Below are 57671 nucleotides of genomic sequence, written 5' to 3'. Positions count from 1 at the left end.
CCTGATCCACGATGTCCTGCCGGTTTTACCGGGGATGCGCGTTGCCGTGCTGGCGGCTGCCGGTGGTGTCGGACGGCTACTGACGCGCATGCTCGTCCACCGGGGCATTCACGTGCTTGCTGTCGCATCAAGCCAGCAGAAGCAGGCAATCTGCCTCGCCCACGGGGCGGAAATGGCGGTGGGTTATGACAACTGGCAGAAACAGGCCACAGGCTGCGATATCGTTTTTGACTCCGTTGGCAGCACGCTGTTGCAGAGCCTGGAAGCCCTCAAAGAAGGCGGTCGCGTGGTGCTGTTTGGGATGTCAGGAGGGAAAATTCCGGCGGTGGATCCTGCGGATTTCCTGCTGAAATCCTCCGGGGTTCTGGGAGCCGACCTGTGGACCTATTTAACCTCGCGTGAGCAACGACAATTGCGTGCGGATCGCCTGTTCGGGCTTATCAAAGACGGACATGTCTCCCTGCCAGAGATCACCACGTTTTCACTCAATGAAGGGGCAGACGCACATCGTTTGCTCGAAAACCGGGCGTTTAGCGGGAAGATCGTACTTGTCCCGTAGAGGGAAGGAAAGCGGGGCCTATGCCCCGCTTTGGGATATTAGCGGAACTTCTTGTGGTTGCTGTTGCGGGTGGCTTTGAAATCTTCAGCCGCCGCTTTTGCTTCTTTTACTTTGCCTTCGTTGGCGAGTTTGAGTGCGCCATCGATTTGCCCAATCAGCGTCTCCATGCCCTGACGATAATCTTTCATTTCAGGGCTGTCCGGCGCTTTACCTTCCAGCTTCGGCGGGGTCGCTTTCTGCGCATCCTGTGCTGCGGTACGCATTTTGGTTAATGCATCTTTGATGGTCGCTGCATCATCTGCTTTTTCGACCACTTTAAGATTGTCATTCAGGATGCCCATGTCATCTTCAAGATCGGCGGCGAACACCTGTGCCGAACTCAGGACAAGGGTAGAGACAGCTAACATCGCCAGCAGTTTTTTCCGCATTGCTCACTTCCTTTTTTATTATTAAAAAAGCCACACCCTGAATAATTCAAGTTTCAGGCAGGCGACCAACACGTAAATTCCAGCCACTTACCCATGTAAGCGACTGGGGTAAGCACGTGCAGCCAACGCACCTGCAACCAGAAATATGACGGGCATTACTGACCGGCGATTTTCATCTCCGGTAACAACACTGAACCACACTGGATATTACTACGTGTTTCGATATCGTCAGCAATCGTAACGATATTACGCCACATATCTTTCAGATTTCCTGCAATGGTGATCTCACTTACCGGATACTGAATTTCACCATTTTCCACCCAGAAACCCGCCGCACCACGGGAATAGTCGCCTGTAATGCCGCTAACGCCCTGCCCCATCAGTTCGGTAACAACCAGACCCGTACCCATCTGCCTGAGCAGTTGCTCAAAACTCAGGCCGCGCCCGGCGATCCGCCAGTTGTGGATCCCGCCCGCGTGCCCGGTGCTTTTCAGCCCCAGTTTACGTGCAGAGTAGTTAGTCAGCAGCCACTGCGTTAAAACGCCCTCTTTGATGATATCGCGACGTTCTGTACGCACCCCTTCACTGTCGAACGGCGTGGACGCCAGCCCTTTCAGTAAATGCGGGTGTTCTTCAATGGTCAGCCATTCCGGCAGAATTTGCTTACCCAGCGAGTCGAGCAGGAAGGTGGATTTGCGATACACCGACCCACCTGCAATCGCCCCAACCAGATGGCCGAACAGCCCGGTCGCCACTTCATGACCAAAAATGACCGGCGCTTTCATTGTCGAGAGTTTACGCGGAGCAAGGCGCGACAGCGTACGGCGCGCGCACTCTTCACCCACCCATTCAGGGCTTTGCAAATCGCGAATATCACGGCTAATGGTGTAAGCGTAATCGCGCTCCATATCCCCGTTCTCTTCGGCGATAACGCAGCTTGAGAGCGAATGACGCGTGGAGGCGTAGCCCTGCAGCATACCGTGGCTGTTGCCGAAGACTTTAATACCGTAGTGACTATTGAAACTGCCGCCTTCGGTGTTGTTAATGCGTTTGTCCGCTTTCAGCGCCGCCTGCTCTGCGCGCGAGGCCAGTTCGATGGCTTCATCCGGGGTGACTTCCGCCGGGTGAAAGAGATCCAGATCCGGTGCGTCAAAGGCCAGCAGCTCTTTATCCGCCACCCCGGCACAGGGATCCGGCGAGGTGTAGCGAGCAATATCCAGCGCCGCCTGCACGGTGCGAGCAATGGCATCCGGACTTAAATCGGTAGACGACGCGCTGCCCTTACGGTTTTGATGATAAACCGTAATCCCTAACGCCCCGTCGCTGTTAAATTCTACGTTCTCCACTTCACCGTAGCGCGTGCTGACGCTGATGCCGGTGGTCTTGCTGACAGACACTTCCGCACCATCCGCTTTTCCGGAGGCCAACTCCAGCGCGGTAGAAACCGCTTCTTCCAGTGCTTTGCGTTGTTGTGCAACTTGTGTGATTACTTTCATCGCCAATGCCATAATTAGAGGAGAGAATCTTTGAAGTCTAACAGAGAACCGTTTTTCAGTGCGCCCCTTAACTGGTAACATTAGCCTCTTTTTTGAGGAACCTGAGATGACAAAGCAGCCCGACGACTGGCTCGACGACGTTCCCGGTGACGACATCGAGGACGAAGATGATGAGATCATCTGGGTCAGTAAGAGTGAAATTAAACGCGACGCCGAGGAATTAAAACGCCTGGGCGCGGAACTGGTAGACCTGGGTAAAAACGCGCTGGAGAAAATCCCGCTCGACCAGGACCTGCGCGACGCCGTTGAACTGGCGCAACGTATCAAGATGGAAGGCCGCCGCCGCCAGTTGCAGCTGATTGGTAAATTGCTGCGCCAACGCGACGTTGAGCCGATTCGCCAGGCGCTGGATAAGCTGAAAAACCGCCATAACCAACAGGTGGCGTTTTTCCACAAGCTGGAACAGCTACGCGACCGCCTGATTGAGGAAGGCGATGACGCCATTGCTGAAGTGTTAGGCCTGTGGCCGGACGCAGACCGTCAGCAATTACGTACGCTTATCCGCAACGCGAAGAAAGAGAAAGAAGGAAACAAACCGCCGAAATCCGCGCGTTTGATTTTCCAATACCTGCGCGAGCTGTCCGAAGCCGCAGAGTAATCTCTCCCGGATGTGCGGCTCGCCCCGCACATCGCTTTTCCCCCTTCCCCTCGCCTTTGGCAACCCTGCCCTGGCATCTATCTGTTTGATAATGACTGCTTATTCAAGCTGAATCGTTAAAGCAAAAATCTTCATACATCACAACTTTTATGTATATAAACCCAGCATTACATAGACAAAAGCGATCAGTGGCAGATTTTTGATCATCAGATCGCGCTTTATTACACCAGATGAAACGGATCACATTTTTTGGCATCAGCAATTATTAGATTTCAGGGGTCACAAACATAATCGATTCAGCAAAAGGAATGAAAATGAAAAAGACTCTGGTGTTATCCACCCTCGCACTTCTTATCTCTGGCAACGTCTGCGCGAAAACCTGGTTGCTGACAAGTGCTGAAAGCGGCGTGGAACAAGGAAACTGGCAGGTCACAAGCCAACAGCTGAAAATTAAGGATCAGACTTTCAGCATTGAGCAAAAAGTCCTGCATGGCGGCAAGCAGGAAGGCAGTAAAATCATCACCATCAGCAGCCAGAATGGTCTGACAATCACCCTGAGCCCGACACGCGGCATGAATTTGCTTCGTGTTGAAGGTTTTGGCGTGCGGATGGGGTGGGATTCACCGGTAAAAGAGGTGGTTAATCCGGCTTATATGAATCTGGAAAGCCGCAATGGATTGGGCTGGCTGGAAGGATTCAATGAAATGCTGGTGCGCTGCGGCTATGAATGGACGGGGCACCCGGTCACCGCTGACGGCCAGATCTACACCCTGCATGGCAAAGTGGGTAACACCCCGGCCTCACAGGTTTCCGTTGATGTCAGCGAGAAAGCGCCCTATGAAATTCGCATTCGTGGGTTGGTGAAAGAGAGCACCTTCAAGAAAGCCGATCTGCAGACCGAAATGGAGTTGAGCTACATTCCGGGCAGCAACAGCTTTACTCTGCATGACGTGCTGACGAACCATGCTGATTATGCGCACGATTACCAGATCATCTACCACAGCAACTTCGGCACGCCGATTCTGGAAGATGGCGCGCGCTTTATCGCCCCGGTAGAGAGCGTCAGTCCGTTCAACGATTATGCCAAAGCCGGGCTGAAAAACTGGCAAACCTACAGCGGGCCGACGAAAGGCTTCGATGAAATGGTATTTAACTTCAAACCGCTGGCTGACGCGCGTAAAGAGACCGTGGCGGCGGTGATTAACAAAGCTGGCGATAAAGGGGCCGCCATCAGCTTTAACACCCAACAGCTGCCGGTGCTGACGCTGTGGAAAAACACCGACACCCTGAAACAGGGCTATGTGACGGGGATTGAACCGGGTACCAGCTACGCTTACCCGGTAACCATTGAGCGTGAACAAAAACGCGTGAAAAAACTGGAACCGGGCCAGAGCACCCGTTTCGACCTGACCTACACCCTGCTGCATAATGCAAGCCAGGTGAAGGATGTGGAAAAACGCGTTGCCGATATTCAGGGTAATAAAGCACCGCAGATTATCGACACGCCAATCGCCAAAGAATAAAAATAAAAAACCGCGCCATTCCCATCAGATGGCGCGGTTTTCTGCACATCTCATCTCACGCTTACCGCCTGCGCAACCGCCCTGTACTGTCGCACGACAAGCAGGACAATTACTCTACGGCCGCTTCGGCTTTCTTCGCCAGCCCATCCAGCAATTTCTGATGAATACCGCCAAATCCGCCATTGCTCATCACCAGAATGTGATCGCCCGGCATCGCCGTTTTGAGGATCATCTCTGCCAGCGCGTCGACATCGCCGCTCCAGTGGGCGGGCACCACACAGGCGTCAGCCACTTCCGCGACCTGCCATGGAATATGCTGAGGCTGTAACAGGAAGACTTCATCGGCCCGCCCCAGGGAGGGTGCCAGGTCATCCTTGCAGATACCCATTTTCATGGTGTTAGAGCGCGGTTCCAGCACCGCAATAATGCGCGCCGTACCGCCCACTTTGCTGCGCAGGGCCGCCAGCGTCGCCAGAATCGCCGTCGGATGGTGTGCGAAATCGTCATACACTTTAACGCCGTGCGCTTCACCGCGCAGTTCAAGGCGACGACGGGCATTCACGAACGAGCCCAACGCATCAGCAGCATCGGCTGGCGCAACACCGACATGGCGGGCAGCGGCAATCGCCATCAGGCCGTTATGCATATTATGTTCGCCCACCAGACCCCACTTCACCTGCCCGACAGATTCGCCGTCCAGCAGCACTTCCCACTCAGACGCATCGGTGGTCAGTTTTTTGGCCTGCCAGTGGCCCTGTTCGCCCACCAGCTCCTGCTCGCTCCAGCAGCCCATCGCCATCGTCTGTTTCAGATTGATATCGCTTTCAGGCCAGATGATCTTGCCCTGCCCTGGTACGATACGCACCAGATGGTGGAACTGTTTCTGGATCGCTTTCAGATCGTCGAAGATGTCTGCATGATCGAACTCAAGGTTATTGAGGATCAGTGTACGCGGGCAGTAATGCACGAATTTCGAACGCTTGTCGAAAAACGCGCAGTCATATTCATCGGCTTCGATGACAAAAAACGGGCTTTCCCCTAAGCGAGCGGAAACCTCGAAATTGCCCGGCACGCCGCCAATAACAAATCCGGGCTTATAACCACAGGCTTCCAGAATCCAGGTTGCCATGCCTGCCGTGGTCGTTTTGCCGTGTGTTCCCGCCACTGCCAGCACCCAGCGGTCGCGCAACACGAAGTCATGCAGCCATTGCGGGCCTGAAACATACGGAATGTTTTTTTCCAGCACCGCCTCAACACACGGATTCCCGCGCGTCATTGCGTTGCCTATGATGACCAGGTCCGGCGCGTTATCAAGCTGACTGGCGTCGTAACCCTGAATAAGTTCAATGCCTTGCTTCTCAAGCAAGGTACTCATCGGCGGATACACATTGGCGTCCGAACCCGTTACTTCATGGCCCAGTGAGCGCGCCAGCAGCGCCAGCCCACCCATGAAGGTGCCACAAATCCCCAAAATATGAATGCGCATTCGTCTCTATCCTTCTTATTTACGGCGCACATTTTACCCTCTTGTCTCATACGACGGAAATGCATTTCAGGATAATCCGTATTGTGCTGGCGCGATTCACCTGTGCGCGAACATTTGAATCTTTGTTAATATTGTTGCAGTGACATTACTCCATATAAAACGTAGGGACAGGGTATGAAAACGTTAGGTGAATTTATTGTCGAAAAGCAGCATGAATTTTCTCATGCTACCGGTGAGCTGACTGCACTGCTCTCGGCAATAAAACTGGGTGCCAAAATCATCCATCGTGATATCAACAAAGCGGGTCTGGTTGATATCCTGGGTGCCAGTGGCGCCGAGAACGTCCAGGGCGAGGTACAACAAAAACTCGACCTGTTTGCCAATGAAAAACTGAAAGCCGCGCTGCGTGCGCGAGATATTGTCGCGGGTATTGCCTCTGAGGAAGAAGACGAAATCGTCGTTTTCGAAGGCTGCGAACACGCGAAATATGTTGTGCTCATGGATCCACTGGACGGCTCCAGTAACATCGATGTTAACGTTTCTGTCGGTACCATCTTCTCTATCTACCGCCGTGTTACGCCGGTAGGCACGCCTGTCACCGAAGAAGATTTCCTGCAGCCGGGTAGTAAACAAGTTGCTGCGGGCTATGTGGTTTACGGCTCGTCCACCATGCTGGTGTACACCACTGGCTGTGGCGTTCATGCCTTCACCTATGACCCGTCTCTGGGTGTGTTCTGCCTGTGCCAGGAGCGTATGCGCTTCCCGGAAAAAGGAAACACGTACTCCATCAACGAAGGCAACTACATCAAATTCCCGCAGGGCGTGAAGAAGTACCTCAAATTCTGTCAGGAAGAGGATAAGTCCACGCTGCGCCCGTACACCACGCGCTATATCGGTTCACTGGTGGCGGATTTCCATCGAAACCTGCTCAAAGGCGGTATCTATTTGTATCCGAGCACTGCGAGCCACCCGGAAGGGAAGCTGCGTCTGCTGTATGAGTGCAACCCGATGGCGTTCCTGGCGGAACAAGCTGGCGGTAAAGCGAGTGACGGTAAAAACCGTATTCTGGATATCGTGCCGGAAAGCCTGCATCAGCGCCGCCCGTTCTTCGTCGGGAATGAACACATGGTAGTTGACGTCGAACGCTTTATGCGTGAGTTCCCGGACGCGTAATATCTGACTCCCCGGTGGCGCTGCGCTTACCGGGGCTACGGGTTAATAGCCCGGATAAGGCTTTATGCCGCATCCGGGTCTTTTGCTTAATGCACAAAAGTCCGTTTTACACGTTCAGACATCCGGAAATAGGGTATCCAGATACAGCAAGCGACAATCGCGCGAATCAGAGAACGTATATCGTCATAACCAATCGGAAGGTTCATCAGCGCGTTCGCGAGCCATAAATCCACACCCACAAACACCACGCCGTAAAGAAGAAAAATGATGTAAGTAAGTGGTAACTGGCGCTTTTTGCGCAAAAAGAGACTGCCGACATAAATAGTGAGCAGGAACTGTCCGATAAAACCAAAGAGCTCAAAGTAAATGACCACAAGGCCTGTGGTAGTAAAACTGTTGCTGAATGCCAGTAGCGCACGCGCGGTGTTATTGATGGCAAAAATACTCATCACTAACGCCACAAGCAGCCCCAGCGCGGGAAGATACAACCAGCCACCGATTTTCTTAAATGCTTTGTCCTCACACGCCGCGCAGTAATCGCCGCCTTTAAGCGCTTCGTTATCGCACTGAATACAAATGTGTTTTCTGATCTCTTCCTGTGTGTCCATCTATCCTTACCCTGTATAAAATAGCCCCGCGCGAACCTGCGCAGGGCAAATTATTATGCAGTTGGCTGCAAACGGAAAGAGGCCATCGCTTCCAGCAATTCGCGGGACTGCTCTTCCAGAGAGCGGGTCGCGGCGGAAGATTGCTGCACCAGCGAGGCGTTTTGCTGTGCCGTTTCGTCCATCTGGCTGACAGCAATATTCACCTGCTCAATGCCACGGCTCTGTTCCTGCGACGCGCTGGCGATTTCACGCATCAGCTTCGTCATACGCATAACCTCCGAGGCAATCTCATCCATCGTCTCGCCTGCCTGCATCGCCAGATCGCTACCCTCTGACACATGCGCCTGCGAGCTACTTATAAGCTGGCGGATCTCTTTGGCCGCATCGCCGCTGCGGCTCGCCAGGTTACGCACTTCACCTGCCACTACCGCAAAGCCGCGTCCTTGTTCACCTGCACGGGCCGCTTCAACGGCGGCGTTCAGCGCCAGAATGTTAGTCTGGAAGGCAATGCTGTCAATCATGCTCAGAATGTCGGCGATACGGCTGGAACTGTCGGATATGTCGCGCATCTTCTCAATAACGTAGCAGACCATTTCACTACCGCGATCGGCAGTATCAGAGACCGACTTCGCCAGTTGATGCGCCTGGTCGGCATTATCCGCATTCTGTTTCACCGTGGCGGTGATCTCTTCCATGCTGGCAGCGGTCTGTTCCAGCGACGTTGCCGTTGATTCAGTACGCTGCGCCAGGTCGACGTTACCCAGCGATAATTCACGGCTGCCGGTATCGATTTGCGAGCTGGCATCACGCACGCGGGTAACGGAACTGATCAACGAGTGACGCATGTTCTCAATCGCCGCATTCAGGCGGTTAAACTCTTTACTGGTGGTACTGACGCTCACCGACGCCAGGTCTCCGGCGGCAACGTGTTCGAGTTGCACAATCGATGCATCAAGCGGTTTCAGTAGCATATGGCGCAGCGCCAGCCAGGCCAGCACGATAATGCCCGCCGCCGCCAGCGCAACAACGACAATCAGCATCATCACAAAATTTTTGCTCGACTGAACGGCGCTGACTTCGGTTTTACCGCGGTTTTCTCCCCAGGAAAGGAACGCCTGAATGTCGTTATCAAACTGGCGAGAAACCGGCACTAATTTGCTCTCCAGCAGATCATAATAGGCATCGGCGCTTTGTTGATTTAACGCCGCCTGCATTGGTTTGATACCCTGATCGAGATATGCCTTGTAGCTTTTCGCAACCTGAGTCAGCAGCGCGGCTCCCTGTTCATCATCCACGCCCGCTTTAATGACGCTATCCAGCGCTTTATTTCCCTGTTCGATTTCGCCATTAATGATTTTGACCGCATTCCCTGCGTCAGCAAGCAGGCCTACCTCCATCATGCGAACGGCCTGACCCGACTCATTACGCGCGCGCAGGATTTGCGTATAGCCTTCATTAAGGCGCGCCATTTTCTCGCCTTGCAGAACGCTAATACGTTCCAGGGAAGATGAGCTTTTGCTGAGGGCATAAATTCCCATGCCGCTTACCACCAGCAGCAGGAAAGTCATAATAGCGAGGAGGGAAAGCAAACCAGTACGAAGCGAGAGCGTTCTGAGCATGATAGTTTTTCCGGTAGCAGAGATTCTTTCAGGCGTAAAATAAGCCTCATTGGCAGGTTATCGACCGCCACCGGAAAAACTTTACTTCTTTTTAATTATTTCAATGTGTTACTGTCTTGTTGCCGCTGTGCTAACACGTGTAACAGGCGAGCTCTGGCGATTCTCCCACAGCACCGTAAGACCACGTTGTAACGCGATAAAAATAAACAATAAAATGCCGATCGCGATTTTAGTCCACCAGGAACTCAGCGTTCCGTCAAAATTGATATAGGTTTGGATCAGCCCCTGAATCGCGACACCGAATAGCGTGCCCAGTACCGTACCCACGCCGCCGCTCAGCAAGGTACCGCCAATCACCACCGAGGCAATAGCATCCAGTTCAACCCCGACACCGGCCAGCGCATAACCCGCCTGGGTGTAAATAGAAAAGACAATGCCTGCCAGCGTCGCCAGCCCGGTCGAGAGCATATAGATACGAATGGTGGTACTGCGCGTTGAGATGCCCATCAGGTTCGCCGATGTTGCACTGCCGCCAATTGCATACACTTCATTGCCAAAACGGGTACGGTGGGCAAGGAAAATACCGATAATCACCACCCCTAACATCAGCAGCCCCATGGCGCTCAGACGTCCACCGCCGGGAATCAGCCATGACAGCCCGGACAAAATGTCATAGACCGGATGGTTAATCGGGATCGACTCTTCGGAAACCAGATAACTGACACCGCGTAAAAAGAACATTCCGGCCAGGGTAATGATGAACGCCGGGATTTTCAGCGCGTCGATCAAAAGCCCCATAAACGCGCCAAACGCACAACCCATCACCAACACCAGCGGGAAGGCAACCAGCGGCGATATCCCCCAGAAGCCGATGGCTTTCGCCAAAAACACCCCCGTGAAGGCGATGACTGATCCCACGGAAAGGTCTATCCCGCCGGACAAGATCACAAAGGTCATACCGACGGCGATAATCCCCAGGAAGGCGTTATCGGTCAGGATGTTGCAGATGACACGTGTAGACGCAAAGCCCGGAAACTGCGTCAGACAGTAGAGATACCCAAGGATAAAAACCCCCAGGGTGATCATCAGCGGTAAATTACGTTTTATCATGACCGCGCGCTCCTTTAATCAGTGCGATAAAGCGCGGCGACTGAACAATCAGTACGCACAGCACCACCACCGCTTTCACCACCTGGTTAAGCTCTGGCTGGAAGCCGGAGAGCAAAATCCCTGTATTCATGCCCTGAATAATCAGTGCCCCTACCACCGACAGCACAAGGTTGAAGCGTCCGCCCATTAGCGATGCGCCGCCAATTACCACCGCGAGGATGGCATCCAGCTCCAGCCATAGCCCGGCGTTGTTGGCATCAGCCCCGCGGATATCCGCCGCCACAATCACCCCGGCAATAGCCGCACACACGCCGCTTAGCACATAGGCCAGCATCACTACGGTGCGGGTATTGACCCCGGCATTTTTCGCCGCGCGGATATTAATCCCCACCGCTTCAATAAACATGCCCAGCGCCGTTTTACGGGTAAACAGCCAGAAGATAACCAGTGTGGCCAGTGCAATAATGACCGGCGTCGGGAACAGGAGCAGCTTACCGCTGCCAATCCAGGCCAGATTTGGCGCGTTAAACGTGACGATTTGCCCGGAGGTAATCAGTTGCGCCACCCCACGCCCGGCCACCATCAAAATCAGCGTGGCGACGAACGGCTGGATCTTCAAAATCGCGACCAGAACGCCATTCCACAGACCGGCGAGGATCCCCGTCCCCAGCGCGGCAAGCAGCACTATCGGCAAGCCATATCCGGCCACGGTCATTGAGGCGGCGGTCGCCCCGGCGATGGCCATTACCGCGCCGACGGAAAGATCGATCCCCCCGGTCGCGATCACCAGCGTCATGCCGATAGCCAGTAACGCCACGGGCGCGGCGCGGTTGAGAATATCAATCGGACTGCCGAACAGGCGTCCATCCTGTAAAACAATCTGGAAGAAATGGGGCGCCACCAGGCTATCCACCACAAGAACCAGAATCAGCGCCAGTATTTGTGGCGTCCCGGTGGGCCACTTAAAGCGGCGCTTCGGCTGCCCGGTTTGCGGGAGTGATTGAGGCATCACACAGTACTCCTTATGCCGCAATGGCATTCATGATCGCCGGGACCGAGAGCTCTGCCAGCGGGATTTCCGCTATTTGCTTGCGATCGCGCATGATAATTACCCGGTCAGCGTAGCCCACCAGCTCTTCCAGTTCCGAAGAGATAACCAGTAGCGCCAGGCCGTCCGCGCACAACGTTTCAATCAGGCGGATGATTTCCGCATGCGCCCCGACGTCGATGCCACGCGTTGGCTCATCGAGGATCAGGAACTGTGGTTTGGTCAGCAGCCAACGGGAAAGGAGCACCTTCTGCTGGTTGCCGCCGGAGAGAAACTCAATCGGCTGTTCCGCACTCGGCGTCCGGATCCCCAACTGGCGGATAAAGCGCTCAGCGATGGCGTTCTGATCGCGCCGGGGAATCGGCCGTAGCCAGCCGCGCTGCGCCTGCAACGCGAGAACGATATTTTCCCGCACGGACGCGGCGGCAATAATGCCGTCCGTTTTACGGTCCTCAGGACAAAAACCGATGCCAAGGCAGGAGGCCTGATGCGGTGAGCGCAGCGTCTGCGGCTTACCCTTGATCATCGCACTGCCGCTATCGGCGGGTTTAATACCGAAAATCACCTCGGCGGTTTCGGTACGTCCGGAACCAAGGAGCCCCGCCAACCCGACGATCTCGCCTGGACGAACCTCCAGATCGAACGGCGCTATCAACCCTTTCTTACCGAAATCTTTAAATGCCGCGACGGGTTTTTCGCTCAACAGGGTACGTCCCGCGCGTTGCAGGGCGTTATTGTCCAGTTCGCGTCCCAGCATCATTTTTACCAGCTCGATCTGCGGCAGTTCTCGCGTTTCGCGGCAGCCGACAAAGCCGCCATTACGCAGAACGGTGATGCGGTCGCTTACCTCGTAAACCTGGTCAAGGAAGTGAGTCACAAAAATCAGCGCAACACCTTGCGCCCGTAGCTGGCGCATCAGGGTGAAGAGCATTTCTACTTCTTGTGTATCCAGGCTGGCGGTGGGTTCATCGAGAATCAGTACCTTCGCGGAAAGGTCGATAGCACGACAAATCGCCACAATCTGCTGCATGGCGACGGAATAACGATTGAGCGGCTCGCGCACGTCGAGGGAAAAGCCGTAAGACGCCATTAACTCGGTGGCGCGCCTTTCCATCTCTTTGCGGCATATAAAACCGAAACGACGCGGTTCGCGTCCAATAAACAGGTTATCCGCGACTGACATGTTCGGCAGCAGGTTGACTTCCTGATACACCGTACCGATGCCCAGTTGCTGGGCATGAGCGGTGTTTTTAGGCCGGATTTCATTGCCTTCCAGCCAGATGGTGCCGCTGTTTGCATGGTAGACGCCCGTTAAGGCTTTAATCAGCGTGGATTTTCCCGCACCGTTTTCACCGAGTAACGCCATGATTTCGCCCCGACGCAGACTGAAATTGACGTTATCCAGCGCTTTAACGCCCGGGAAGTACTGGCAAAGCCCCTCAGTACGGAGGATCTCCTGGTGTTGTTCGGTGGTCATTATGTTCTCCCCCTCACCCTTGCCCTCTCCCCAGTGGGGAGAGGGGGATATATCGAGTCAACAAGCAAGCGCACCCTCACCTGACTACGCCCTCTGCCTTCCAAAGAGAGCTAAGGTGAGGGTATCAACGGCTTAGTAGCCCATGTTTTTCTTTTTCTCTAACTCTTCTTTCGCCGTATCCGGCAGGTAGAGTGTGGATTTGGTGATGGTCAGCTTCTCAGGCATGGTGCCGTCTTTTTTGAATTTCTCCAGCGCATCAAACGCCGGTCCGGCCATGTTCGGCGTCAGTTCCACGCTGGCATTCGCTTCGCCGTCGATCATCGCTTTGTAGATATCCGGCACGCCGTCAATGGAGCCCGTCAGGATGTCTTTGCCCGGTTTCAGGCCTGCTTCTTTGATGGCCTGGATTGCACCGATCACCATGTCATCGTTATGGGCATAAACCATGCAGATGTTTTTGCCGTTGTTCTCAGCTTTGATAAAGCTTTCCATGACCTCTTTCCCTTTGCTGCGGGTAAAGTCGCCGGACTGAGAACGGATAATTTTGATGTTGGATGCTTTGGCAATGGCTTCGGCAAAGCCTTTCTTACGGTCAATCGCCACGCTCGCGCCAACGGTGCCCTGCAGTTCAACCACGTTACACGGTTTGCCCGCGACGGTTTTCACCAGCCAGTCACCAATCAGCTGGCCTTCCAGAACGTTGTTGGCGGTCACGGTGGTCATATAGAGGGATTTATCTTTCACATCAATCGAACGGTCGAGCAGGAACACCGGGATTTTTGCATCTTTAGCTTCTTTCAGCACCGGTTCCCAGCCTGTCGCGACAACAGGTGCAATAAAGATGGCGTCCACGCCCTGGGCAATGAACGAACGCACCGCTTTGATTTGGTTTTCCTGTTTTTGCTGACCGTCAGCGATTTTCAGGGTAATACCGCGTTTTTGAGCTTCGCTTTTAGCGACGTTGGTTTCGGCTGCTCGCCAGCCGGATTCAGATCCGACCTGCGAAAATCCCACGGTTAACGGGGCGGCCATCGCCATAGACGACATGGCTGCTGAAACTGCTGTGACAAGAAGTAAGCGCTTCCACATAGGGGTATCCTCGTAGGGTTATAGTTGGCTACAACTTCGCCTGCGGGGAAAACTATAGACAATTAGAGATGTAACAGAATGCGTTACATCACAAATCAGAAAAGTGAATGAATTGTTAGTTGTCAGTTGGGATCTGGCGCGCGAAAAGAGACAGGTCGATCGCCTCTGCATCATGCTTTGAAAAGACACAAATTTTCATTCAAAGCCACGTCCCTTTTGTTCAGTGTAATCGCTTTCACAATTTTATTCAGGATGCAGCTATCTTTATGGACAATTCAGCTACTTTTTTAGAAAAAAAACGGTGGGCCTGGCGTGTCACAACGTAAAACAAGCAAAGACATTCCCGATGAGTTGGCTATAATACCCGGCACTTGTTTGCCACACATTTTAAAGGAAACAAACATGAGCTTACTCAACGTCCCGGCGGGTAAAGATCTGCCAGAAGATATCTACGTTATTATCGAAATCCCGGCTAACGCAGATCCGATCAAATACGAAGTCGATAAAGACAGCGGCGCGCTGTTCGTTGACCGTTTCATGTCCACTGCGATGTTCTATCCGTGCAACTACGGCTACATCAACCACACCCTGTCTCTGGACGGTGACCCGGTAGACGTGCTGGTCCCAACGCCGTACCCGCTGGAACCCGGTTCTGTCATTCGCTGCCGCCCGGTTGGCGTACTGAAAATGACCGACGAGTCTGGTGAAGATGCCAAACTGGTTGCTGTACCGCACACCAAACTGAGCAAAGAGTACGATCACATTAAAGATGTGAACGACCTGCCGGAACTGCTGAAAGCCCAGATCACTCATTTCTTCGAGCACTACAAAGATCTCGAAAAAGGCAAATGGGTGAAAGTAGACGGTTGGGACAACGCTGAAGCTGCTAAAGCGGAAATCGTTGCTTCCTTCGAGCGCGCTGCGAAGAAGTAATCCGTTTATCTGAAAAACCCTGAACGCGAATAGCTGCGGACAGGGTTTTTTTATGCCTTTTTCCTTTGTCCTCTCTCTTCGTGCCCTTTCAGGGCCCGTTTCCTAAAGTGTCATAAAAATGTCATAAAAATCTTTTCCCATACGTTTGAACACTATAAGCCAAACCCGCCCCACTACCGCCATCCGCCCTCTGTAAAGTCCATCTCATACGGGTCGATACCCCTTTTGTGGCCGTGATCTTTAATTCCACCGGGGAACAACATGAAACTTAATCACTTCACAATTGGGCAACGACTCGGCCTGATGGCAACACTGTTACTGCTGGCAACGCTGTTTATCGGCTTGCGCGGGCTGGCGATAAACAGTGACAGCTTCGGGCAGAATCAAAAAATGATGGCAACGGAGAAAGTGCTCGTCGAGAGCATTGATACTGCGCGTAACGCCCAGGTTCAGTTCAAAATCCAGGTTCAGGAGTGGAAGAACACGCTGCTACGCGGCGCTCAGGGACAGGAGGCGTTTGACAAATACAAAGCTGCTTTCGTTTCTCAGAGTCAAAAAACACAGCAATTGCTGGAAAAACTGAGCGCTATGTTGCCTCAGCTTGGGATGGATAACGCCCAGGTTGAACAGACTCGCAAGCTCCATGCTGAGCTCGAAGCGCATTACCTGAGCGCATTACAGCAATACGATTTGGCCGACCCAACCAGTGCTCAGCGTGTCGACAAACTGGTGACCGGCATTGACCGCGAGCCGACGCGTATGATTGACGAAGTGGTCGCTCGTACGCTGGAGCATGCCAGTGCCATCCATGTGGAAACGGACGCGCGCAACCTGGCGCAATATCAGCAAACCCGCCTGATGTTGCTGATTGCCATGGCGCTGACCATGCTGGCCGGTGGGATTATCACCTGGTGGCTGGTACGCAGCATTACCCATCCGCTGGCGCAGGCCGTTACCGTTGCCCGTACGGTGGCCTCCGGTGACTTGCAGACAATCTTTAGCATTTCCGGTCGCGACGAGACAGCCGAACTGATGCACGCCTTGCAGGAGATGAACGGTAACCTGACCCGTATCGTGCACGGTGTTCGCCACAGCACGGAATCCATTGCCTCGGCATCGGTGCAAATAGCCACCGGTAGCCGTGAACTCTCGTCACGTAACGAGGCACAGGCCAGCGCTCTGGAAGAAACGGCTGCCTCTATGGAAGAGTTGACCTCGGTGGTGAAAAGCAACGCCGAGAACTCCCGCTTTGCCAGCTCTATCGCCCGCGATGCTTTCACTATTGCAGGCCAGGGCGGGCAAGCCGTGGAGCGCGTGGTGCAAACCATGAGCGATATCCACCAGCTCTCCAGCCAGATAAATAACATCATCGGCGTGATTGACAGTATTGCCTTCCAGACCAATATCCTGGCGCTGAATGCGGCCGTTGAGGCCGCACGCGCCGGTACCGAAGGCCGTGGTTTCGCCGTGGTTGCTGCCGAAGTCCGCGCGCTGGCGCAGCGTTCTGCCTCTGCGGCGCGGGATATTCGTAACCTGATCGACAATTCCGTTAATCGTATCGCCGAAGGGAACGAACAGGTTCAAAGCGCCGGTTCCGCCATGACCGAGATTTTGCGCAGCGTGCAGCAGGTGAGCGAGCTGGTAGAATCCATTTCCACCGCCAGCAAAGAGCAGAGTACCGGTATCGATCAGGTGAACGTGGCGGTAACGCATATGGATACCGCGACCCAGCAAAACGCCACGTTGTCGCAGCAATCCTCGGCTGCCGCGCATCAGATGCAGCGGCAGGCGGAAGAGCTGTTAGAAGCCGTTAGTCAGTTCAAACTGCGGCAAAACGCCGCATAATCATCAGCAGCGCCATTCGATCCAGACTCGGATGGCGCTGTGCTTCGCCCCGCCTTCGTTGTTTGTGCGAATCTTTCCTCTCATCCCCCGCGCATTGATAAACATATGCATCTACAATCCATACCGTTGTTTGATTGCTCGACTCCCCGAAATAGCCACAAGGAAGCGTATCTCTATGTCACGGTTTCGTCTGCCCCTTTTATCCCTGCTGGCTGCCTTTTGCCTGCCTGCGTTTGCTCACCCGGCCACGCAGGAAAGCGTAAAACAGGCCGAAGACCAGCTTAACGCGCGAGTGGGCTACGCCGAACTGGATCTCGCCAGCGGCCAGATGCGGGGCAGCTATCGTCCTCAGGAACGTTTCCCGATGATGAGTACTTTTAAAGTCCTGCTGTGCGGCGCGGTCCTGGCACGGGTTGATGCCGGACAGGAGCAGCTTGCCCGTCGCATACAGTATCGCCAACAGGACCTGGTCGAGTACTCACCGGTAACGGAAAAACATCTTACCGACGGGATGACTATGGCCGAACTTTGCAGCGCCGCCATCACGATGAGTGATAACACCGCGGGCAATCTGCTGCTGTCTGTGATCGGTGGGCCCTCAGAGCTCACGGCTTTCCTGCGTAAAACGGGCGATCGGGTCACCCGTCTCGACAGGTGGGAAACCGCGTTGAATGAAGCGTTGCCCGGCGATGAGCGTGATACGACGACGCCTGAGGCCATGGCTCAGACGCTGCGCCAGCTCCTCACTGGCAAGATACTGACGCCAGCATCACAGCAGCAGTTAATGGCCTGGATGGAAGCGGATAAAGTCGGTGGGCCGCTGATTCGCTCGGTCATACCGACAGGCTGGTTTATTGCCGATAAAACGGGGACGGGGGGACGAGGTTCACGCGGCATCGTTGCGGCACTGGGGCCTGACGGTAAACCGACCCGCATCGTCGTTATCTACCTTACCGGGACGAAGGCAACCATGGATGAACGAAACAAAAAAATCGCCGACATCGGCGACTCGCTGATTAAGCACTGGTAGTCGGGCTACCTGGAAAAAACAACGCCACCCGAAGGTGGCGTGTTTGTATTAATACTGGTCTCTGTCTAACCAGTTGCCGGTGGGGATAAACTTTTTCCCCTCTACCGAGCGTTGGTACACATACATCCAGGCGCTGCCATAAGGCGTCTGGATAAGCTGACGTTTATATTCGCCCCCAGCGGTACGTAGCGCGTCCAGTTCGCCAAGCGTTGCCGCATCAATGCGATAAACTTCACCCAGCACACTGCCATCACCCGGTACAGCGCCAGGGTAGTGCCCCAGACTGTAGAGTTGATAATCTTCAACGCAATGATCGCCCAGCCACTGAGCATTGGTCATCCAGTGGCTGTTGCCTTGCTTGCGTCGTAAACTGCCGTAGACAAATATTCGCATTGCTAAAACTCAAACTGATAGAGCAGATCAAGTGCCTGATCTAAGCCAGACACCGCTTCCAGATACAGCTTAGGCATCAGGCGATAACGTAACGTGAGAGTCGCCAGTGAGTCAAAAATACCCACACCATATTTTACCTGTAGACCTGGCAGTACATAGCCGCTGACCACCACCTGGGAAGAGTCTCCCACCCCTTCGGTGTCCAGCGCCAGATTGCTTACGCCAAACGTCTCGCCGATTTTACCCACAACCTGACCACTTTGTGCAACCCCCAGGCCTACTAAGGCTGAAGTCATTGCTGCGCTATCGCTTTGTCCGCTCTCCAGACCCTGCCCGCGAAGCAGGTAAGAAAGTGCCTCTTGCTGCGACATCGCCGGGTCGGAGAAGATCTCCGCTTTCGGTTCATCCGCTGTGCCGGTAATCCGCACCCCGGCCGTCACATCATTCTCGGTGGCGTCCGGGTTACGAATCGCCTCAATATTCAGCAACGGTTGATCGACAGGGCCAGAGAAAATCAGTTCCCCCTTACGCACAATCAAATCCTGGCCATAAGCGTGGTAGCGCCCTTCCGGGATATTGATTTGCCCGTTAAGGCCAAGTCCCTGCTGATCCTGAGTCACTTTCAGATCGCCGGTCAGCCGCGCTTTCAGCCCGAAAGCATCCATCCGCACATTATTGCCGACATGCACAATCAAATTACTGTTAATCGGAATCGCTGCGCTTTTCGGTTTTTCCGGTTTCAGATCCGCATTGAGCATCACCTCATCACTGGAGGTGCCCACTGCGCTTTCCGGCAAATCATGGACGACGATACGCGCCCAGGGTACATCGACCCGGCCATCAAGTGTAAACAGGGTCGGCGTAGCCTCAAACACCAGATCAGGGGAAACGTCCAGGCGTACCATAGGCGGTACGGTAATGCGCACGTTGCTCCCCTGCGCCGCCACGCGGGCACGCCAGTTGTTAATCTGGCTCCAGTCTGCGTCACCGCTCAGGTTAATCTGCCCACGCCGGGTACGCACGACCCCTTGCAGGGTCGAGGTGGTGCCATTGAAGTTCATTGCCAGTTGGCTGGGCTGCATATCGAACGGCATGAAGTTACCTTCGACATCCACACCGTTAAGCTGCATCTGCCCGAACAACTGCGGGCTTTGCAGATTACCGCCAAGCCGCAGATTGGCGTTCAGCGTACCCGCCGCTTTCTCGCCGCGCGTAAAGATGGCGTTGGCCATCGCCAGCGAGAAATTGCGAATATTGACGTTACCACCAAGGTTACGCCGCCCCTGCGGATCGGTGACCTGCACCTGACCGTCAAACTGGCCGTTATTGGTCAGACGGATCAGCCAACCCAAATCCGCGCGGTTATTTTGCAACTTCGCGTTGAGGTTCAGCGTTTCGAAGGCGACCGGCAGCGGTGCATCGTTGACGACCTGGGTCACTTTGACGTTACGCCCGGCCAGCGTCACTTCCCCCTGCGGCAAGCCTTCTTTGGTGGCATCCCACGAGACGTCAGCTTTACCGCTGAATGTGCCGCTGGCCTGGGTGGCATCCGGCATAAAGGGTTTCAACATCGCCAGGTCGAAGCGGTTAAGATTGACCACTGCGCGCCCCTGCGCGCCGGCATCAATTGTCTGTGGCACGCAAAGTTCCGCATTTGGGTTCGTCCAGCAGTGTGGCCCAATACTGATCTTCTGTTCCTGATTGCGGTAATCCAGCGCGATGGCGCGATTGAGGGCAACAGGCCCTACGGGCGTCGTGAATCGCGTATCGCTAAGTGTGCCTTTCCAGCGTTGCTCGTTACGATCGAAGCTCCCCGCCAGCTTTAGCTGCCCGGCTACCGGCTCGCCCTGCACCCGCAGTTCAAGCTCGTGCTGCTTTTCACTGCCTTTAGCCGCGAGCGTTGCCAGGCTGACGTTCACTCCAGGCTGAGAAAGGCGCTCAACCCGGACATTCAGCACGCCAGCAAGCTGATCGGTTGATTTGACATCCCCTTTCACCAGCACACGGGCAATGTGCAGTTCCTGCCAGCGCAGATTGCTGGCGGTGATATCCGCCAGCACCTGTGGTGCATCGACTGTACCGCGAATATTCACCAGCCCTTTAGCGGTACCGCCCAGTCCTGGCAGCGCGTTATCCAGACCTGGCGCGTCAATGTTGGCATCCAGGTTAAGATCTTTCACCCCCAGTTCGCCTTTGACGTCGGCTTGGTTGCGTCCCAGTTCCAGATGCAGTCCCGGAATAATCCACTGCATATAGCTGTTGCCCTTAAGCTGCCCGTCTACGCTGACTTTATTTTGCTTCACGTTGCCGGCCAGTTTCAGTTCAGGGATATCCACCTGCCAGCTACCGCCGTAGAGACTGCCGCGCATTTTCGCCAGCCCGTTCAGTTTTGCCGGCCAGTCCGGGAAGGTTTTCGCCGTGTTGATACCGTCCAGCGTTAACTCACCACGCCAGCTAATCGCCTTCTGCCAGTCGAGCAAGGCTTTCAGTTCAGTTTTCCCTTCCAGCGCCGCCACGCTCAGCTTGTCGATATTGATCTGCTGCTCGTTGCCTTTGCCATCCAGGGTGAGGGTGGCAGGCGGAACATCCTTGCCTTTTACTGCCGTGCGAAACGACAGCGTGTAGTCCGTCATTTTGCCGGTCAGCTTGAGTTTAAGGTCGTCGGCCTGATACTGCTTTTCGCCGGTAAATGGCCAGTAAAGTTGTTCACTGGTGATGTCCAGATTGAGCGGCAGCCCCGCCTCGGCAAGCTGCGTTTGCCCGCGCAGAACCACATCAACCGGACCAGACAGGTTGACGCCAAACTCCAGTTGCTTGCGCACCTCGCCGCCGACTTTGAGCTTCACCTTTTCGCCTTTCATCGGATCGACATTCAGGATGCTGTTGAGGGTGATGTCCACCGGCCAGTTATCCCGCAATGTCGCCGTGCCCGTAGCATTAAGCGTGCCCTGATTTGAATCGATGTCGAGCGCATCAAGTTTCATATTGCCGTCAATGCTGCTCACTTTGAGCAGCATATTGCTGACGGTGATATCTGTGTCGCCGGTTAAGCGAAGTTGCTCACCCCGGAATTCTTCAATATTGAGATTGAGCGGCAGATGCACGTCGGTCATCTGCGGCAGCAGCGGTTTGGCGAAGAGCTGCTTTAGGGATTCGCCCAGCGGCAATTCATCCGGTTTCGGATTGTCAACCTTCGGTTCCACGACCTGTTCCTGCGCCACTTTAGCCACTTTCGGCAGAGCAATCAGCAGGCCGCTCAGCGAGGTCGGTTTCAGGGTCAGGTTCTTCTCTTCCCAGTTCAGTGCGGAGGAGAAGTTCATGACCGAGACAGTCGTGTCATCAATGTTGATATTGACGTTATTGAGCGCCACCCGGCTTAGCGTGATGGGATACGGCGTGGAAAGGTTTAACGGCCCGTTATCCTCTTCTTTTACCGGCGTGGCAGGCGGCATCTTTTTGGTATCGATGACCACATTGATATCTTTCAACGAGATATCATTTACGCACAGGCTACTGTCTCGCAGACAGCCCAGCTTAACCGCCAGATGGAGTTCGCCGGCATTCACCGCAATACCCGGTTGATCGTAGCGGACGTTTTTCAGCGATAAATCACGCCAGCCGCCAGTCACCTGGCCGATCTCCAGACCCGGCACCCAACGGTTGGCGGCCTTAAACAGCAGGTGTAACCCGCTCGTCGTCCCGACGAGAAAAATAACCGTCCCCAGCACTAACAGGATAAACACCAGTACGCCGAGGCTTATTTTCTTCCATAAACTCATAATTCAGGCCCCAAACCGATGTAAAACTGTAATCCATGCTCGTCTTTATCTCCGACCGGAACGGCCAGATCGAGTTTGATCGGGCCAACCGGTGATTGCCACCGAACCCCGACACCCGTACCGGTTTTGAAATCACTACGGCGGATATCGCTTACCGCTTCGCCGCTGTCGACAAAGACCGCGCCCCACCATTTGCCCGTTACGTTGTATTGATATTCCAGCGATCCTGTTGCCATTTTCGAGGCGCCGATCAGCTTGCCGTCATCATCCTTCGGCGCGATAGATTTGTATTTATAGCCGCGAATGCTGCGATCGCCCCCGGCGAAGAAGCGTAAATCCGGCGGTACGCGGTCAAAATCGTCGGTTTCAATCCACCCCAGGTTGCCACGGGCCACAAAACGGTGGCGGTCATATAACGTGCGGATCCAGACGTTTTGTGCCTGCATCACGATAAAATCCACATCCGAGCCCCAGGCTGTACTGGAGTAATCGATGGAATAACGCTGAGAATCACCCCAGGTCGGCATCAGGCCGCCGCGCGAACGGGTACGGCTGATCATCACCCCCGGATAAAGCAGCATGGTGGTGTTAGTCACACTCGCCTGAGTAAAGTGGTCGAGACTCCATCGCAGGTTAATGGCGCGCTGCCAGCCGCTGGAGAGATCCCAGTAACGGGACACCGCCAGCGTGGTGGAGTCCGCTTCGGTATCATTTAAATCGGTGCGCTTAAACCCACCCTGTATCAGGTAGTACTGCTCAAGCGGGTTTTTGAGTAGCGGGACTTTGTAGCTAAAATCCAGTTGCTGTTCCGGCGCGGAGACGCTGGCTGTGGTGGTAAAGCTGTGTCCATAGGAGTTTATCCACGGCTTTTTCCATGTGGCCTTCACGCGCGGACCCACATCGGTTGAATACCCGACCCCGGTCTCAATGGTGTTTTCAATGCGTGGCGCGACGACGCCTTTTAAAGGTAAGACCTTGCTTTCTCTGGCTTGATCAAACTCCGGCGCCACCACCACCGAGTTAAACCAGCCGGTGGCCGACAGACGACGATTAAGTTCCGCCAGATCTTTGGTCTGGTAGTAATCGCCCTTTTTAAACGGCACCAGATTTTGCAGATACTCTTCGCGGATTTGCGAACCTTCGAACGTCACATCGCCGAAACGGTAGCGCTGGCCGCTGTCATAATCGATATCCCAGAATGCCTGGTGCCGGTCAAGCGCGATACCAAGCTGGCTGTGATTGTAGTGGCTATCGAAATAACCTTTGCGCAGAGCGACACGGGTGAGTGATTTCTTAAAACCGTCGTAATCACCGTGGTTTAACACCGTGCCTTTTTCCGGACGATTTTTCAGTAATGCAATATAATCTTCATCGGTACGCGCACCGCCGCGCAGGATCACATCCGTGCCGCCGATGCGTACCGGTTCCCCTGGTGAGACACGGGCAATCAACACCTGACGTCCTTTCGCTGGCGGCGGGCGGAGCTCGAACTCAATAGCGGGTTCGTAATATCCCAGCGCTTTTAGCCCTTCACGGATAGCATCATCGACACGCGCCTGAAATCGCTTGTCCGGCGTCACTTCATCGCTCTGGATGGTGGAAAGCTGAGCGCGAACATTTTTCTGCAACGCTCCGGTCAACCCTTCCAGTTGCAATCGGACATTTGCCGACATGGCGCTATGGCTTGCCAGCAACAAACCGGCAAAACATAAAATACGGATTTTTGGCACGTTCTCTCCTGAATATCCCTTGTTCCCACCCCTGGAAGGAAACGTCAACACCGCTCCGCGGCTTGTAAAAAATCCAATATGTGGATTGAAAAACGGACGACACCCCAAATATTTCTTATGTTTAAATCTAGTCTGATTTACCGTCTTTATTGTGTTAAAAGAGACGCTTCGTTACAACCTTAACCGCAATTCGCGTTTCCGGGAGGCCTCAGCATGAGTCTATTTGATAAGAAAAACCTTGTTACTCAATCGGATGCACTACCAGGAAGAAACACGCCGATGCCCGTCGCTACGTTACATGCTGTTAACGAGCACTCCATGACAAACGTGCCGGAAGGGATGGAAACCGCGTATTTTGCGATGGGGTGTTTCTGGGGCGTCGAGCGCCTGTTCTGGCAACTGCCCGGTGTCTATAGCACCGCAGCAGGGTATATGGGCGGTTATACACCCAACCCGACCTACCGCGAAGTATGTACCGGCCAAACGGGTCACGCTGAGGCGGTGCGCGTGGTGTATGACCCGGCGGTCATCAGTTATGAGCAGCTTCTGCAGGTCTTCTGGGAAAATCACGATCCGGCCCAGGGGATGCGGCAAGGGAACGATCACGGCACCCAGTACCGCTCGGCGATTTATCCGCTGACGCCAGAGCAGAGCGCTGCCGCCCATGCCAGCCTCGAACGCTTCCAGGCGGCAATGCTGGCCGCACATGATGACCGTACTATCACGACGGAAATTGTTAACGCACCGCCGTTCTACTATGCCGAAGACGATCATCAGCAGTATCTGCATAAAAACCCCTATGGGTATTGCGGCATCGGCGGGATTGGCGTTTGCCTGCCGCCACAGCTCGCCTGATATTCGTTTATTGCCGGTTCAGCCTCCCTGAACCGGTTTTAACGTCACACCTGACCGTTCCCCTTCTGCAATTTCGCGCACCCGCTTTTCGCTATTCCTTCTAAACCAACCACACTATTTTCTCGCAATGACGGGTTTAATTTCGCATGTCTGACTTGTCTAACAAGCCACATGTATCTCTCTAATTTTATTGCAAACTTTATTTATGCCATTCCGTTTTTTTACTTAAGTAAAATCTGTCATATATAAGCATCATTTGCATAAGCGTATTTCAGATAAATTTCCATTTATGAATGACACCACCTGTCGCAATATGCTCTTAGTATGAGTTCCACAGGCTGTAAGCATGTTTTTCAGAAAGCGATGTGAATACCACCTGGAGGGAGAATTTATATGCCTTACTTAGCAGAAAGGATTACCACTCCACACGGTCAACTCCTGGGAGTTAAGATCTACCCCAGAAAAGCGCCTGTCCTGAACAGCATCGAAAAAAAAAGAACTTATCTTTTTGATTTAATGAATGCCATTGGTAATAAAGCCGACTTTTTTAAAAAACGTGGGTTGTTCTGTCTGGTCTCAATCACCGATGAAGAGATCGCCATGTTATTAACGTTCGACTTAGTGTTGCAGGCAACACTGGCGCGACTGCCCTTTGTTAAATTACAAATCAACCAAACATTTGAAACAGCCATAGGGGATTTAGCAAAAAGTAAAAATGGTATCTGGCTGAGCCATGTGGGGAATAAAGATGCGCCTTTTATCCAGTATTGCGAAGCCATCATTTTGGATGAAACATTTACCAGCAACGAGCTAAGCAAAAACACATTTCCCTACCTTATCCAAAACTTAAAGCGTTATTGTGAAAAAATCATTATTAAAATAGATAATGATATTAACCGTAGAGCACTTGAAGAGGCAGGTATTTGGGCCTGTTGCGGGCTTTATGCGCCAACACCGTTCAGCAAGGTGCATCAGTTAATGTAAGTCATTGTTGCAATTCGTTATGCCCATTTGCAGTTTCATTTATTGCGAATCCAACATGGATTGATATTTTGCTTTGATTTTTTACATGTAAATAGTGAAAGATTCCGACACCTACGGAGGCAGGCAATTATGTGTTACGCCCACGGAAAAGTCGGCTTCTTATAAAAGTCGCAGTCAGAGCCATCACCGCTCAACAACATTCATTTCACAATCGGTAATATACAAATGCGCTAACTATCAAAGAAATACCCTTTGATAGGTATATATATTGATATTAATTATCGATCAATAAATGATTGATTAATAACTTTTAACGATCAATATTAGATATATCTAGGCATTAACAAGGAAAGGATATGGACCGGGTTAGCGTAATACCCATTCACAGCCTGAATGGCACAATTGTTGGATTTTCAATGGACTGTAGCGATCACCCCCCGCACAGCCATCACCTGAAGTATTGTTCTGACTTCTCAGTAGAAAATGGGCTTTTGTTTTATGTTAACAACCTCAGGAATCTTACAGATACTACCGCTCAGTTTCCACACCTGACATTAATGAAACAGGAAGATCCTGCATTATTTGGGCTATGGCGGGAAAATGTCCGTCAGGCCGTCGTGATTAATCGGGAGTTCTACCATAAGCAAGTACAAAAACCCACTTTCCCTGAATTGATTAAGAACATTCGGAAATCTTATTCGGATCGCGTCATTATCGATGGCGTACAAAGTACGTGGGAATTTTCGGTGTTACAGGATTGCGGTATCTGGGCTGTTCAGGGCTATATGTATCGTTCTGTACCCTTAAAAAAACTACAGTGGTTGCTTTAATCGTTATGCACAAAAACGTGAGCCTAATAATGACAAGGTCACCCCCACAATAGAGAAAATGAAGGTAAGACCTTAGTGCGAGTAAAAGGAAGTAATAATGTGCCCTGAGGAATATATAAAACCCTCTTTTTGCTCCTTTTACTCTTTCATTAACCTTTGTGTCTTCACGCTGGGCGAAGCGCTTAGCTGAAAACAGCCTTAACATTGCGCCACTTGCGCACCAAACGCGCACGTAATTGAGAAAGATTCCTGTCTACCTGTAACAAACTGCTTACACTGCTGGCAGGCTGTAACACGCTTACGCTATACTAGCCGTCGAAATTGTGGGTCCACCGCTTCGGACCCGCTTTCAATGTGTTTACCACAAGGATTTTTCAACTTCCCTCCGAGGATCCCGCTTGTAGCTGGATAAATTATGTTAAACAGTATCTTAGTCATACTTTGTCTGATAGGTGTGAGTGCGTTTTTCTCGCTTTCCGAGATCTCGCTGGCCGCCTCCAGAAAAATCAAACTTAAGCTGCTTGCCGATGAAGGCAACATCAATGCGCAACGCATCCTGAAAATGCAGGAAAACCCCGGCACCTTTTTTACCGTGGTACAAATCGGCCTGAATGCTGTTGCGATTCTGGGCGGTATTGTCGGCGACGCTGCCTTCTCCCCTGCGTTTTACAGCATGCTTATCAATCTGGTTGAGCCGGAACTCGCAGATCGACTGAGCTTTATTATTTCGTTTTCGCTGGTAACCGGGATGTTTATCCTGTTTGCCGACCTCACACCGAAACGCATCGGTATGATTGCGCCAGAAGCCGTGGCTTTGCGTATCATCAACCCGATGCGCTTCTGTCTGTTTATCTTCCGCCCGCTGGTCTGGTTCTTTAATGGCATGGCCAACGTTATCTTTCGCCTGTTTAAATTGCCAATGGTGCGTAAAGACGACATCACGTCAGATGATATCTATGCGGTGGTAGAAGCCGGGGCCCTGGCCGGGGTGTTGCGTAAGCAAGAACATGAGCTGATCGAGAATGTGTTTGAGCTGGAATCACGCACGGTGCCATCGTCAATGACATCGCGCGAAAACGTAGTGTGGTTCGACCTGCATGAAGATGAGCAAAGCTTAAAACAAAAAGTCGCCGAAAACCCCCACTCCAAGTTTCTCGTGTGTAATCAAGACATTGACCATATCGTGGGTTATGTCGACTCAAAAGACCTGCTTATTCGCGTACTGGCCAACCAAAGCCTGGTTCTGAGCAGCGGCGTGCAAATTCGCAATACGCTCATTGTGCCGGATACCCTGACGCTCTCCGAAGCGCTGGAAAGCTTTAAAACAGCAGGTGAAGACTTTGCGGTCATCATGAACGAGTATGCGCTGGTCGTGGGGATTATCACCCTCAATGACGTCATGACCACCCTGATGGGTGACCTGGTCGGTCAGGGGCTGGAAGAACAAATCGTCGCGCGTGATGAAAACTCCTGGCTGATTGACGGCGGCACGCCGATTGATGACGTGATGCGAGTACTGGATATCGATGAGTTCCCTCAGTCCGGCAATTACGAGACCATTGGCGGCTTTATGATGTTTATGCTGCGCAAGATCCCGAAACGCACCGACTCGGTGAAGTTCTCCGGCTATAAGTTCGAGGTTGTGGACATCGATAACTACCGTATCGACCAGTTGCTGGTTACACGGATTGATAACAAGGCAACGGTGTTAACGCCAAAACTGCCGGATGCGGAAGGGAAAAGCGAATAATCGCGACGGCCAATGTCCTGCATAGAAGGTGGCATCATTGCCGCCTTTTTTATTGCCTGCCTTTTATTGTCTGGAAAACATCAACGGCTCCCTGACGGAGCCGTTTTTGTTGTACTGCGATTACTGCATAGCGTAGTGGGTTGGTTAAGCCATCTCAGTTTGTAGACGCATAACCTGACGGTTGACTTCGGACATAACACTAAGGTGCTGTTTGTCCTTCACTTTCGGGATAAGGATCTTACCTTTATCAAACTCGAAAGCGCCAACGTCCTTGATGTACAACCGTCCACGGAACAGGATTTTCACGTACTTAGCCACCTGAAGTGGGTTGTAACGTTGGAAAATTTTCATTTTTGTATCTCCTGCTAAGTAATACGCCCTTGCGGTGCCACGCTTGGCCCGACAGTGATGAGCGCAAATTTTAGTGCTCAATGAGCATAGTTCAGAAACAACATGAGACCTAGTATGTATAAGTTTATTTACCTTTTGATTACAGTTATTCAGAATTTTCTTTTCAGTGCTTACGAACAGGCAGTATAAGTCGTCGTTTTTTCGCAGTTATGTGCGTTGCCCCGCAAACTGGCATCCGGTTTGCGGGAAAAGCACATTGATCGCACTTATGATTAAAAGGTGTAGTTAAGTGGTCGGATCACCTGCAAACAATAAAAGGAAACACCATGACCTTACGTAACATCCTGGCAGCAACCTGCCTGCTACTGCCGCTTCTGGCGCAAGCCCATAATTTTGAGACCAGCCAGCGAGTACCGCCTGTGGGCATCGCCGACAGAGGGGAATTGATTCTCAATAATGATAAGTTTAGCTACAAAAACTGGAACAGCGCGCAGCTTCCTGGCAAAGTGCGAGTGGTGCAACATATTGCCGGTCGGACCTCTGCAAAAGAGAAAAATGCAGCGCTGATTGAAGCGATCAAGGCCGCAAATTTACCTCACGACCGTTACCAGACGACAACCATCATCAATACGGATGATGCAATCCCCGGCTCGGCAATGTTTGTGCGCAGCAGTATTGAGAGCAACAAAAAGCTCTATCCCTGGTCACAATTTATTGTCGACAGTGATGGCATAGCGCGTAAGGCCTGGCAACTGGATGAAGGCAGTTCAGCCATCGTTGTGCTGGATAAAGACGGGCGGGTGCAATATGCCAAAGATGGCGGGCTGACACAGGCGGAAGTGCAGCAGGTCATCGCCCTGCTGCATAAGTTACTCGACAATCAGTAAATCGACACCCGAAAGCCGGGGTTAAGGAAAGATTCACGCGGCGTGTAATCGAGGGTTTTGCCCTGCCAGTCGTGAACATGCGCCCCGGCTGCAACGGCTACCGCATGACCCGCGGCCGTATCCCAGACGCTGGTCGGCCCAAAACGCGGATAAAGCTGAGCGTGCCCCTCTGCCACCAGGCAGAATTTCAGCGATGAGCCGATAGCCGTCGTCTGATGCTCGCCCAGGTGGAGGAGATACTCTTTGAGTTCATCATCCGCGTGGGAACGACTTACCACCACCAGCGGCGGACGCGCGTCGCGTACTTTAATTTGCGTCCGCGTACCGTTTTCCTCTTTCCACGCTTTGCCTTCCGCCGCGCAATACATCACTTTCAGCACCGGAGCATACACGACGCCAAGTACCGGTTTCCCGTGTTCAATCAGGGCAATATTTACCGTGAACTCACCGTTGCGTTTAATGAACTCTTTCGTGCCGTCCAACGGATCGACCAGCCAGTAACGCTGCCAGTGCTGACGGACGCTCCAGGAAGGCGGATCTTCTTCCGACAGAACCGGAATATCCGGGGTCAGTGCCTGTAGCCCGCCAGCAATTACCGCGTGTGCGGCAATATCGGCAGCCGTCACGGGTGAATCATCGGATTTGCTGGTCACATCCATCGGCTTATGGCCATCGTAGACCTGCATAATGGCATCGCCCGCTTCCCGCGCGAGCTGACAAATGGCTTCTAACATCATCCACCTCTTATGTATGGCAGTGGGATCTTTACCCCAAATAATTCACGTTGCAGGAAGGCGGCAAGTGAAGGAATCCCGTGAGCTTACCTCAGTAAGTGATTCGGGTGAGTGAACGTAGCCAACGTTCATGCAACATGAAGTATGACGGGTATAACTCATTGTTTTACTTATATCGCATTACGGTCGAATCTGCCAGGTGTGATAGTTGTTGCATTTATGTGGCAAATTTCATGGCAGAATTCACAATTCTGTAAGCAACAAAATGTACATATCATTTCTTTTGTGGCTCAGATCTAAAAAGGACACCTCTGATGATTAAGTTTAGCGCAACGCTCCTTGCCACGTTGGTCGCATCCAGCGTGCAAGCGGCAACGGTGGATCTCCGGATTATGGAAACCACTGATTTGCATAGCAACATGATGGACTTTGATTACTATAAAGATTCTGCGACAGAAAAATTCGGACTGGTACGCACTGCCAGCCTGATCAATGCTGGCAGGAGTGAAGTCAAAAATAGCGTGCTGGTGGATAACGGCGACTTAATTCAGGGCAGCCCGCTGGGCGATTATATGGCAGCCAAAGGGCTGAAAAAGGGCGACATCCACCCTGTCTATAAAGCGCTGAATACGCTGGACTATACCGTTGGCAACCTCGGTAACCACGAGTTCAACTATGGCCTCGATTATCTGCATCGGGCACTGGAAGGGGCCAAATTCCCTTACGTGAATGCCAACATTATCGATGTCAAAACCCAAAAGCCGCTGTTTACCCCGTATCTTATTAAAGAGACCGCCGTTACCGATACCGACGGCAAAACGCATACGGTGAAAATTGGCTATATCGGCTTTGTTCCGCCGCAAATCATGGTGTGGGATAAAGCGAACCTGAGCGGCAAAGTGACGGTTAACGACATCACCGAAACGGCGAAGAAATATGTTCCGGAGATGCGCGAAAAAGGGGCCGACCTGGTGGTGCTGGTTGCCCACTCTGGCCTCTCTTCAGAACCTTATCAGGCGATGGCAGAAAACTCTGTCTACTACTTAAGCGAAGTCCCCGGCGTTGACGCGATTCTGTTTGGTCACGCCCATGCGGTCTTCCCGTCAAAAGATTTCGCAACCATTAAAGGCGCGGATATCGCGAAAGGCACGTTAAACGGCGTGCCATCAGTGATGCCAGGCATGTGGGGCGACCATCTCGGCGTGGTGGATCTGGTATTGAACAATGATGCCGGCAAGTGGCAGGTCACCTCTTCAAAGGCCGAAGCGCGCCCGATTTATGATACTGCTGGCAAAAAATCGCTGGCGGCGGAAGACAGCAAACTGGTGGAAATCCTGAAACACGATCACGATGCCACCCGTCAGTTCGTCGGCAAGCCTGTTGGCAAATCCGCCGACAATATGTACAGCTTCCTCTCCCTTGTACAGGATGACCCGACCGTACAGGTTGTTAACAACGCCCAGACGGCTTATGTGAAGCACTTTATTCAGGGCGACCCGGATCTGGCGAACCTGCCGGTATTATCTGCCGCCGCACCGTTCAAAGCCGGTGGCCGCAAAAATGATCCGGCCAGTTTTGTTGAGGTAGAAAAAGGGCAGCTCACCTTCCGTAACGCCGCTGACCTGTATCTCTACCCCAATACGCTGGTAGTCGTGAAAGCGACAGGCAAAGAGGTGAAAGAGTGGCTGGAGTGCTCCGCCGGGCAGTTTAATCAGATCGATACCACCAGCACGAAGCCCCAGTCATTAATCAACTGGGAGACCTTCCGTACCTATAACTTCGATGTCATTGACGGGGTGAAATACCAGATTGATGTGACGCAGCCTGCTCGTTATGACGGTGAGTGTCAGAGCATCAATCCGCAGGCAGAGCGCATTAAAGATCTTACCTTCAACGGTAAACCGATCGACCCGGATCAGGTGTTCCTGGTGGCAACCAATAATTACCGCGCCTATGGCGGCAAATTCGCCGGTACAGGTGACAGCCATATCGCCTTTGCCTCGCCGGATGAAAACCGCGCGGTACTGGCAAAATGGATAACCGACGAATCGGCAAAAGCGGGCGAAATCCACCCGGCAGCGGATAACAACTGGCGCCTGGCGCCGATTCACAGCAATACGGCGCTGGATATCCGTTTCGAAACCTCACCTTCTGAGAAGGCGGCTGCGTTTATCAAAGAGAAAGCGCAGTACCCGATGAAGAAGGTCGGTACGGACGAGATTGGCTTTGCGCTCTATCAGGTGGATTTGAGTAAGTAAGCCGTTTACCCCGCAACTTTAGCCCGGATAAGGCGCCTGCACCGCATCCGGAAACATCCCCGGTGGCGCTGCGCTAACCGGGGCTACAGGCCTTTGTGCAGGCACGGCGTAGCCCGGATAAGGCGTTCACGCCGCCATCCGGGTTCACTCAGGCGGCACGGTCATCTCGCGTCGCCAGTACCTGCGGCAAATTCAGTTCAATCCAGTCGGCCAGAGCGGCGACTTTCTCGCTAATCTGCTCACCCATCGGCGTCAGGCTATACTCCACATGCGGCGGCACTACCGGATACGAAATACGGTTAATAAAACCGTCCTGTTCCAGCGCCTGGAGAGATTGCGCCAGCATCTTTTCGCTGACGCCGCCCATCTTGCGGCGCAAATCGCTGAAACGGTGGGTACCGTGGCGTAGCGCCACCAGAATCAGTACGCCCCAGCGGCTGGTTACGTGTTTAAGCACCTCACGCGAGGGGCACTCTTCTGCAAATAGATTACCGTCGCGCATCCGCTCGCTCAGAGTGGGATTTGTGTTTTCCATACTTACCTTTTTGTACGTACTTACTAAAAGTTAGCTATGGTGATAGTGTGCCATAACACAAGACAAACACGAAGGAGATTCATCATGATCGCAGTGACTGGCGCTACAGGCCAACTGGGCGCACTGGCTGTTGAAGCCTTACTGAAAACCGTCAACGCGAGTGAGATCGTCGCGATTGTACGTAACCCGGCAAAAGCCGACGCGCTGGCGCAGAAAGGGGTCGTCGTTCGTCAGGCCGACTACGGCGATCAGGCGGCGCTCACTGCTGCGCTGACGGGCGTAGAAAAACTGCTACTGGTCTCTTCCAGCGAAGTCGGACAGCGTGCCGCCCAGCATCGTAACGTGATTAACGCAGCCAAAGCGGCGGGCGTGAAGTTTATCGCCTATACCAGCCTGCTGCATGCGGATAAATCTCCGTTGGGTCTGCATGTTGAGCATGTTGAAACCGAAAACATGCTGGCCGATTCCGGCATCCCCTACGCCCTGTTGCGCAATGGCTGGTATACCGAAAACTACCTGGCCAGTGCCCCCGCAGCTCTGGCTCATGGCGTGTTTATTGGCGCTGCGGGAGAGGGTAAAATCGCCTCGGCAACCCGCGCAGATTATGCCGCTGCTGCCGCACGTGTTATCAGCACCGACGGCCATGCCGGAAAAGTCTACGAACTGGCCGGTGACAGCGCCTGGACACTCAGTGAACTGGCGGCTGAACTGAGCAAACAGAGCGGTAAACCGGTGGTCTATCAGAACATGAGCGAAGCCGAGTTTGCTGGCGCGCTGAAAGGCGTTGGCCTGCCGGATGTGTTCGCCAACCTGCTGGCTGATTCGGATATCGGTGCCTCGAAAGGGGGTTTATTCGATGACAGCCATACCCTGAGCAAACTGATTGGTCGCCCGACCACCCCGCTCGCGGAAAGCGTCAAAGGCATCCTGTAACTGTTACAGGATGGTTAATTTTTGTAGCACGCCGCCGGGTCATCCTTAATAATGTGAGGATGGCCCGAGCGGAGACAAAAAGTGGAAGGCGTACCGGAACAATTCTTTGACGAGCGAGACAGTGCACGTTTTCGTCACCTGGCACACCTGCCGGGCGTCGAGCTTTACCATGCGCATATTTCCCGTTACGCCTTTGAGCCCCACACCCACGAAGCCTTCGGTATCGGCGCAATCGAAGCGGGCGCCGAACGCTTTCGTTATCGCGGCACACAGTACGTAGCGCCTGCCAATTCCGTTGTCACCATGAACCCGGACGAGCTGCATACCGGCGAGGCGGAAACCGAGTATGGCTGGCGCTATCGCATGATCTATCTCGACCCCGCGTTGCTGGAAGAGGTGACCGGTATCCGTCACTGGTGGTTTAGCGATGCAACCCGTCACGATCCCCTGCGTACGGCCCACATCTGCCGCTTGATTCACGGCCTGTGGCACACCGATGATTCGCTGGCGCAAAAAGGGATGCTACTGGACCTGATCGATACCTTTACGCCACTGGCTCGCCACGCGCCGGTCAGTCAGGAAGGGACTCATCGTTTTGCACGGGTCCGCGACTATCTGCATGATAATTTCATGCACCCCCTGACGCTGGATGAGCTGGCACAGGTGGTCTCGTTAAGTCCGTACCATTTTCAGCGTCAGTTCAAAGCCCATTTTCACGTAACACCCCATCAAATGCTGATGGCGATCCGTCTGTGGCGGGCGAAAGATTTCCTGACCCACGGGATGCCCGCCGCCGAAGTCGCCGCCGCCACCGGGCTGACTGACCAGTCACACCTTACCCGCGCCTTTACGCGTCGTTACGGCATTACCCCCGTGCGCTACCAGAAGCAGGTCGCCCGGCGCTAATGCGCAATCTCATACAATATTCCGTTGTCCTCCCCTCCTACACTGTGACGGCAAACAGAAACGTCAGGTGGAAGTATGATTAGTGGTGTGTTGTATGCCCTGCTCGCGGGTATGTTGTGGGGGCTTATTTTTGTCGGGCCGTTAATTGTGCCGGATTACCCGGCAGCCTTGCAGTCAACCGGCCGTTATCTGGCGTTAGGGATCATTGCCCTGCCGCTGGCCTGGCTGGGTCGTCAGCGTCTACGGCAGTTAACGCAGAAAGACTGGCTCACCGCGCTGGCGCTGACCATGATGGGCAATCTGATCTATTACGTCTGTCTTGCCAGCGCGATTCAGCGCACCGGAGCACCGGTTTCGACGATGATCATTGCTACCCTGCCCGTGGTTATCCCGATATGCGCGAACCTGCTCTATAGCCAGCGTGACGGCAAACGCGCCTGGAACAGCCTCGCCCCGGCGCTACTCTGTATTGCGGCAGGACTGGCCTGCGTCAATATTGCCGAGCTGCACGGCGGCCTGCCGGATTTCTCCTGGTGGCGCTATGGCTCCGGCATTGCCCTTGCGCTGGTTTCCGTCGCCTGCTGGGCGTGGTATGCGCTGCGTAACGCCCGCTGGCTGCGGGAAAACCCGGACAAGAACCCGATGATGTGGGCAACCGCGCAGGCGCTGGTGACGCTCCCGGTCTCTTTGCTCGGCTATGCGGCTGCCTGTCTCTGGCTGCACGTGCAACAGCCTGGTTTTGCACAACCTTTTGGTCCGCGCCCGGCAGTGTTTATCGGTTTGATGTTCACCATTGCGATACTCTGCTCCTGGGTTGGCGCTATGTGCTGGAATGTTGCCAGTCAGCGTTTACCGACGGTGATTGTCGGGCCGCTGATTGTTTTTGAAACCCTGGCGGGCCTGCTTTATACCTTCATGCTACGCCAGCAAACGCCGCCATGGCTCACCCTTTGTGGTATCACCCTGTTGGTCTGTGGCGTGGTCATGGCCGTACGCGCGAAGCCAGAAAAGCCTCTGGTTCAGCCAGTTTCAGACCACCGTTAATCGTGGTCTTGTTTACCTTGCCCCGAAAGGGGTATATCATCGAATTAAAGATGCATTTAAAATGCATGTTATAATTTCTGATGAGGTAAATGCTATGGCCTTCCGTGACCAACCCCTGGGTGAACTGGCGCTATCCATTCCACGTGCGTCAGCGCTGTTTCGTAAATACGATATGGATTACTGCTGCGGCGGTAAGCAGACGCTGGAGCGCGCCGCATCCCGCAAAGAACTGGATGTGGGTATCATCGAAGCCGAGCTGGCGAAACTGGCCGATCAGCCCATCGAGAAAGAGTGGCGCGTCACTGCGCTTAGCGAAATCATCGATCACATCATCGTGCGTTATCACGACCGTCACCGTGAACAACTTCCGGAGCTTATTCTGCAGGCGACCAAAGTGGAGCGTGTTCATGCTGACAAACCCAACGTGCCAAAAGGCTTAACCAAATACCTGACCATGCTGCACGACGAGCTTTCCAGCCATATGATGAAAGAAGAGCGCATCCTGTTTCCGATGATTAAAGAGGGAATGGGCAGCCAGGCGATGGGCCCCATCAGCGTGATGGAAAGCGAACATGATGACGCTGGCGAGCTGCTGGAGGTGATCAAACACATTACCAATGGCGTGACACCGCCGCCGGAAGCCTGCACCACCTGGAAAGCGATGTATAACGGTATTAACGAACTGATTGATGACCTGATGGAACACATCAGTCTGGAAAACAACGTTCTGTTTCCGCGTGCCCTCGCAGGGAATTAATGTAAGGCGCCCGAGAGCGCCCTGTTCCATGGAAGTCACTTTAGAGCCGCCTGCGCGGCTCTTTTTTATATCTGCGCTTCATCTTTCCGATGCGGCACCTGACGCGCCTTATCCGGGCGTAGCCCCGGCAAGCGTTAGCGCCACCGGGGATGCAGGAACTACGAATGCTTAACGCATACCTGCCAGACGTTTTTTACCCACAATCAGCCAGCCCGCACCCAGCACGATAAACCAGATTGGGGTGACAATCAGCGCCTGACGGGTGTCCTCTTCCAGCGTCAACAACACCAGTACGAACACAAAGAACGCCATGCATACCCAGCACATCACTTTGCCAAGCGGCATTTTGTAGATGGACGCTTCATGTAACTGCGGACGCTGTTTGCGATAGACGAGGTAAGAGCAGAGGATAATCGTCCAGACGAACATAAACAGGATGGCCGAGACGGTGGTAATCATAGTGAACGCCGCAATCGCGCTTGGGTTCACGTACAGCATCACCACACCACCCAGCAAGCAGATACAGGAGAAGGTCAGCCCTTTCGCCGGTACAGCACGTTTAGAGAGCTTACCGAACGCTTTCGGCGCAACGCCATCTTGCGCCAGACCGAACAGCATACGGCTGGTCGAGAACACGCCGCTGTTGGCGGAAGACGCGGCAGATGTCAGTACCACGAAGTTAATGATGCTCGCTGCGGCAGGAAGGCCCACCAGAACAAATAGCTCAACAAACGGGCTCTTATCCGGCACCACGGAACTCCATGGGGTAACGGACATGATCACAATCAGCGCAAACACATAGAACATAATGATGCGGATTGGGATGGAGTTGATGGCGCGCGGCAGCGATTTTTCCGGGTCTTTGGTTTCCGCCGCGGTAGTACCAACCAGCTCAATCCCCACAAAGGCAAAAACGGCAATCTGGAAACCGGCAAAGAAACCGCTGATGCCTTTCGGGAACCAGCCACCGTCGTTCCACAGATGCGCAATGGAGGCTTCAACCCCGGTCGGCGATTTGAAGCTTGTCAGCACCATCACCAGACCCACAACAATCAGCGCCACAATGGCGACGATTTTGATCATCGCAAACCAGAACTCCATCTCACCGAACATTTTTACGGTGGCGAGGTTGAGACTCAGCAGAACGACGACAATGGTCAGCGCCACCACCCAGTCGGATAGTCCGGGGAACCAGAACTGCGCGTAAGCGGTGATCGCCACCACATCGGCCATCCCGGTGACGACCCAACAGAACCAGTATGTCCAGCCGGTAAAATACCCTGCCCACGGTCCGAGCAGGTCGGCGGCGAAGTCGCTAAAAGATTTGTATTCAAGGTTCGACAGCAGCAACTCACCCATCGCACGCATGACGAAAAACAGCATGAAACCGATGATCATATAGACAAAAATGATCGACGGTCCTGCAAGGCTGATGGTTTTCCCGGAGCCCATAAACAGCCCGGTACCGATGGCGCCACCGATAGCAATAAGCTGAATATGACGGTTTGTGAGATTTCGCCGCAGCGATTGTTCAGTCGATGCCTCTTCGTCGGCCGCGACTTTTACCTGATCTACCATGTTTATATCCTGTCTGTGTTGTTGAGGCTCTTCTGGCCTTTAAATGCATACTTCGCCCTTTCGCGGACGCAACGATATTAGGTAAGAATTGGTAGGATGAATACTCTGAATTAAAACAGATGTTAAATATTTGTTTAAAGTGAGCAGCATATCACTCAAATTAGGGGATGGAGTTCACAAAAATACACCGCAATTCGCGCATGGCAAGATAAAGTATCGAAACTAATTCATTTAATGAATAATTAACGCATATCGACTTCCTCTCCCCCTGATGAGGAGAGGAAAACACCGGGAGGATTACAGGATTTCCAGTAATTCCACTTCAAATACCAGGGTGCTGAATGGCGGGATAGATGCGCCAGCGCCACGCTCGCCGTAGGCCAGCTCGTGCGGAATCGTCAGTTCCCATTTGGAGCCAACCGGCATCAGAGTCAGCGCTTCGATCCAGCCGCCAATCACGCCGTTTACCGGGAATTCAGCCGGTTCGCCACGGGCGACGGAACTGTCGAACACGGTACCGTCAATAAGTTTACCGGTGTAGTGAACGCGGACACGGTCAGTGCGCGCCGGGATAGCGCCTTCGCCCTGGGTGATAACGCGGAACTGGAGACCAGATTCGGTGCTGTTCACACCCTCTTTCTCGCGGTTTTCATCCAGATATTTCACGCCTTCTGCCGCCATCTCTTCAAAGCGCGCACGACGTACTGCATCAGCACGTTCGTGGATTTCACGCAGCGCACGATGAACAACATCCACCGGCACTGCCGGTTGTTTACCTGCCAGCGCGTCAGCAATACCTGCGACCAGCGCTTCCGGCAACAGCCCCTGTAAGCCGGAGTCGCTAAGCTGCTGTCCTACCTGCAAACCAATGCCATAGCTGGCCTGCGCTTCGATCGTGTCAAACGTTGGGGTTGTCATGGGTTTTCCTTTCATCACTTTTTAAGGTAGCGCGCAGCATAGCAGCCACGCTGCAGCGGGTAAAACTTTGTCGTAGTAAAGATGACAAATCGCAGAGAAACAGAAACAATACTCCCGGTAAGATAATTCTCATTATGATGTCACGAGACAATGCATTACACAGCCAATCAGGTAGTTAGCCATCTATACTCAACGAGACAGGATAAATGATGACGCGGAGCAGGAGGAAAGCCATGCCCGGGCGATTTGAACTGAAACCTACCCTGGCGAAAATCTGGCGCGCCCCGGATCATTTTCGCATTCTGGATCCGCTTCCGCCGATGCACCGTCGAGGGCTGATCCTCGCTTTTTTGTTGGTGGTTATTGGTTTCCTGCTGCCCACCCCGAAAGAGACGGTGACGCCACCCACCTCTGTCGGACGAGAAGCACAATTGAATATTCAGTCGCAATCACAGCCGCAGACACAATCGCAGCCTTCTCAACCGCTTGTAACCTCTCCTCCGGTACAAAACCAGCAACCCGCTCCTGTCCTTAACGAGGAGCCGCAGGCCGTGCAGGAGCCGATACAACAGGAACGTCCGGTCGCCGAACACTCTGCCCCTTCAGCCTCTTCCGCTGGCGGTATTGAGCAGCAGTGGCGCACCTACCGTGTCGAACAGGGCAAAACGCTGGCCCAGGTCTTCCGCGACCACAATTTACCGCCAACCGATGTCTATGCCATGGCAAAAGTCGAAGGCGAAGGTAAACCGCTCAGTACTCTGCAAAGCGGCCAGATGGTGAAAATTCGTCAGAACGCGAATGGGGTCGTCACCGGGTTAACCATCGAAAATGGCAGCGGCCAGTCTGTTTTGTTTGTCCGCCAGCAGGACGGCAGCTTTATTCGGGCGCGGTAAGCTCCACAGGCCGGATGAGCGTCAATGTCATCCGGCTTTTGGCGTTAATCGCTTTTCCTGGCGACCTTGTTTACCCACCAGATGCCCGAGCACACCAGCGCCAGCGCAACAGCGTATTTTAGTTCGAGAATATTCTCGCCCAGAAAAATGGCCGACAGTAACGCACCTGAGACCGGGATTAAGAAGTTAAACGGCGCAATCATCCCCACCCGATTGTACTTGAGTAGAATGCTCCACAGCGCAAACGCAACCGAGGAGAGCAGCGTCAGGTAGCCGAGAATCGCCACCGAGGAAGGGCCATGCACGGTAAGCTCGCCGCCAAAAACATACCCGCCGACCGCGAGCACTACGCCGCCAAACCCCAGTTGATAACCCGTCATCACCATCGGATCGATCGTTTGCGAAATGCGTTTGCCGTACAGTGTTGATGCAGACAGAATAAACGCCGCCAGGATCACAAAGCCGTCGCCCATCAGGCTAAAACTAAAATCCATCAGGCCACTGTTCAGATTTACCACCATCACGCCAACAAATCCCATCACGCAGCCAAGAGTTTTGTTATAGCTCAGCTTGTCATTCTGGTAGATAAAGTGGGCCAGCAGCACGCTAAAGAAGGTACCCGTCGCATTCATAATTGAACCTTTCACCCCAGTGGTGAAGGCCAGACCAATATAAAAGAAGACGTACTGGAGTGAGGTTTGCGTGGCCCCTAGCAGCGCCAGTTGACCAAACTGCCGGGAAGAGAGCCGGGCCAGCGGACGACGCTGCGCCAGCGCAAGCAGTAATAACAGTAACCCTGCGAAGAAAAAGCGATACCCCGCAAAGACGATTTTTGAGGGAATATCATCCACGGCAATCTGGAAAATCTCATACCCGCTTTTAATCGCCGGGTAGGCGCTTCCCCATAATAAACAGCAGAATGCCGCGCCCGCATACGCTGCATTTTTTCGCGCAAAAAGCGGAACCTGGTGTATCGTTTCCATACATTCACCAATTTAAAATAACGTTTTATTTTTAATTATTGCGGAATAGCCAGGAAATGGAAACAGATATGCGAAAACAGAGATCAGGTTGTGAGCTCGAAGGGATAAAAAGGAAAAAACGGGGGGATAAAAAGCAAAACGCCGGCACAAGGCCGGCGTTTTTACGCAACGTCAGAAGCTAATTACTCAGCAACAACGTTAACGATCAGTTTAGCGAATACTTCGCTGTGAACCTGGAAGTCCACTTCGTGCTCACCAGTGGTACGCAGAACGCCGTTCGGCAGACGAACTTCGCTCTTAGCCACGTCAACGCCAGCTGCAGTTACAGCGTCAGCGATGTCGCGAGTACCGATGGAACCGAACAGTTTACCTTCGTCGCCAGATTTGGAAGCGATGGTTACAGTGCCCAGTGCGTTGATTGCTTCAGCGCGAGCGTTAGCAGCCGCCAGAACGTCAGCCAGTTTGGCTTCCAGTTCAGCGCGACGAGCTTCGAAAAACTCAACGTTTTTCTTGGTAGCCGGAACAGCTTTACCCTGTGGAACCAGGAAGTTACGAGCGTAACCCGCTTTAACGTTTACCTGATCACCCAGGCTGCCCAGGTTTGCTACTTTATCAAGCAGAATAACTTGCATTACCTTATCCTCTTAAAGTCGTATTAATGGACCGTGCCCGATTACTGATGACGATCAGTGTACGGCAGCAGAGACAGGTAGCGAGCGCGTTTGATAGCGCGAGCCAGCTGACGCTGGTATTTTGCACGAGTACCGGTGATACGGCTTGGGACAATCTTACCGCTTTCGGTGATGTAGTTTTTCAGCGTAGCGATATCTTTATAGTCGATCTCTTGAACGCCTTCCGCGGTGAAACGGCAGAACTTGCGACGACGGAAATAACGTGCCATATGGCTAGTCTCCAGAATCTATCAATTCAATCTGCTCGGCATGCAGAACCATTTTGGTCAGGCCGTTCTTTGCCTTGTGGCAAGAGATGAACCCCTGAACGATTACTGCACTACCGACCGTTATACTGTGAGTAATGGCCTGGTTTTCGTGTCCGCTTATAATAACGGGCATTTGGCACCACGCCTGCCGGTGAAACCCGGCTTCCTCCTGCACAGAACGGTGCTCAAGCACGAACTGGCAGTGAGGAATTCCTGATGGACTGACCTTTCGAAGGGGGGTCCTGCACACGGTGCCGGACAACACCAGACGGTTGGTCATCAGAAATTACTCTTCAGAATCCCCAGCATCTGCATCATCTGCGGTTTCGTTTGCGAAATCATCGCGACGCTCACGGCGCTCGTCTTTCGCTTTAACCATCGGAGATGCTTCGGTAACAGCGTGTTTAGTACGCATAACCATGCTGCGGATAACGGCATCGTTGAAGCGGAAGTTTGTTTCCAGCTCATCGATAACTTCCTGCGGCGCTTCAACGTTCATCAGAACGTAGTGAGCTTTATGCAGTTTGTTGATCGGGTAAGCCAGCTGACGGCGGCCCCAGTCTTCCAGACGGTGGATCGTACCTTCTGCTGCAGTGATTGCACCAGTGTAACGTTCGATCATGCCCGGAACCTGTTCGCTCTGGTCAGGATGGACCATAAAAACGATTTCGTAATGACGCATCGAATTGCTCCTTACGGATTATTCAGCCTCCTGTCTGGGTCAGCCGCGGCCCGGGGAGGCAAGGAACGTGATTAAAGGGCGGCTGAAAAATTGACGCGTCATAATACTTATCTCACCTGCCAAACTCAAGCTGATTGCACAAATAATTCGCACTAAGCGCAAAGCCGCTTCACAGCGTGCGATTAAAATTAAACAAAACGGATTACGGCAAATTTTTGAACGACAGCATCAGAAATGGTCGCGATACGTTTTGGCGAGAAAGCGTAAACTTTAAACATACCCAATGACACGGGAGGAAAGATGTTCTGGTAGTCACACGACGTAAGCAGTAATGGGGCACAATATTATGAAAAACATCGCAATTTTACTCACAGCGCTACTCCTTAGCGCCAATGCGGCGGCAGCCATCAAAATCGACGGGCGGCAGGCCAAAAACATGGATGATGTGCAGAGCTTAGGCGTTATTTACATTAACCATAACATCGCCACTGAAAGCGAAGCGGATCAAGCACTCAAAGTCGAAACCGACGCGAAGGGTGCGAAATATTATCACCCGGTCTTACTTCGGGAACCGGGCAGCAATGGCCTGATTCATGCCAGCGCTGACATTTACCGCTAGTACACACAAACAAAATTACCCTTGCCATTATTACCTTGCCCTCTCCCACGAGGGCTTTTTTTTGCTCATCATCAAAGGATAATTATTTGTGCTGTATGCTTATTAAAACCGCAGGTCGCTGATGTAATACCCTCTTAAGAAACGGATCATCAGGAGTGATATCGTGTTTGTACGTTTTGCAATCCTGAGTCGTATCCCGAAAGGTGTTTGGGTTCTCGGCGGCGTAAGCCTGTTAATGGATGTCTCGTCCGAGATGATCCACAGTCTGTTACCTCTCTTTATGGCGACCACGTTAGGTGCCAGCGTCATTATCATTGGTCTGATCGAAGGGTTTGCGGAAGCAACCGCGCTTATCATTAAAGTGTTTTCTGGTGTGCTCAGCGACTATCTGGGTAAACGAAAAGGGCTGGCCCTGTTGGGCTATGGTATGGGAGCATTCAGTAAGCCGCTGTTTGCTTTAGCCGCCTCCTCTGGCCTCGTATTCGGCGCGCGGATGATTGACCGCGTTGGCAAAGGGATCCGTGGGGCGCCTCGCGACGCGCTGGTTGCCGATGTCACGCCCCCCGACATTCGCGGTGCCGCATTCGGCCTGCGCCAGTCGCTGGATACCGCCGGGGCTTTCCTTGGTCCTCTACTGGCCGTGGGACTGATGTTTCTGTGGAGCAACGATTTCCAGTCCATCTTTTGGGTGGCAGTGATCCCTGGCGCACTGGCCATCGCGCTGCTCTATTTCGGGCTTGATGAACCCAAAACACCCATTACCAACAAGCGCACCAACCCGCTTACCCGTGAGAACCTGGCAAAACTCAGCAGCGCTTACTGGTGGGTCGTTGGACTGGGCAGCCTCTTTACCCTCGCCCGTTTTAGCGAAGCCTTCCTGGTTCTGCGTGCACAGCAGATGGAGATTCCACTGTTTGCCATTCCGCTGGTAATGGTCGCGATGAACCTGGTGTACGGTCTGACAGCTTACCCTTTTGGTAAACTTTCCGACGGCATGAGCCACAGTAAAATGCTGCAGGCGGGTCTGCTGGTATTGATTGCCGCCGATCTGGTACTGGCGTTAAGTCACCACTGGAGTGCGCTGCTTCTCGGCGTTGGCCTGTGGGGTATACATATGGGAATGACCCAGGGTTTGCTGGCGGCAATGATCGCCCATACCGCGCCTGCAGAACTACGCGGCACCGCTTTCGGCATGTTTAACCTGATGAGCGGTATCGCTCTACTGCTGGCCAGCGCCGGCGCCGGTATTTTGTGGGAAACCCTGGGCGCGGCCTCAACATTTTATGCCGGTGCCGTGATCTGCGTGATTACGCTAGCCGGGATGCAATGCATACCCTCAGCCTATCGTCAGGCATAAAAAGGCCCCGGAATCAGACCAGTAACATCCCGAAGGCGTAAACATTCCGGAGCATAATTAATGTGCGATCCCAGCAGTGCTTCACCTGGCCGGGCGATGACCTACTGACCATAATAGGCATTCGGCCCGTGTTTACGCATAAAGTGCTTGTTCATCAGATAATTATCAATCGGTTTTAACGCCGGATTGATACCACATGCGATCCAGGCCATCCGGGCAACCTCTTCCATGACCACCGCATTATGAACAGCGTCCGCAGCATCCTTTCCCCATGCAAACGGACCGTGCTGGTAAACCACCATTCCCGGCGTATGCAGTGGATTACTTTTACCCAGCGTCTCGACGATCACTTTTCCGGTGTTGAGTTCATATTCTTCCCGTACCTCTTCTTCAGAAAGTGCCCGGGTGCAGGGAATATCGCCAAAGAAATAATCTGCATGCGTGGTGCCAAGCGCCGGAATGGCCAGCCCCGCTTGCGCCCAGGCCGTGGCATGCGTGGAATGGGTATGTACAACACCGCCAAGCTGCGGATAGCGCCGGTACAATTCAAGGTGTGTTGCGGTATCGGAAGACGGGCGCCACTGCCCTTCCACCCTGTTACCCTGAACATCCACCACAACCATGTCATCTGGCTTCATGTGCTCATAGGCAATACCGCTGGGCTTAATCACCACCAGCCCACGTTCACGGTCAATAGCGCTGACATTTCCCCAGGTAAAGGTTACTAACCCATAGCGTGGCAGATCCATATTGGCGTCAAATACCTGCTGTTTAAGCTTTTGCATTATGCCGCCTCCACTAAACCTGCATTTGCCATTCGCGCTTTCACCCAGTCACGCGCTTTTAGCACTTCTGCCGCAGGATCGTCTGCCGTTTCACTCCACATCTCGATCAAATAGGGACCACAGTAGCCGCTCTCTTTGAGCGTGGAGAAACAACGTTCAAAATCCACTACGCCAGTGCCAAAGGGGACATTTTTGAAAACGCCAGGGCGCGTATCTTTGACATGAACCGCAACGATATGGCCGACGCCTGCCAATAGCTCCATCTGCACGTCGTTATCCCAGGCAGAAAGGTTGCCGATATCCGGATAGAGCTGAAACCACGGGTTATTAAGGTAGTGTGCGTACCCCAGCGCTTTGCTGATCGAGTTCATCAGCGGGTAATCCATAATTTCCATCGCCAGGGTTACCTGCGCGCGACTGGCCATTTCAACGCTTTCTTTGAGCCCGTCACGAAAACGGCGGCGCGTTTCATCATTTGCCTGCTGGTAATAAACATCATAACCAGCGAGCTGAATCACGCGGATACCGGTATCCTGCGCAAACCGGATAGCCTTGCGCATGATCTCCAGACCCTGGTTGCGTACCGCGTCATCTTCGCAGCCCAGCGGAAAACGCCGATGCGCACTCAGACACATAGAGGGAACGCGAACACCCGTTTCGGCTATCGCAGCCACCAGCGCCAGACGCTGCTCGGGGTGCCAGTCGAGGCGGGCAAGACGCGCATCGGTTTCATCAACCGACATTTCGACAAAATCGAAACCCAGCGTTTTCGCCAGTCGCAGCCGTTCCAGCCAGCACTCCCCCGCAGGGAGTGCTTTTTCGTAGATACCCAGCGGGATCTGTTTCGACAACATGCCCGCTCCTTAGCCCCATAGTTGAGCAATCGAGCGCTTGAACTGACGCGCCGCTTCAACCGGGTCAGCGGCGTCGCGGATACTGCGCCCGGCAATAAAGACGTGAACGGGAATGCCCTTGAACAGCGGCAGGTCCTCCAGCGCCAGCCCGCCGGTCACCGTCACCTTAAAGCCCATTTCGGCCAGCTTTGTCACCGCATTGATATCCGCGTCACCCCAGGCGACACCTGCCGCCTGCGCATCACGGCTGCGGTGATAGACAACTTGTTGAATGCCTGCATCTCGCCACTGCTGCGCCTGTTGCCACGTCCAGTAGCCGGTCAGTTCAATCTGAACGTCGCCGTTAAACTCTTTCGCCACATCCAGTGCGCCTTTGGCCGTGTTGATATCAGCGCAACAGATCACGGTCACCCAGTCAGCATTGGCTTCAAAGCACATTCTTGAAAGGATTTTCCCGGCGTCGGCAATTTTGGCGTCGGCCAGTACAATTTTGTGAGGGTACAGTGCCTTGAGATCGCGAACAGCACGAACGCCCTCGCCAACGCATAAAATGGTGCCTACCTCAATAATATCCACCTCTTCGGCAATTAAGCGGGTGGTCTCATAAGCATGTGACAGCGTCTGGTTATCCAGGGCCACCTGTAACATCGGTAAATCAGACATGTTTTTGCTCCTTATACAGACGCCGCCGTGGCGCTATCAATTAAATCCAGTACCTGTTGCGCCGTGCGACAGGCGCGTAAACGGTCAAAATTCGTTTCATCTTCAAACAGGTTGACGATTTGCATGATGCCGTCTTCCTGATGCGTACGTGCATCCACTGCCGCCAGAGTGATGAGAATGTCGACCGGATCGTTGTCTTCGTGATTAAAAGCCAGCGGTGTTTTTAGGGTCACCAGTGCAAAGCCATTTTTCTTCACCCCTTCTTCCGGGCGGCCATGAGGCATGGCAAGCCCCGGGGCAATCACGAAGTACGGTCCGAATCTTTCAACGCCATCCAGAATGGCCTGGTAGTAACGCGGTTCAACAACCTCAGCCTCTACCAGAAGATCCACGCCAAGCTTCACTGCCTCCTGCCACGTTCTGGCCTCTGCCTGTAAGCGAATCGAATTGTTCTCCGCCAGAGAGTCACGTAATTTCATAGTGAGTCCTTATTTCACATCCTGTGCAAAATGGGCGTTGATGACTTCCATCAGCTTCGGACCAAAATCAGCGGCAGAGAGCATATTGCGTACCCCAACCACGTACTTATTACCGGAGACCTCGATTTCGCTGGCAACATGGGTAGAGGCAATGATGATGTCCGCCCCGCTCAGCTCGCTTTTGTATTCCCCCACTGCGCAGCTGTTCACCGTATGGTCGACCTTTTGTTGCGTCAAAAACTGGTCAACTTTCATTTTCATGATCATGGAACTGCCTTGCCCACAACCACACACAGCCAGAATACGTACGGTCATAATCAAACTCCTTTTTAAACAGAGTGTTCTGTCAGTTGTTTTTCCGCGTCTTCCTCAGCACGCAGAGCGCGACCGGCGAAGAACATGTAAGCCAGGGCAATCAAAATCATCGCGGCCATAAACACGATCCCTACGGAGGCAAAGCCTTGCATCATCGGCGGTGCCAGGATGGACCAGTCAGCCATCCCCATCCACGCACTCATCCCCGTCAGTTTTACCGCCCACACACAGCCAAAGATTTCGATCATCCCCATCACCAGGCAAATCTTGATGGCAGCACGCCAGCCACCGAAGTGGTTGGCAAAGACGCCAATAGTGGCATTAGAGAAGAACATCGGGATGAAGCCAGGAATGATGAGAATGGAGGAACCGCAGGCAATCAGGATGCCGACCGCAATCAACTGGCCGATTGTCCCCCACATAAAGCCCCAGACCACCGCGTTCGGTGCGAAGCTATAAATCGCCGCGCAGTCAATCGCCAGCACAGCCCCCGGAATCAAGCGCTGAGAAATACCGTTGAAAGCTTCGGAAAGCTCAGCGACAAACATACGTACGCCCTGGACGATAATGAAAATCGCTACCGCAAACTGAAAGCCGGTTTGCAGGATATAAACCGTCCAGTGGGTTTTCCCCGCCATCGCCTGAACAGTATTGAGGCCAAAGGAAAGCAGAATCGCGCCGAAGAAAACCGTCATGACAATAGCGGTAGAGACAATGTTGTCATGGAAGATATTCAGCCAGCCCGGCAGTTTCAGATCTTCAACGCTCTCCTCTTTTTTCCCAAGATAAGGGGCGATTTTGTAAGCAATCCAGGAGGCGAACTGCTGTTGATGACCGATAGAAAAGCCACAGTTATCCGTCACTTCCTGCGTGGGTTTGTACATCATATTGGAGGTAATGCCCCAATAGAGTGAAACCAGCACGGCAGCACAGATAATGGTGGTCCACATGGAGTAACCGAGAATAAAGAAGAACACTGCAATCAGACCAGCCTGCTGGAACATGATGTGACCGGTTAGCATGATGGTGCGAATCCCGGTAATACGTCGCAGCAGTACGTAGCTAATATTAAGGGCCAATGCCAGCAATACGGCGTAACCCACCCAACTGTATGCATCGCCCATACGTTCGATGGTCGCCATCATTGACGCATAAGTGTCAGAAATCGCGCCGTTGATGCCGTACACTTCCGACATTTTGGCGACCACCGGTTTAAACGTACTGGTCAGAATCCCCGACCCCGCCTGCAGCAGCATAAAGCCGATGATCGTTTTGATCGTGCCTTTAACAATAACGCTGACACTTTTTCTCAACAGGATATAGCCAATACAGGTCACGATCCCCAGCAGTAACGGGGCATTGGTCATCACCTGATTAAAAAAGACAGTGAAGACGTTGTAGAGAATCTCCATAACTTGCTCCAGTAAGAAAGTGGCTGCATCTGCGCAATGCAGCACAAGGTGAAAACACTCTATCAATCATAAATAATCACAAAAAGATTGTTTTTGATTAATTGTGATGCATCACGCAATTTATTTCCCCATTCTCACTGTGCGTACATATCCAGTACCAGAACCTTTAAAATAGTTTATTTAATTCAATTAATTAATATAAATCACATAAAAATCAGCATGAAAAAACCGCCGTAAAAGCACAATTTTGTTGCGAGATAACACCTCCAACACTGTTGCCATCATGATGAAACTGTGAAAACATAAATCACAAGTTATCACATTATGATTTATTTTGATTTAAAGGTAAGGAGCGACACGATGAGTAAGATTGAAACCATTACCCGGGAATCATGGATTCTGAACACGTTTCCTGAATGGGGAAGCTGGCTTAATGAGGAAATTGAGCAGGAACATGTCGCTCCCGGCACCTTTGCTATGTGGTGGCTGGGGTGTACCGGTATCTGGCTGAAATCAGAAGGGCATACCAATGTGTGTGTCGATTTCTGGTGCGGTACGGGCAAGCAGAGTCATGGTAACCCGTTGATGAAAAAAGGCCATCAGATGCAGCGCATGGCCGGTGTCGAAAAATTGCAGCCGAACCTGCGCACAACGCCGTTTGTGTTGGACCCGTTCGCTATCCGTCAGGTCGATGCCATCCTCGCCACCCACGATCACAACGATCATATTGATGTCAACGTCGCTGCTGCCGTCATGAAGAACTGTGCCGATGATGTCCCCTTCATCGGCCCACAAACCTGTGTCGATTTATGGATTGGCTGGGGCGTACCGAAATCGCGCTGTATCGTCGTCAAACCGGGTGATATTGTTCGCGTGAAAGATATTGAAATTCATGCGCTTGATGCATTCGACCGCACCGCATTAATTACCCTCCCGGCAGAGCAAAAAGCAGCGGGCATACTGCCTGACGGCATGGATCAGCGAGCAGTGAACTATCTCTTTAAAACACCCGGCGGTACGCTGTACCACAGCGGCGACTCGCACTATTCCAACTACTATGCGAAGCATGGCAACGAGCATCAGATCGATGTGGCATTGGGCTCTTACGGCGAAAACCCGCGCGGCATTACCGACAAAATGACCAGCGCCGACATACTGCGTATGGCTGAAGCGCTGAATGCAAAAGTCGTGATCCCTTTCCACCACGATATCTGGTCAAATTTTCAGGCCGATCCACAAGAGATTCGTATTCTGTGGAATATGAAAAAAGATCGCTTACAGTATGGCTTTAAGCCTTATATCTGGCAGGTGGGCGGGAAATTTACCTGGCCTGTGGATAAAGACAATTTTGAATATCACTACCCCCGTGGTTTTGATGACTGCTTCTCTATCGAGCCCGACTTACCGTTTAAGTCTTTCCTCTAAAAACCGGAGCGGGTACCTGTGTGTACCCGCTTTTTATCATCAGTATCGTGCACTTATCTTTAGTAATTTCAGGCTATTTCAAATATCATCTTTTCACATCATTAATCATCGGAATAGCTCATGACGGAAGCGCAACGACATCAAATACTGCTGGATCAACTGGCGCAGACGGGCTTTATTACAGTTGAAGAAGTGATCGCCAGCCTGGGTGTTTCTCCTGCAACCGCACGCCGCGATATCAATAAACTGGATGAGAGTGGCAAACTTAAGAAAGTGCGTAACGGTGCCGAGGCCATCAGCCAGCAACGTCCACGCTGGTCGCCGATGAATATCCATGAAGCACTCCACCATGACGAAAAAGTGCGTATCGCCAGGGCTGCATCGCAACTGGTTAGCGCCGGTGAAAGCGTGGTGATCAACTGTGGATCAACCGCCTTCCTGTTGGGGCGCGAAATCTGCGGTAAACCGGTACAAATCATCACTAACTATCTACCGCTCGCCAATTACCTTATCGAACAAGAACACGAAAGCGTGGTCATTATGGGCGGGCAGTACAATAAGACGCAGTCCATTACTCTGAGCCCGCAAAGCAGTGAAAATAGCCTCTATGCTGGTCACTGGATGTTTACCAGTGGCAAAGGGCTGACGGCAGAAGGTCTCTATAAAACCGACATGCTGACGGCCATGGCCGAACAGAAAATGCTGAACATGGTGGGAAAACTGGTCGTTCTGGTGGATAGCAGCAAAGTCGGTGAGCGTGCGGGTATGTTGTTCAGCAACGCCGATCAAATTGATTTGGTGATTACCGGCAAACAGGCCAACCCCGAAACCCTCAAAAAACTTGAGGATCAGGGGGTTAAAGTGATGCGCGTGTAGGTAGATGTGTCATTACAGATGTTCAGTGAAGAAGCGGACGGTGGCCGTCAGGGCGGTAGGTGTTATGCGATGTTTTACGCCGGCTTCCCACAGGCAGGTTAGCTGCCCGTCCAGGTGAGCAGACGTCAGTGCCTGTTGCAGGCGTAATGTTTCCGTTGCGGGTACCACATCATCCTCCTCTCCATGCCAGAGAAAAAGCGGACGGCTGGCAAGCTGTGCTAATTGCCCGCTGACATCCCATTTTGCTAACGGCGCGACAATCTCACCGAAGGCCGCCTGCTGTTCCGGCGTGGTCACCTCCAGCGGCGGAAAAAGTGTACTCGCCAGGGTGGAAAAATAGCCGGACCCCATCAGGCAGGCAACGCTCCTGACCTCCGGGAACTGCGTCATAATACCGAGCGCCGTCATGCCACCCATGGATGCACCTCCCACACCGAGCCGGTGATTGTCAATCAAGCCCTGCTGATACAGCGCCGCTTTCAGTGCCGCAAACTCCGCAAAATTTCCCTGCAAGATTTGCCAGAAACGCTGTAGCCGCCGACTTTCATCGCCGTCAAACCGGGCGCCATGTTCCGGAGCATCAGGCATGACGACCCGGAACCCGGCCTGAGCCAGCGCCACGGCAAAATAGCTATATACCAGTTTGGACGAGGTAAATCCGTGGTAAAAAACAATACAGGGTAATGGCTGTTCCCCCATGCCCGCAGGAAACGCGTGCAAGGTTTCAATCCCGGCAAAATGCCGTACGTCGAGTTCAATCATTGGCCTCTCCTTGATCTATAGTGCTGGTATGCCATCACATCTGCGAAGCTGCAAGTCTGCGTTTGCCTATTCAGTGTTACCCTTTAGATAAAGATGCTGCGCCGATCGCATTTTCATTCGAAACTTATGTTGGCAATAGCAAAATTGGGAACATTCCCCTCTTGCGTATTTATTATGGAACTACACTATGGCTATCAGGAGACATGAAAACATGACGCGCTGGTTTCTCGCACTTGTTGTGGCGCTGTTTTTGAGTGGATGTAGTGTGCTGGAAGGTAAACCACAGCCCGCTCCGCCCGTCAGCGATCATCCGCAGGAGATAAGTCATAATCAGACGCAAAACCTGCAGGAAATGGGAGCATTTAGCGTATCCGTGCTGGGTTCGCCTATGGACGTTGAAGATGAAATAAAAGCCAGAGCGACCGCTGAAAAAGCAGATTACTACGTCATCATAATGATGGATGACACGGTAATTCCAGGTCGCTGGTACGCACGGGCGATGTTGTATCGTCATTAAGCGTCTGGGTTTAAGGAAGATTTACACTGCTTTGCGTCCTTTTATGTTTGCCTGTGCACAATGGAATGTATGGAATTTTCGCGCGAAGGAGTGCCCTGGAAAAAGTCGGGGTAACGTGGAATGGAGCTGATATGAAACGATCTCTTGCCTTAAACTCACTGTTGCTTTCTACAGGTTTAGCCAGCATAACAGCGCAGCCAGCAGAGTTCGCGAGCGCTGACTGCGTCACCGGGCTCAATGAAATTGGCCTGATTTCTGTCAACAATGTTTCCGGAAGTCCACAAGATGTGGAGCGAGTCATCGCGTTAAAAGCCGACGAACAAGGCGCATCCTGGTATCGCATTATTCAGATGCAGGAAGAACAACGGGCAGATAACTGGCGAGTTCAGGCCATACTTTATGCCTGACAGGTCCCCCTCCGAAAAGCCACTTTTAAAAAGTGGCTTTTTTGTTTATGTCATTTTTAACAATGATTTACCATAGAGATACAATTTTGCAATATTTTGTTACACTGACACATTAAATGTTATCGAATTATTGCCGTTGAAGGTGCTGACACTCTTTTCAGCGGATATTTTATGAGCACCTTTTTTAGTCGCATTGGACTCGGCACTAAACTTTCTCTTTTGACGGGTACAAGCGTAGCCGTGCTTTTCCTGGTTTTTACCTTTCTGTTAAGCAATAAAGCCAGTCAACAACTGGAAACGCTGGCGGTGGAAGATCTCCATAATCAGTCCACGGGCGTCCAGGATATGGTAGAAATGTTTAACAGTAGCCTGAGCGAAGAGGTTGAAAGCTATACCCGCCTGTTCAATAGTTTTTTGCCTCAGCCTGTTACCCTGGATCAGTCGCAGCGCCGTGACATTAACGGTATCAGCGTTCCCTTGCTGAAAGGGGGCGACAGCGATCTTCATGAAAACAACACCCTTGTTGATGACTTTCTTACCCGCACAGGGGCTATCGCCACACTGTTTGTGCGCAGCGGCGATGACTTTGTGCGCGTTGCCACCTCATTACGTAAAGAGAATGGCGATCGTGCAATAGGCACAAAACTGGACAAAGCCAGCCCGGCTTTTGCACCGGCATTGAAAGGCGAAACGTACCGTGGGCTGGCCTTATTATTCGGTAAGCGCTACATCACGCAATACCAGCCGGTAAAAGACAGTAGCGGCAACACAATAGCCATTTTATTTGTCGGCGTGGACATCACCCACTCATGGGAGATCATGCGTAGTAAGATCCTCGGGCGCCAGCTTGGTGATAGCGGTCATTTCTACGTACTGGATCGTAATAATGGCAAGAACTACGGTAACTATCTGTTCCACCCCAGCGAGGAGGGTAAACGTCCACAGTGGGATGAACGCGATCTGAATACCGTTTTGCAAGAGACTGCCGGTACGCTGGAACAGCAGCGCCCCGATGGTCATCGACAAATGCTCTCCTGGATAACCGTGCCCGGCTGGAACTGGACGGTGGTGGGCGAAGTCGATAAAGCGGTATTACTTAATGATGTCAATACGTTACGCAACCAGTTCCTGATTGCCGGGCTGGCGCTCTCTCTGCTGTTTGCCGCACTGTTTGTGGTGATTGTTCGCCGCTGGTTGACCCGCCCCCTGCGTGATGCCATTGGCCTGGCCAGCCGTTACGCGTCGGGCGACCTGCGGGACAGTCTGGATATCAAACGTCAGGACGAAGTGGGGCAACTCATTGAGGCCATCAACGGGATCGGCAATGGTTTGCATACCATTGTTTTACAAGTCCGTGAATCTGCCGGCGATATTCACCACGGTACCAATGCGCTTGCCGCCGACAGCAGTGAAATCAGCGAGCAAATTAACAAGCAGGCCAGCAGCGTCGAGGAGACATCAGCCAGCATGGAGCAACTTGCCGCGACGCTCCAGCAGAATGCCGCCAGTATGGAAGAGATGCAGTCGCTGGTGAATGAAACCGCCGTGGAAGTACAAAAGGGTGGGATCACCGTCGAAGAAGCGGTGGCGACCATGGACGCGATTCGTACTGCCTCCCAGCGGATTGCCGACATCACTCATGTGATTGAATCAATAGCCTTTCAGACCAATATCCTGGCGCTTAACGCCGCGGTTGAAGCCGCTCGCGCCGGGGAACATGGTAAAGGATTTGCCGTCGTAGCCCAGGAAGTACGGGCGCTGGCAGCGCGCAGCGCCAATGCGGTAAAAGAGATCGATGAGCTGACCAGCGATACACTCAAAAAAGTCCGTGAGGGCCATACCTTATCCAACGATACCCGACAGGCGATGGAGTCTATTACTGCGCATATGAACCACATTAACCAGTTGGTTAATGAGATTAACAACGCCTCTCATGAGCAGTCGGCTGGCATTAATCAGGTCAATATCGCCATGGCGCATATTGGCGAAGCCACGCATATTAACGCAGAACGGGTTACGCGCAGTGAGCAAACCGCTGGCACACTGCGCGAAAAAGGAGCGCATTTGACGGAGGTGGTCCGCCTGTTTAGCCTGAAAACGGACTAACCGACACCGCCCGTGGCACGCAGCAGCAGGTCATTTTGTACCTGCTCCGTCAGAACCGACGCGCCGCGTATATCCAGCATCATCCGGCACCAAGCTTGCGCTATCGACGGGGAAGCGAACTGCAACATTTGTGCCCCCGTCGCTAACAGATACAGCTGTTGGGTAATTTCCCGCCCTTGCGCTTCCAGAGGCTTGCGCAACTGTTGCTGTAACTGGCGCCATGCGCGATCAAAATGCCTGTCCTGGCCTTTGACTGCGCCAAACACATCGTGCAACAACTCATTGATCCCCTGCTGTTTGGCCAGTACGCGTAACACATCAAGGCACATAATATTGCCCGAGCCCTCCCAGATACTGTTTACCGGCATTTCCCGGTATAGCCGGGGAAGTTCGCTCTCTTCGCAATAGCCAATACCGCCCAGGACCTCCATGGCTTCGGCAACAAATGGCATACCCGCTTTGCAGACCGCAAATTTCGCAACGGGAGTAAACAACCGTGCCCAAAGCGTCTCTTCCGGCGTAGCGCGACCATCCCACGCTCGGGCAAGGCGAAATAAAAACGCGGTTTGCCCTTCCAGTTGCAGCGCCATCCGACTAAGGACTTCCCGCATCATGGGCTGGTCGACGAGGTTTTTCCCGAATGCCTGCCGTTGATGGGCATGATACAGCGCCACGGAAAATGCCCGGCGCATCAGACCGTGGCTCCCCAGCGCACAGTCAAAGCGGGTCAGGCCGCCCATTTTGAGGATTTGACGCACGCCATCACCCTCTTCCCCGACCAGCCAGCCGCTGGCCTCGCAGAACTCGGCTTCGCTGCTGGCATTTGAGCGGTTGCCCAGCTTGTCTTTCAGGCGTTCGAGTCGCACTCCATTGCGCTGACCGTCGGGTAAAAAACGCGGTACGAAAAAGCAGGAGAGTCCGCCTTCTGCCTGCGCCAGCACCAGATGCGCATCGCTCTGCGGTACTGAGAAAAACCATTTGTGCCCCACCAGCCGATAGCTGTCGCCGCTGCGTTGCGCTCGCGTGGTATTACTGAGCACATCCGAACCGCCCTGTTTTTCCGTCATCCCCATACCCATCAGCAGGCCACGCTTTTGGTTGCCTGGCGCGAGATGGGGGTCATAACGGTCGCTTAGCAGTGGTTTTAGCCAGTCTTTAAAAGGGGCAGGAAGCGAATGCTGCAATAGTGGCGTGGCGGCAAAGGTCATCGTGACAGGGCATAACGAACCGGCTTCCACCTGCGCATGGAGCATAAACCGGGCGGCGCGGGCAACAAACGAGCCGCTACGCGCATCCTCTTCCCACGCCAGGTTGTGAACGCGGTTGGCGCACAGGCCTTGCATCAGCAAGTGCCAGGCGGGGTGAAACCGCACATCATCAAGTCGTGCCCCCGTCGGGTCGTAACGCAGCAGTTCCGGCGGATTAGCATTAGCCAGCCTGCCGAGCTCCAGCGATTCCGCTGTACCCAATTGCTGACCAATACTGGCCAGTAAATCCGTATCCCAGGCCGCCCCTTCACGGATAACAGCGTCATACAGGGCTCGATCAGAAAGGAAAAGATTACTGTTATTCAGGGGGATGGGTTGATTGAAAACGGTATGCGTTTGCCAGTGCATCTGTTTGCCCTCCATCAATGGCATCGGCAGTAAGTATGGGCAGATGGGGGGCGTTCCGCCCGCGATAGCGGTCACAAAACGGCGCGTATGGGCACTTTCTGTTTGCGTTACCCACACTTAGCGGCGAGGCTTAATGTTATGAAACCAGGAACGGTGACGCCCATGACGACAACGTATGCACAAAAAAGAGCGCTGATTGCAGGCTCTATCGGCAATTTTATCGAATGGTACGAGTTTGCCGTCTATGGCTTTCTTGCCACGGTGATTGCGAAGAACTTTTTTACCCTCACAGGTGAATCGGCTATCACCAGTCTGATCCTGACCTATGCCGCATTTGCTGTGGCCTTCTTCTTCCGGCCATTGGGAGCGGTGGTATTTGGCCGCATGGGTGACCGGATAGGCCGTAAGCCGACGCTGATTATTGTCCTCGTATTGATGACGCTGGCGACCGCGGCGATTGGCCTGGTGCCAGTTTATGCCAGCATTGGCGTTGCCGCGCCGCTGCTCATTACATTGTTACGGATCTTGCAGGGACTGTTTGCCGGTGGGGAATACGGCGGGGCTGTCTCGCTGATGACCGAATTTGCGCCAAAAGGTAAGCGCGGGCTGTACGGTGCGTGGCAATCATTGACCGTCGCCCTCGGGCTTCTGGCGGGAGCCGGGGTCGTCGCGTTGT

General features: G+C 53.0%; 56 protein-coding genes (2 of these 56 cut by a window edge). 26 read left to right on the top strand and 30 right to left on the bottom strand.

What is annotated here, in order from left to right; all coding sequences use genetic code 11:
• A protein-coding gene (locus L2097_RS15270; protein ID WP_172399032.1) for a quinone oxidoreductase family protein crosses the window boundary here: on the top strand, positions 1–559 show its 3' portion. It extends 386 nt beyond the left edge of the window; the window shows 559 of its 945 coding nt (coding positions 387–945); the start codon falls outside the window, past its left edge; the stop codon is at positions 557–559.
• A 38-nt stretch (positions 560–597) separates the two neighbouring features.
• On the opposite strand, the gene cybC is transcribed toward L2097_RS15270, so the two are convergent.
• Entirely contained in the window at positions 598–987 is a 390-nt protein-coding gene (cybC, locus tag L2097_RS15265; protein ID WP_047372041.1) for a cytochrome b562, read from the bottom strand.
• 155 nt (positions 988–1142) lie between these two features.
• Positions 1143–2495 (bottom strand): metalloprotease PmbA, encoded by a 1353-nt coding sequence (pmbA, locus tag L2097_RS15260; protein ID WP_085005206.1) that lies wholly within the window; start codon positions 2493–2495, stop codon positions 1143–1145.
• A gap of 94 nt (positions 2496–2589) precedes the next feature.
• Between pmbA and yjgA the strand changes: the two genes are divergently transcribed.
• Complete coding sequence (gene yjgA, locus L2097_RS15255; RefSeq protein ID WP_047372043.1) at positions 2590–3141, top strand: ribosome biogenesis factor YjgA; 552 nt, start codon at positions 2590–2592, stop codon at positions 3139–3141.
• A 314-nt stretch (positions 3142–3455) separates the two neighbouring features.
• A complete protein-coding gene (locus tag L2097_RS15250) occupies positions 3456–4664 on the top strand; it encodes an aldose 1-epimerase family protein (protein WP_250353212.1) in 1209 nt (402 codons plus the stop codon).
• Between the two features lie 109 nt (positions 4665–4773).
• On the opposite strand, the gene mpl is transcribed toward L2097_RS15250, so the two are convergent.
• A complete protein-coding gene (gene mpl / locus L2097_RS15245; protein ID WP_250353211.1) occupies positions 4774–6150 on the bottom strand; it encodes a UDP-N-acetylmuramate:L-alanyl-gamma-D-glutamyl-meso-diaminopimelate ligase in 1377 nt (458 codons plus the stop codon).
• A gap of 174 nt (positions 6151–6324) precedes the next feature.
• On the opposite strand from mpl, the gene fbp reads away from it, so the two are divergent.
• Positions 6325–7323, top strand: coding sequence for a class 1 fructose-bisphosphatase (gene fbp / locus L2097_RS15240; RefSeq protein WP_250353210.1), 999 nt, complete (start codon positions 6325–6327; stop codon positions 7321–7323).
• Between the two features lie 86 nt (positions 7324–7409).
• Here the strand turns inward: fbp and L2097_RS15235 are convergent, their stop codons facing one another.
• The 6 genes from L2097_RS15235 to ytfQ form a co-directional block, all read right to left on the bottom strand.
• Positions 7410–7931: a DUF2569 domain-containing protein gene (locus L2097_RS15235; RefSeq protein ID WP_052958912.1), complete on the bottom strand. Its 522-nt coding sequence runs from the start codon at positions 7929–7931 to the stop codon at positions 7410–7412.
• Positions 7932–7984: 53 nt separating this feature from the next.
• Positions 7985–9550, bottom strand: a complete 1566-nt coding sequence (locus L2097_RS15230) for a methyl-accepting chemotaxis protein (protein ID WP_047372047.1) — start codon at positions 9548–9550, stop codon at positions 7985–7987.
• A 108-nt stretch (positions 9551–9658) separates the two neighbouring features.
• Entirely contained in the window at positions 9659–10660 is a 1002-nt protein-coding gene (gene yjfF / locus L2097_RS15225) for a galactofuranose ABC transporter, permease protein YjfF (RefSeq protein ID WP_250353209.1), read from the bottom strand.
• Positions 10647–11672 (bottom strand): galactofuranose ABC transporter, ATP-binding protein YtfT, encoded by a 1026-nt coding sequence (ytfT, locus tag L2097_RS15220; RefSeq protein ID WP_103245020.1) that lies wholly within the window; start codon positions 11670–11672, stop codon positions 10647–10649. The genes yjfF and ytfT overlap by 14 nt, the downstream gene beginning before the upstream one ends.
• Before the next feature lie 10 nt (positions 11673–11682).
• Entirely contained in the window at positions 11683–13185 is a 1503-nt protein-coding gene (gene ytfR, locus L2097_RS15215) for a galactofuranose ABC transporter, ATP-binding protein YtfR (protein ID WP_085005201.1), read from the bottom strand.
• Positions 13186–13317: 132 nt separating this feature from the next.
• The gene (ytfQ, locus tag L2097_RS15210; RefSeq protein WP_047372051.1) at positions 13318–14274 is read right to left on the bottom strand and encodes a galactofuranose ABC transporter substrate-binding protein YtfQ; all 957 of its coding nucleotides are present in this window, start codon (positions 14272–14274) and stop codon (positions 13318–13320) included.
• A 402-nt stretch (positions 14275–14676) separates the two neighbouring features.
• On the opposite strand from ytfQ, the gene ppa reads away from it, so the two are divergent.
• From ppa to bla, 3 genes are all read left to right on the top strand, one after another.
• Positions 14677–15207: an inorganic diphosphatase gene (ppa, locus tag L2097_RS15205; RefSeq protein WP_039077764.1), complete on the top strand. Its 531-nt coding sequence runs from the start codon at positions 14677–14679 to the stop codon at positions 15205–15207.
• Between the two features lie 261 nt (positions 15208–15468).
• Positions 15469–17052, top strand: a complete 1584-nt coding sequence (locus tag L2097_RS15200; RefSeq protein ID WP_047372052.1) for a methyl-accepting chemotaxis protein — start codon at positions 15469–15471, stop codon at positions 17050–17052.
• A gap of 175 nt (positions 17053–17227) precedes the next feature.
• Positions 17228–18082: a class A beta-lactamase gene (bla, locus tag L2097_RS15195; RefSeq protein ID WP_284454034.1), complete on the top strand. Its 855-nt coding sequence runs from the start codon at positions 17228–17230 to the stop codon at positions 18080–18082.
• A 48-nt stretch (positions 18083–18130) separates the two neighbouring features.
• Here the strand turns inward: bla and L2097_RS15190 are convergent, their stop codons facing one another.
• From L2097_RS15190 to tamA, 3 genes are read right to left on the bottom strand one after another with little or no spacing between them, the layout of a single operon-like run.
• Positions 18131–18475, bottom strand: coding sequence for a gamma-glutamylcyclotransferase family protein (locus L2097_RS15190; protein WP_047372053.1), 345 nt, complete (start codon positions 18473–18475; stop codon positions 18131–18133).
• Between the two features lie 2 nt (positions 18476–18477).
• Positions 18478–22254, bottom strand: a complete 3777-nt coding sequence (gene tamB, locus L2097_RS15185; RefSeq protein ID WP_250353208.1) for an autotransporter assembly complex protein TamB — start codon at positions 22252–22254, stop codon at positions 18478–18480.
• A complete protein-coding gene (tamA, locus tag L2097_RS15180; RefSeq protein ID WP_250353207.1) occupies positions 22251–23984 on the bottom strand; it encodes an autotransporter assembly complex protein TamA in 1734 nt (577 codons plus the stop codon). Before tamA ends, tamB begins: the two co-directional genes overlap by 4 nt.
• A 213-nt stretch (positions 23985–24197) precedes the next feature.
• Here tamA and msrA point away from each other — a divergent pair, with 213 nt between their 5' ends.
• The 4 genes from msrA to paeA all read left to right on the top strand — a co-directional run bounded on the left by msrA (position 24198) and on the right by paeA (position 28403).
• A complete protein-coding gene (msrA, locus tag L2097_RS15175; protein WP_047372056.1) occupies positions 24198–24839 on the top strand; it encodes a peptide-methionine (S)-S-oxide reductase MsrA in 642 nt (213 codons plus the stop codon).
• 393 nt (positions 24840–25232) lie between these two features.
• Entirely contained in the window at positions 25233–25823 is a 591-nt protein-coding gene (locus L2097_RS15170; protein ID WP_047372057.1) for a hypothetical protein, read from the top strand.
• Positions 25824–26179: 356 nt separating this feature from the next.
• On the top strand, positions 26180–26653 hold the full coding sequence (locus L2097_RS15165; RefSeq protein WP_047372058.1) for a hypothetical protein: 474 nt from the start codon (positions 26180–26182) through the stop codon (positions 26651–26653).
• Between the two features lie 415 nt (positions 26654–27068).
• Positions 27069–28403: a polyamine export protein PaeA gene (gene paeA, locus L2097_RS15160; RefSeq protein WP_047372059.1), complete on the top strand. Its 1335-nt coding sequence runs from the start codon at positions 27069–27071 to the stop codon at positions 28401–28403.
• A gap of 144 nt (positions 28404–28547) precedes the next feature.
• Here paeA and L2097_RS15155 read toward each other — a convergent pair whose 3' ends face one another.
• Positions 28548–28754: a DUF1107 domain-containing protein gene (locus tag L2097_RS15155; protein ID WP_003856054.1), complete on the bottom strand. Its 207-nt coding sequence runs from the start codon at positions 28752–28754 to the stop codon at positions 28548–28550.
• Positions 28755–29080: 326 nt separating this feature from the next.
• Between L2097_RS15155 and L2097_RS15150 the strand changes: the two genes are divergently transcribed.
• Complete coding sequence (locus L2097_RS15150; protein ID WP_250353206.1) at positions 29081–29641, top strand: YtfJ family protein; 561 nt, start codon at positions 29081–29083, stop codon at positions 29639–29641.
• On the opposite strand, the gene cysQ is transcribed toward L2097_RS15150, so the two are convergent.
• Positions 29635–30375, bottom strand: a complete 741-nt coding sequence (cysQ, locus tag L2097_RS15145; RefSeq protein WP_047372061.1) for a 3'(2'),5'-bisphosphate nucleotidase CysQ — start codon at positions 30373–30375, stop codon at positions 29635–29637. The genes L2097_RS15150 and cysQ overlap by 7 nt on opposite strands.
• 314 nt (positions 30376–30689) lie before the next feature.
• On the opposite strand from cysQ, the gene L2097_RS15140 reads away from it, so the two are divergent.
• Positions 30690–32633 (top strand): bifunctional 2',3'-cyclic-nucleotide 2'-phosphodiesterase/3'-nucleotidase, encoded by a 1944-nt coding sequence (locus tag L2097_RS15140; RefSeq protein ID WP_250353205.1) that lies wholly within the window; start codon positions 30690–30692, stop codon positions 32631–32633.
• 148 nt (positions 32634–32781) lie between these two features.
• Here the strand turns inward: L2097_RS15140 and L2097_RS15135 are convergent, their stop codons facing one another.
• Positions 32782–33168: a winged helix-turn-helix transcriptional regulator gene (locus L2097_RS15135; protein ID WP_250353204.1), complete on the bottom strand. Its 387-nt coding sequence runs from the start codon at positions 33166–33168 to the stop codon at positions 32782–32784.
• A gap of 84 nt (positions 33169–33252) precedes the next feature.
• On the opposite strand from L2097_RS15135, the gene L2097_RS15130 reads away from it, so the two are divergent.
• The 4 genes from L2097_RS15130 to ytfE all read left to right on the top strand — a co-directional run bounded on the left by L2097_RS15130 (position 33253) and on the right by ytfE (position 36808).
• Positions 33253–34101, top strand: coding sequence for an SDR family oxidoreductase (locus L2097_RS15130; RefSeq protein WP_047372064.1), 849 nt, complete (start codon positions 33253–33255; stop codon positions 34099–34101).
• Positions 34102–34182: 81 nt separating this feature from the next.
• A complete protein-coding gene (locus L2097_RS15125) occupies positions 34183–35007 on the top strand; it encodes an AraC family transcriptional regulator (protein WP_047372065.1) in 825 nt (274 codons plus the stop codon).
• 75 nt (positions 35008–35082) lie between these two features.
• On the top strand, positions 35083–36051 hold the full coding sequence (locus L2097_RS15120) for a DMT family transporter (protein ID WP_250353203.1): 969 nt from the start codon (positions 35083–35085) through the stop codon (positions 36049–36051).
• Between the two features lie 94 nt (positions 36052–36145).
• Positions 36146–36808: an iron-sulfur cluster repair protein YtfE gene (gene ytfE / locus L2097_RS15115; protein ID WP_250353202.1), complete on the top strand. Its 663-nt coding sequence runs from the start codon at positions 36146–36148 to the stop codon at positions 36806–36808.
• A gap of 168 nt (positions 36809–36976) precedes the next feature.
• Here the strand turns inward: ytfE and cycA are convergent, their stop codons facing one another.
• Both cycA and bamJ read right to left on the bottom strand, forming a co-directional pair.
• A complete protein-coding gene (gene cycA, locus L2097_RS15110) occupies positions 36977–38386 on the bottom strand; it encodes a D-serine/D-alanine/glycine transporter (protein ID WP_142516796.1) in 1410 nt (469 codons plus the stop codon).
• Positions 38387–38683: 297 nt separating this feature from the next.
• Positions 38684–39304: a BamJ family beta-barrel-assembly machinery protein gene (gene bamJ, locus L2097_RS15105; RefSeq protein ID WP_039077783.1), complete on the bottom strand. Its 621-nt coding sequence runs from the start codon at positions 39302–39304 to the stop codon at positions 38684–38686.
• A gap of 233 nt (positions 39305–39537) precedes the next feature.
• On the opposite strand from bamJ, the gene L2097_RS15100 reads away from it, so the two are divergent.
• The gene (locus tag L2097_RS15100; RefSeq protein WP_250353201.1) at positions 39538–40197 is read left to right on the top strand and encodes a LysM-like peptidoglycan-binding domain-containing protein; all 660 of its coding nucleotides are present in this window, start codon (positions 39538–39540) and stop codon (positions 40195–40197) included.
• A gap of 44 nt (positions 40198–40241) precedes the next feature.
• Here L2097_RS15100 and L2097_RS15095 read toward each other — a convergent pair whose 3' ends face one another.
• From L2097_RS15095 to rpsF, 5 genes are all read right to left on the bottom strand, one after another.
• Complete coding sequence (locus L2097_RS15095) at positions 40242–41180, bottom strand: DMT family transporter (RefSeq protein WP_085005192.1); 939 nt, start codon at positions 41178–41180, stop codon at positions 40242–40244.
• A 182-nt stretch (positions 41181–41362) separates the two neighbouring features.
• The gene (rplI, locus tag L2097_RS15090; RefSeq protein ID WP_047372071.1) at positions 41363–41812 is read right to left on the bottom strand and encodes a 50S ribosomal protein L9; all 450 of its coding nucleotides are present in this window, start codon (positions 41810–41812) and stop codon (positions 41363–41365) included.
• Positions 41813–41853: 41 nt separating this feature from the next.
• Positions 41854–42081, bottom strand: coding sequence for a 30S ribosomal protein S18 (gene rpsR / locus L2097_RS15085; protein WP_000135199.1), 228 nt, complete (start codon positions 42079–42081; stop codon positions 41854–41856).
• A 4-nt stretch (positions 42082–42085) separates the two neighbouring features.
• Entirely contained in the window at positions 42086–42400 is a 315-nt protein-coding gene (gene priB / locus L2097_RS15080) for a primosomal replication protein N (RefSeq protein ID WP_047372072.1), read from the bottom strand.
• 6 nt (positions 42401–42406) lie between these two features.
• A complete protein-coding gene (gene rpsF / locus L2097_RS15075) occupies positions 42407–42802 on the bottom strand; it encodes a 30S ribosomal protein S6 (RefSeq protein ID WP_020456251.1) in 396 nt (131 codons plus the stop codon).
• 346 nt (positions 42803–43148) lie between these two features.
• Between rpsF and yjfY the strand changes: the two genes are divergently transcribed.
• The gene (gene yjfY / locus L2097_RS15070) at positions 43149–43421 is read left to right on the top strand and encodes a DUF1471 family protein YjfY (protein ID WP_039077825.1); all 273 of its coding nucleotides are present in this window, start codon (positions 43149–43151) and stop codon (positions 43419–43421) included.
• Between the two features lie 163 nt (positions 43422–43584).
• Positions 43585–44778: an MFS transporter gene (locus tag L2097_RS15065; protein ID WP_250353200.1), complete on the top strand. Its 1194-nt coding sequence runs from the start codon at positions 43585–43587 to the stop codon at positions 44776–44778.
• Positions 44779–44879: 101 nt separating this feature from the next.
• On the opposite strand, the gene L2097_RS15060 is transcribed toward L2097_RS15065, so the two are convergent.
• From L2097_RS15060 to ulaA, 6 genes are read right to left on the bottom strand one after another with little or no spacing between them, the layout of a single operon-like run.
• The gene (locus L2097_RS15060; protein WP_047372074.1) at positions 44880–45563 is read right to left on the bottom strand and encodes an L-ribulose-5-phosphate 4-epimerase; all 684 of its coding nucleotides are present in this window, start codon (positions 45561–45563) and stop codon (positions 44880–44882) included.
• Positions 45563–46417, bottom strand: coding sequence for an L-ribulose-5-phosphate 3-epimerase (locus tag L2097_RS15055; RefSeq protein WP_047372075.1), 855 nt, complete (start codon positions 46415–46417; stop codon positions 45563–45565). The genes L2097_RS15060 and L2097_RS15055 overlap by 1 nt, the downstream gene beginning before the upstream one ends.
• 9 nt (positions 46418–46426) lie before the next feature.
• Positions 46427–47080 carry a 3-keto-L-gulonate-6-phosphate decarboxylase UlaD gene (locus L2097_RS15050; RefSeq protein WP_250353199.1) on the bottom strand — a complete coding sequence of 218 codons (654 nt, stop codon included), beginning with the start codon at positions 47078–47080 and terminating at the stop codon, positions 46427–46429.
• Between the two features lie 11 nt (positions 47081–47091).
• Entirely contained in the window at positions 47092–47559 is a 468-nt protein-coding gene (ulaC, locus tag L2097_RS15045) for a PTS ascorbate transporter subunit IIA (protein WP_047372076.1), read from the bottom strand.
• Positions 47560–47568: 9 nt separating this feature from the next.
• Positions 47569–47874, bottom strand: a complete 306-nt coding sequence (gene ulaB / locus L2097_RS15040; RefSeq protein WP_039077792.1) for a PTS ascorbate transporter subunit IIB — start codon at positions 47872–47874, stop codon at positions 47569–47571.
• Positions 47875–47888: 14 nt separating this feature from the next.
• A complete protein-coding gene (gene ulaA / locus L2097_RS15035; protein ID WP_250353198.1) occupies positions 47889–49286 on the bottom strand; it encodes a PTS ascorbate transporter subunit IIC in 1398 nt (465 codons plus the stop codon).
• Positions 49287–49646: 360 nt separating this feature from the next.
• On the opposite strand from ulaA, the gene ulaG reads away from it, so the two are divergent.
• Positions 49647–50711, top strand: a complete 1065-nt coding sequence (gene ulaG / locus L2097_RS15030) for an L-ascorbate 6-phosphate lactonase (protein WP_250353197.1) — start codon at positions 49647–49649, stop codon at positions 50709–50711.
• A 120-nt stretch (positions 50712–50831) separates the two neighbouring features.
• Entirely contained in the window at positions 50832–51587 is a 756-nt protein-coding gene (gene ulaR, locus L2097_RS15025; protein WP_250353196.1) for an HTH-type transcriptional regulator UlaR, read from the top strand.
• Positions 51588–51599: 12 nt separating this feature from the next.
• On the opposite strand, the gene yjfP is transcribed toward ulaR, so the two are convergent.
• Positions 51600–52349 carry an esterase gene (gene yjfP, locus L2097_RS15020; RefSeq protein WP_250353195.1) on the bottom strand — a complete coding sequence of 250 codons (750 nt, stop codon included), beginning with the start codon at positions 52347–52349 and terminating at the stop codon, positions 51600–51602.
• Positions 52350–52536: 187 nt separating this feature from the next.
• On the opposite strand from yjfP, the gene bsmA reads away from it, so the two are divergent.
• The 3 genes from bsmA (at position 52537) to L2097_RS15005 (ending at position 55379) form a co-directional block, all read left to right on the top strand.
• The gene (gene bsmA / locus L2097_RS15015; RefSeq protein WP_250353194.1) at positions 52537–52866 is read left to right on the top strand and encodes a biofilm peroxide resistance protein BsmA; all 330 of its coding nucleotides are present in this window, start codon (positions 52537–52539) and stop codon (positions 52864–52866) included.
• Positions 52867–52997: 131 nt separating this feature from the next.
• Complete coding sequence (gene yjfN, locus L2097_RS15010) at positions 52998–53273, top strand: DUF1471 family protease activator YjfN (RefSeq protein ID WP_039077798.1); 276 nt, start codon at positions 52998–53000, stop codon at positions 53271–53273.
• Between the two features lie 171 nt (positions 53274–53444).
• Positions 53445–55379 (top strand): methyl-accepting chemotaxis protein, encoded by a 1935-nt coding sequence (locus L2097_RS15005; RefSeq protein ID WP_250353193.1) that lies wholly within the window; start codon positions 53445–53447, stop codon positions 55377–55379.
• Here the strand turns inward: L2097_RS15005 and L2097_RS15000 are convergent.
• Positions 55376–56995, bottom strand: a complete 1620-nt coding sequence (locus L2097_RS15000) for an isovaleryl-CoA dehydrogenase (protein WP_250353192.1) — start codon at positions 56993–56995, stop codon at positions 55376–55378. The genes L2097_RS15005 and L2097_RS15000 overlap by 4 nt on opposite strands.
• Before the next feature lie 138 nt (positions 56996–57133).
• On the opposite strand from L2097_RS15000, the gene L2097_RS14995 reads away from it, so the two are divergent.
• Positions 57134–57671 carry the 5' end (the start) of an MFS transporter gene (locus tag L2097_RS14995; protein ID WP_047372084.1) on the top strand. The gene runs 788 nt beyond the window's last position, so only the first 538 of its 1326 coding nucleotides appear in the window; it begins with the start codon at positions 57134–57136; its stop codon lies beyond the right edge, outside the window.

Source organism: Citrobacter sp. MNAZ 1397 (genome assembly GCF_023613995.1).
Taxonomy (GTDB): Bacteria; Pseudomonadota; Gammaproteobacteria; order Enterobacterales; family Enterobacteriaceae; genus Phytobacter; species Phytobacter ursingii.
This window is presented reverse-complemented; position numbering and strand designations above follow the sequence as displayed.

Excerpts from the sequence above, each read along its gene's own strand:
- cybC (WP_047372041.1), bottom strand. The coding sequence starts at position 987 with ATGCGGAAAAAACTGCTGGCGATGTTAGCTGTCTCTACCCTTGTCCTG.
- pmbA (WP_085005206.1), bottom strand. The coding sequence starts at position 2,495 with ATGGCATTGGCGATGAAAGTAATCACACAAGTTGCACAACAACGCAAA.
- yjgA (WP_047372043.1), top strand. The coding sequence starts at position 2,590 with ATGACAAAGCAGCCCGACGACTGGCTCGACGACGTTCCCGGTGACGAC.
- L2097_RS15250 (WP_250353212.1), top strand. The coding sequence starts at position 3,456 with ATGAAAAAGACTCTGGTGTTATCCACCCTCGCACTTCTTATCTCTGGC.
- mpl (WP_250353211.1), bottom strand. The coding sequence starts at position 6,150 with ATGCGCATTCATATTTTGGGGATTTGTGGCACCTTCATGGGTGGGCTG.
- fbp (WP_250353210.1), top strand. The coding sequence starts at position 6,325 with ATGAAAACGTTAGGTGAATTTATTGTCGAAAAGCAGCATGAATTTTCT.
- L2097_RS15235 (WP_052958912.1), bottom strand. The coding sequence starts at position 7,931 with ATGGACACACAGGAAGAGATCAGAAAACACATTTGTATTCAGTGCGAT.
- L2097_RS15230 (WP_047372047.1), bottom strand. The coding sequence starts at position 9,550 with ATGCTCAGAACGCTCTCGCTTCGTACTGGTTTGCTTTCCCTCCTCGCT.
- yjfF (WP_250353209.1), bottom strand. The coding sequence starts at position 10,660 with ATGATAAAACGTAATTTACCGCTGATGATCACCCTGGGGGTTTTTATC.
- ytfR (WP_085005201.1), bottom strand. The coding sequence starts at position 13,185 with ATGACCACCGAACAACACCAGGAGATCCTCCGTACTGAGGGGCTTTGC.
- ytfQ (WP_047372051.1), bottom strand. The coding sequence starts at position 14,274 with ATGTGGAAGCGCTTACTTCTTGTCACAGCAGTTTCAGCAGCCATGTCG.
- ppa (WP_039077764.1), top strand. The coding sequence starts at position 14,677 with ATGAGCTTACTCAACGTCCCGGCGGGTAAAGATCTGCCAGAAGATATC.
- L2097_RS15200 (WP_047372052.1), top strand. The coding sequence starts at position 15,469 with ATGAAACTTAATCACTTCACAATTGGGCAACGACTCGGCCTGATGGCA.
- bla (WP_284454034.1), top strand. The coding sequence starts at position 17,228 with ATGTCACGGTTTCGTCTGCCCCTTTTATCCCTGCTGGCTGCCTTTTGC.
- L2097_RS15190 (WP_047372053.1), bottom strand. The coding sequence starts at position 18,475 with ATGCGAATATTTGTCTACGGCAGTTTACGACGCAAGCAAGGCAACAGC.
- tamB (WP_250353208.1), bottom strand. The coding sequence starts at position 22,254 with ATGAGTTTATGGAAGAAAATAAGCCTCGGCGTACTGGTGTTTATCCTG.
- msrA (WP_047372056.1), top strand. The coding sequence starts at position 24,198 with ATGAGTCTATTTGATAAGAAAAACCTTGTTACTCAATCGGATGCACTA.
- L2097_RS15170 (WP_047372057.1), top strand. The coding sequence starts at position 25,233 with ATGCCTTACTTAGCAGAAAGGATTACCACTCCACACGGTCAACTCCTG.
- L2097_RS15165 (WP_047372058.1), top strand. The coding sequence starts at position 26,180 with ATGGACCGGGTTAGCGTAATACCCATTCACAGCCTGAATGGCACAATT.
- paeA (WP_047372059.1), top strand. The coding sequence starts at position 27,069 with ATGTTAAACAGTATCTTAGTCATACTTTGTCTGATAGGTGTGAGTGCG.
- L2097_RS15155 (WP_003856054.1), bottom strand. The coding sequence starts at position 28,754 with ATGAAAATTTTCCAACGTTACAACCCACTTCAGGTGGCTAAGTACGTG.
- L2097_RS15150 (WP_250353206.1), top strand. The coding sequence starts at position 29,081 with ATGACCTTACGTAACATCCTGGCAGCAACCTGCCTGCTACTGCCGCTT.
- cysQ (WP_047372061.1), bottom strand. The coding sequence starts at position 30,375 with ATGTTAGAAGCCATTTGTCAGCTCGCGCGGGAAGCGGGCGATGCCATT.
- L2097_RS15140 (WP_250353205.1), top strand. The coding sequence starts at position 30,690 with ATGATTAAGTTTAGCGCAACGCTCCTTGCCACGTTGGTCGCATCCAGC.
- L2097_RS15135 (WP_250353204.1), bottom strand. The coding sequence starts at position 33,168 with ATGGAAAACACAAATCCCACTCTGAGCGAGCGGATGCGCGACGGTAAT.
- L2097_RS15130 (WP_047372064.1), top strand. The coding sequence starts at position 33,253 with ATGATCGCAGTGACTGGCGCTACAGGCCAACTGGGCGCACTGGCTGTT.
- L2097_RS15120 (WP_250353203.1), top strand. The coding sequence starts at position 35,083 with ATGATTAGTGGTGTGTTGTATGCCCTGCTCGCGGGTATGTTGTGGGGG.
- ytfE (WP_250353202.1), top strand. The coding sequence starts at position 36,146 with ATGGCCTTCCGTGACCAACCCCTGGGTGAACTGGCGCTATCCATTCCA.
- cycA (WP_142516796.1), bottom strand. The coding sequence starts at position 38,386 with ATGGTAGATCAGGTAAAAGTCGCGGCCGACGAAGAGGCATCGACTGAA.
- bamJ (WP_039077783.1), bottom strand. The coding sequence starts at position 39,304 with ATGACAACCCCAACGTTTGACACGATCGAAGCGCAGGCCAGCTATGGC.
- L2097_RS15100 (WP_250353201.1), top strand. The coding sequence starts at position 39,538 with ATGCCCGGGCGATTTGAACTGAAACCTACCCTGGCGAAAATCTGGCGC.
- L2097_RS15095 (WP_085005192.1), bottom strand. The coding sequence starts at position 41,180 with ATGGAAACGATACACCAGGTTCCGCTTTTTGCGCGAAAAAATGCAGCG.
- rplI (WP_047372071.1), bottom strand. The coding sequence starts at position 41,812 with ATGCAAGTTATTCTGCTTGATAAAGTAGCAAACCTGGGCAGCCTGGGT.
- rpsR (WP_000135199.1), bottom strand. The coding sequence starts at position 42,081 with ATGGCACGTTATTTCCGTCGTCGCAAGTTCTGCCGTTTCACCGCGGAA.
- priB (WP_047372072.1), bottom strand. The coding sequence starts at position 42,400 with ATGACCAACCGTCTGGTGTTGTCCGGCACCGTGTGCAGGACCCCCCTT.
- rpsF (WP_020456251.1), bottom strand. The coding sequence starts at position 42,802 with ATGCGTCATTACGAAATCGTTTTTATGGTCCATCCTGACCAGAGCGAA.
- yjfY (WP_039077825.1), top strand. The coding sequence starts at position 43,149 with ATGAAAAACATCGCAATTTTACTCACAGCGCTACTCCTTAGCGCCAAT.
- L2097_RS15060 (WP_047372074.1), bottom strand. The coding sequence starts at position 45,563 with ATGCAAAAGCTTAAACAGCAGGTATTTGACGCCAATATGGATCTGCCA.
- L2097_RS15055 (WP_047372075.1), bottom strand. The coding sequence starts at position 46,417 with ATGTTGTCGAAACAGATCCCGCTGGGTATCTACGAAAAAGCACTCCCT.
- L2097_RS15050 (WP_250353199.1), bottom strand. The coding sequence starts at position 47,080 with ATGTCTGATTTACCGATGTTACAGGTGGCCCTGGATAACCAGACGCTG.
- ulaC (WP_047372076.1), bottom strand. The coding sequence starts at position 47,559 with ATGAAATTACGTGACTCTCTGGCGGAGAACAATTCGATTCGCTTACAG.
- ulaB (WP_039077792.1), bottom strand. The coding sequence starts at position 47,874 with ATGACCGTACGTATTCTGGCTGTGTGTGGTTGTGGGCAAGGCAGTTCC.
- ulaA (WP_250353198.1), bottom strand. The coding sequence starts at position 49,286 with ATGGAGATTCTCTACAACGTCTTCACTGTCTTTTTTAATCAGGTGATG.
- ulaG (WP_250353197.1), top strand. The coding sequence starts at position 49,647 with ATGAGTAAGATTGAAACCATTACCCGGGAATCATGGATTCTGAACACG.
- ulaR (WP_250353196.1), top strand. The coding sequence starts at position 50,832 with ATGACGGAAGCGCAACGACATCAAATACTGCTGGATCAACTGGCGCAG.
- yjfP (WP_250353195.1), bottom strand. The coding sequence starts at position 52,349 with ATGATTGAACTCGACGTACGGCATTTTGCCGGGATTGAAACCTTGCAC.
- bsmA (WP_250353194.1), top strand. The coding sequence starts at position 52,537 with ATGGCTATCAGGAGACATGAAAACATGACGCGCTGGTTTCTCGCACTT.
- yjfN (WP_039077798.1), top strand. The coding sequence starts at position 52,998 with ATGAAACGATCTCTTGCCTTAAACTCACTGTTGCTTTCTACAGGTTTA.
- L2097_RS15005 (WP_250353193.1), top strand. The coding sequence starts at position 53,445 with ATGAGCACCTTTTTTAGTCGCATTGGACTCGGCACTAAACTTTCTCTT.
- L2097_RS15000 (WP_250353192.1), bottom strand. The coding sequence starts at position 56,995 with ATGCACTGGCAAACGCATACCGTTTTCAATCAACCCATCCCCCTGAAT.